The organism is Phreatobacter aquiterrae, from assembly GCF_053471285.1.
In genome coordinates this window covers 1-55,822 of sequence record NZ_JBJPHW010000017.1, presented here as the reverse complement: position 1 = coordinate 55,822, position 55,822 = coordinate 1, and the positions used below count along the sequence as shown (strand labels likewise).

Below are 55,822 nucleotides of genomic sequence, written 5' to 3'. Positions count from 1 at the left end.
GCGGCGGCCTGGTGCCGGGCACGCGGCTGCCGACCGAGGCGGCGCTGACCGAACGCTTCGGCGTCAACCGCCATACGGTCAGGCAGGCGGTGAAGTCGCTGGTCGACAAGGGGCTGGTCCGCGTCACGCAGGGCTCCGGCACCTATGTCGAGGCCAAGCCCCTGACCTATCCGATCGGCCGGCGCACGCGCTTCTCCGAGATCGTCGTGGGGCAGGCGCGCGACCCTGCCGGCCGGCTGCTCGGTCATCGCGAGACCGGCGCCAGTTCCGAGATCGCCGAGGCGCTGGACCTGTCGCCGGAGGATCCGGTGGTGATGGTGGAGAGCGCCCATTTCGCCGATGGCGTGCCGATCTCCTGGGCCGTCACGGCCTTTCCCCTGCCGCGCTTCCGCGGGGTTCCGGAGGTCTATGCGGCGACCGGTTCGATCACCGCCGCACTCGCCGCCTGCGACGTGCCGGACTATCGCCGCGCCTCCACGAAGATCGGCGCCGCGCTCGCCGACCGGCTCGATGCCGAGCGTCTCGAGATCGCCGAAGGCCGGCCGGTTCTCGTCATCGACAGCGTTAACGTCGACCCCGACGGCATTCCCATCCAATGGGCGCGCTCGCATTTCTGCGCCGACCGCATCCGCCTGACCGTGGGTTGACCGGCGCGCCTCAGGGCGCGGCGCGCTCGCCGATGAGGGCGAAGCGCAGGCGGGTCGAGATCTGGTCGATCAGCGCCACCGTGACCAGGATCATCAGGATCAGCGCCGAGACGTGCTGATATTCCAGCACGCGGATCTGCTCCGACAGGTGCAGGCCGATGCCGCCGGCGCCGACGATGCCGATGATGGTCGCCGAGCGCGTGTTGCTCTCGAAGAAATAGAGCACCTGGCTGCCGAAGATGGGCAGCACCTGCGGCAGGATGCCGAAGCGAATGCCGTGCAGCCGGCTCCCGCCCGTCGAGGCGATACCTTCAGACGCCTTGCGGTCGGCAGCCTCGATCGCCTCGGAGAAGAGTTTCGAGAACAGTCCGAAATTGGAGCAGAGCAGGGCGAGGACGCCGGCGAAGGGGCCAAGGCCGACGACGCTCACCCAGATCAGCGCCCAGATCAGTTCGTCGACGCCGCGGATGGTGTCGACGATGCGTCGCGACAGGAAGTGGATGACGACGTTCGGGACGATGTTCTTGGCGGCAAGGAAGCCGACCGGCAGGGCGAACAGCGCGGCCGTGAAGGTCCCGAGGAAGGCGATGGCGACCGTCTCGGCGAGCGCGTGCAGATAGACGAAGAACTTCGCCCAGGTGCCGGTGGACGGGGGCAGCATGAACCACATGAACTGGCCGAGTTTGCCGATCCCCGAAAGAAGCCGGGCCGGGTCGAAATCGAGAACGACGAGGCCGTAGGCGAAGAGACCGGCGAGCAGCGCCAGGATGAACCCGGTGCGGATGCGGCGGGCGGGCGAGGGTCGGAAGACCTCCGGATGGCGCTGCATCAGCCCGTCGCGCTCGGCGCGGGCGGCGGTGCGCAGGGGATGCTCGGCTGCGGGCATGGTCATGAGCGGGACTCGATGCCGATGAGATGATGGCGCAGCCGCTCGGTCGCGAGATCGATGACCATCACAGTCGCGATGATCAGCACGAGGATGGCCGAGACGTCGGAATAGTAGAACTTGCGGATGGCCTCGACGAGGTCCTGTCCGATGCCGCCGGCGCCGACGAAACCCATGACGGCGGCGCCGCGCACGTTCACCTCGAAGCGCAGCAGTGCGTAGCTGGCGAAGTTGGAGAGTACCTGCGGCACCACGGCGAAACGCATCGTCTGCGCCCAGGTGGCGCCCGTGGCGGTCAGGCCGTCGACCGGCTTCATGTCGATGTTCTCGGCGACCTCGGCGAACTGCTTGCCGAGCGCCCCGAAGGTGTGGATGGCGATGGCCAGAACACCCGGCACCGGGCCGAGGCCGAAGGCGACGACGAAGATCAGGGCGAAGACGATCTCGGGAACCGTGCGGCAGAATTCCAGCCAGCGCTTGGCGAGAAAGCCGATCGTCGAATTCGGGGCGAGGTTACGCGCCGAGAGGAAACAGAAGACGAAGCCGCCGATGGCGCCGGTCAGCGTGCCGACATAGGCGATGAGCAGCGTCTCCCACAGGAGCTTGATCCACTTGTCGAAGCCCCACATCCACTCGACGACGTCGAACAGGACGAAGCGGCCGGCGGCGGGACCCTGCTCCAGCGTGAAGATGCGGCCGAGATAGTCGGTGAAGCGCCAGAGATTGGTGAAGAAGGTCGCGGGCCTGACCTCGGCGACGAGGCCGGCGACAATGAAGGCGCCGACGAACAGCACAAGGCCGACGATGATCTGCCGGCGCTTGGCGGAGACGGCCTCGGCATAGGCGCCACCGAGGGCGGCAAGCTGGTGATCGGGAAGGCGGGGAACAGCCGTCGACATGACCTCAGTTCAACTCCGACGCCGACGCATCTGGTCGATGAAGCGGGAGAGGTCGATCATCACCTGATAGTCTTCCGTCTTCACCGGCACGTAGCCTGTCGCGTTGCCGTCGCTGATGCGAAGGAAGGCCTCGCGATCGCGGGTCGACGCTTCGACGAAGGCCTGACGAACGGCGTTCCGCAGGGCTTCCGGAGCTGACCGCATCATGGTGATGGGCGAGCCGGGAATGAGGTCGGACTTGAAGATGATGCGGTAGTCCTCGGCGCGCGCCATGTTCTTGGCGACCATGCGCAGCAGGTTCGACTCCCGTTCCGTGTTCCACCAGTTGAAGGCGGCGTCACAGGTGCCCTGTCCGAGCCCGATGACGGCGTTCTCGTGGCTGCCGGAATAGACGATCTTGCCGAAATGGGCTTCCGGCTCGATGCCGAGCTTGCTCATGGCGAAGCGTGGAACATTGTTGCCGGAGGCCGAATTGGGATCGACCAGGCAGAGATTGCGTCCCTTGAGATCGGCGAGGCTCTGCGCGGGATCGCCAGCGCGCACATAGAGGACCGAATAGTAGCCGATGGCGCCTTGCGAGTTCGCCATGGTCACCAGCGGCTCGACGCCGTTCTGCGTGACGATCGCGGCGCGGGCGTAGGCGGCGGGGCCCATATGCGCGAAATGCACCTGGCCCGAGCGCAGGCTCTCGATCACCGCGGCGTAATCGCTGGCGACCCTGAGCGTGACCTTCACGCCGAGCGCCTGCGAGAGATAGGCCATGAAGGGGGAGTAGCGGTCGAGGACGCCCGAGGAATTTTCGGAGGGGATGATGGAGAAGACCAGTTCGGAATGGGTGCGTCGCCAGTCGTCAGTCTGCGCGACGGCAGGGGCTGAGACCGTCAGCGAGGCGAGCAGAGCCAGGGCAATGCGGCGCGTGATCATGGCGAGGCTCTCCCGATGGACGGCCTGATGGGTCAGAGGCTCCCGCCATGAGCGGGAGCCTCTGACCGGACGATCTCAGGAGCGGGCGCGACGCATCTGGTCGACGAACTTCTGCAGTTCGACGACGGGGATGTAGTCCTGATGTGTCACCTTCTGGAAGCCGCGATCCTTGCCGTCGGAGAGGCGATCGAAGGCGACCTTGTCCCTCTGGGGAGCCTCGATGAAGGCCTTCAGGATAGCGGCCTTGGCGTCAGCGGGCAGCGAGGTCAGCCAGCCATAGGGCGAACCGGCGATCAGGTCGGACTTGAAGATGATCTTGAAATCCTCGTTCCGCACCATGCCCTTGTTGACCATGCGGGAGAAGTTGGAGTCCTGCTCGGAATTCCACCAGTTGAAGGCGGCGTCACAGGTACCCTGGCCCACGGCCGTGATGGCGTTCTCGTGGCTCCCGGCATAGACGACGCGGGAGAAGTGCTGGTCGGGGTTGGCGATGCCCATGCGGCTCATGGCGAAGCGGGGGACGTTGTTGCCCGAGGTCGAGTTGGGATCGACCAGGCAGAGGTTCTTGCCCTTCAGGTCCTGGATCGAGGCAGCGGTGCTGTTGGCCTTCACGTAGAGGACCGAATAGTAGCCGATCGAGCCGTCGGAATTGATGGTGGTGACGAAGGGCTCGACGCCGCCATTGGTGACCGTGTGGGCGCGCACATAGGAGGAGGGACCGTAGTAGGCGAGATGGATCTGGCCGGCGCGCTGGCCCTCGATGACCGCGGCATAGTCATTGGCGATGCGCAGGGTCACCTTCACGCCGAGTTCCTTGCTCAGATAGGCGTTGAACGGCGCCATGCGCTCGGTGAGGCCCGAGGCGTTCTCGGCCGGGACGACGGCGAAGACGAGCTCGGGGAAGCGCGTCTGCCAGGAGCCCTGGGCAGAAGCAGCCATGGAGGCGAAGGGCAGGCCGACAAGGCCGGCGGCGATCTGGCGGCGATCGAACATGGGTGTGGTCTCCGGGACCTTGGTGGAAGGGGCTGAATGCGTCAGGCGAAGGCCGCTGCCGGAAGGACCGGCGCGGGTTGGGGAAGGGGCGTATGGCTGTCGATCACGTCGCCGGCCTCGATGCCGTAGAGCACGCGCGCGGCATCGTCGGTGAGCGCGGCGGGCGGGCCGTCGAAGACGACGCGGCCCTGCGCCATACCAACCAGGCGGTCGCAATAGGACTTGGCGAGGTCGAGCGAGTGAAGGTTGCAGATCACGGTGATGCCGTAGTGACGGTTGATCCGCTGCAGAGCGTCCATGACGATGCGGGTGTTGCGCGGATCCAGCGAGGCGATCGGCTCGTCAGCGAGGATCAGGCGCGGCTCCTGCACGAGAGCCCGGGCGATGGCCACCCTCTGCTGCTGGCCTCCCGACAGGCTCTCGGCACGCTGGGCGGCGAGAGACGCGATATCGAACTGCTCAAGTGCGGAGAGGGCGATGGCCTTGTCCTCGGCGCTCCACAGCTTGAGAAGGGAGCGTGCCTGACCGACATGATTGAGGCGGCCCATCAGCACGTTGGTCAGCACGTCGAGGCGGCCGACAAGATTGAACTGCTGGAAGATCATGGCGCAGGACTGGCGCCAGTCGCGCAGCGCCGCGCCCGACAGCGCGGTGACATCCTGTCCCTCGCAGATGATCCGGCCGGAGGAGGGCTCCTGCAGGCGATTGATCATGCGCAGCAAAGTGGACTTGCCGGCGCCCGACCTGCCGATGATGCCGACGAAGGCCCCGCGCTCGACCTCCAGCGACACGTCGGAGACCGCCGTCTTCGCGCCAAACCGCCGCGTGATCCCGTCGATCGTCAGCATGCAGTGGTTCCCGTCCTGAAACGACATGCGCGAAGGCGGGAACCCTCGCGACGAGATCGCTCTAGGCCAGGCGAATTACAGTTTTGTGACGCGACAAGTGCTCAGGAGACAGTTGAACGGACCGGCGAATACTTGCGAATTGTCATCGTTTTGTCATGTGAATGTCATCTGCCCGGGCGAGCGGCAGGAGGTGTCCCCCTACGCTTCAAGGATGCCGCCGTTATGAGCACACTTGGCCTCGAGCCTTCGATCCATCCGACCGCCGTCGTCCGCGACAGCCGCTTCGGCGCCTACACCGAGGTCGGAGCGCGCACGGTCATCTCCGAGACGGTGATGGGCGACTATTCCTACATCGTGCAGGACGGCCAGATCGACATGTCGACCATCGGCAAGTTCTGCTCCATCGCCTCCCATGTGCGAATCAATCCGGGCGACCACCCGATGGAGCGGGCGAGCCAGAGTCACTTCCTCTACCGCGCCTCCCGCTACTTCGAGGGCGAGTCGGACGAGGCGGGCTTCTTCGACTGGCGCCGCGCGCAGGCGGTGACCATCGGCCACGATGTGTGGATCGGCCATGGCGGCGTGGTGCTGGCGGGGAAGCATGTCGGCACCGGTGCGGTCGTTGCGGCCGGGGCCATCGTCACCAGGGATGTCGCGCCCTACACGGTGGTCGGCGGCAATCCGGCGCGGGTGATCAGGCGGCGCTTTCCCGAGGCGATCGGCGAGAGGCTGCTGACGCTGGCCTGGTGGGACTGGGACCACGCGCGCCTGCGCGGCGCGCTGACCGACTTCCGGACGCTGCCGGTCGAGGCCTTCCTGGAGAAACACGGCGGCTGAGGCCGGCGGCAGCGCGTCGGCTTGTCTAGCGTCATTTGTGCATCGCAACATTGATCCATATCGTCGCGCGTCCGGGGTGATCGCGACGAGATGGCGCGCGTCACCCTTCCTGCGCCTGCGTCCTGCCCCTACAGTGCGATTTCGGCCTCTGCCCCTGATTTCGACGGAGACCTGCCATGTCCCTCTACCGCCTCGACCGGTTCTTCGCGCCGCGCTCCGTCGCCATCGTCGGCGCCACCGACCGTCCGCATTCAATGGGGCAGGCGCTGATGGCCAACATGAAGCGGTCGGGGTTTTCCGGCCAGTTGCTGCCGATCAATCCAAAACACTCGACCGTTGCCGGCCTGACCGCCTTTGCCTCACTCTCCGACCTGCCCGCCGTTCCGGATCTGGTGGTCTTGGCCACACCGGGGTCGACCATTCCCGGGCTCGTCGACGAGGCCGCCCGCCTCGGCGTGCCGGCGGCCGTGGTCATCTCGGCGCTGGAGCGGCAGGGTTACGAGGCGGCGAGCGGGCGGCTCGAGCGGGCCGTGCGCGAGAAGGCGATCCGCCTCGTCGGGCCGAACTGCTTCGGCGTCATCGCGCCGCATGGCGGGGTCGATGCCAGCTTCTCCTCGCGCAAGACGCGCCCCGGCTCGCTCGCCTTCATCTCGCAGTCGGGCGCCATCGCGGCGGCGCTGCTGGAATGGGCCGAGGTCCGCCACATCGGCTTCTCCGGCGTCGTCACGCTCGGCGACCAGCTCGACGTCGACACCGGCGACTGCCTCGACTATTTCGCCGCCGACTATCGCACGCGCGCGATCCTGGTTTACATCGAGGCGATCAAGGACGTGCGCAAGTTCATGGCTTCCGCGCGCGCGGCGGCGCGCTCGAAACCGGTCATCGTGCTGAAATCCGGCCGCAGTTCGGCGGCGGCGAGCGCGGCGAAGTCCCACACGGGCGCGCTCGCGGGCGCGGACGACGTCTATGCCGCCGCCTTCGCGCGCGCCGGACTCGTGCGCGTCAACGATCTCGATGAACTCATCGCCGCCGCCGAGACGCTGTCGCGCTACCCCTCCTTCGTCGGCGACCGGCTGGGGATGGTGACCAATGGCGGCGGGCTCGGCGTGCTGGCCGTCGACGCGCTGATGGACCACGGCGGCCGGCTGGCGAAGCTCGGCCCGGAGACGACAGCAAAGCTCGACGCCGCCATGCCGCCGACCTGGTCGGGCGGCAACCCCATCGACATCATCGGCGACGCGGATTCGGCCCGCTACGCGGCGGCGATGGAGGCGGCGCTCGACGACCGCAACATCGACGCGGTGCTGGTGATGAACTGCCCGACGGCGCTGCTGCCGAGCCGCGATGCGGCGGAGGCCGTGGCGAAGGTCGTCACCAGCCGCAAGACGCGGGGCGGCCGGATGAAGCCGGTCTTCACCGTCTGGCTTGGCGACCAGGAACAGGCGACCGAGATCTTCGCCGGGGCGGGCCTGCCGAGCTATCCGACGGAATCGGAGGCGGTGCGCGGCTTCATGCACATGGTCCGCTACCGGCGTGGCCAGGACGCCCTGATGGAGACGCCGGAGAACGCCGAGATCGTCGCGCCGGCCGACCTCGCCGTGCTGCGCGCCGACCTCGACGCCGCCATCGTCGAGAAGAAGCGCTGGCTCGATCCGATCCTCGTCGACCGCATCCTCACCGCCTACGGCATCCCGACCGTGCCGATCGGCGCGGCGCGCACCCCGCAGGAGGCCGGCGCCTTTGCCGAGACCTTCCTGAAGGCGGGCCAGGCCATCGCCATCAAGATCCTGTCGCCCGACATCACCCACAAGTCGGATGTCGGCGGCGTGCGCCTTGGTCTCGCGACCCGCGACGCGGTCGAGGCCGCCGTGGCGGAGATGCTGGAGCGGGTGGCGCGGCAGATGCCGCAGGCGCGCATCGAGGGCGTCATGGTGCAGCCCATGGTGCATCGGCCGGGCGCCATCGAACTCATCGTCGGCCTCGCCGATGATCCAACCTTCGGTTCGGTCATGCTGTTCGGCCGCGGCGGCAAGGCGGTGGAACTGATCAAGGACCGCGCGCTGGCGCTTCCCCCCCTCGACATGCGGATCGCCCGCGACATGATCGGTCGCACCCGCATCTCGCGGCAGATGGCCGGCTATCGCGACGTGCCCCCCGTCGACACCGCGATGGTGGCCGAGATCCTCGTACGCCTGTCGCAGCTCGCGGCCGACCTGCCGCAGGTGGCGGAGATCGACATCAACCCCCTGCTGGCGGATTCCTCCGGCATCGTGGCGCTGGATGCCCGCATCGCGGTCGGCGCGCCGAAGGCCAAGGGGCTGGTGCGCGGCGGCCATCCGCGCTTCGCCATCCGCCCCTACCCGAAGGAATGGGAACGCGATCTCGTCACCGAGAGCGGCTTTGCCTGCAAGATCCGGCCGGTGCGCCCGGAGGACGAGCAGATCTTCCGCACCTTCTTCGAGCGCGTCGATCCCGACGACATCCGCCAGCGCTTCTTCGCCCCCATCAAGGAGTTCACCCACGCCTTCATCGCCCGCCTCACCCAGATCGACTATGCGCGGTCCATGGTGCTCGTCGCCATCGAGGCGAGCAGCGGCGACCTCCTCGGCGCGGTGCGCCTGCACGCCGATCCCGACAACGAGAACGCCGAGTACGCCATCTTCGTGCGCTCCGACCAGCAGGGCCGCGGCCTCGGCCTGTCGCTGATGAAGCTCATCATCGACTACGGCCGCCTGCAGGGTACGAAGCGCATCTACGGTCAGGTGCTCGCCGAGAACGTCCGGATGCTGGCGCTGGCCCGCGAACTCGGCTTCAAGGTCGGCCCCGACCCCGACGACAACGCCCTGCAGAAGGTGGTGCTGGAACTCGGCTGAGAGGCGGGGACAAGTTTCGGGTGAAAGCCAGCCGCGGCATGGCTTTGCAGGAAATGTTGTTTGCAGCGTCACGCTGCATGGTATGATTTGCGTCAGGTTCGGAAACTGCGCCTTCGGCTCGGTCCCCTGGTCTCCCGGGCTGCGCCTTCACCCCTGCGATTGATGCCCCACCCGCACCCTCCCCTCGCTGCGCGAGGAGAGGGGACTACCGCGTCGCGGCTGGATTTTGGGCGTTGCGCCAGGCCCCCGGCAAAGACGAACGAGGTGATCAATGCGTCGGGCCTGGTGTGACGCCCCGAACGAGGCGGACGGTCATAGTCCCCCTCTCCTGCGAGCGCAGCGAGAAGGCGAGGGTGCGGGTGGAGCATTCCCGAGGTGCTGGCCTCCAAGATGCGCCGGCCACCTCGATCGCGGGCCTCGCCGCGCCCGAGTGCCTTCGCCACTTGCAGTCACGCAAGGCCACTCCGTGCCTCTGCGTCTTGCATCGCGGCCACACCCGCCCGAAACTCGCTTCCTCCAACCCCCCTAGGAGTTCCCCCATGTCCGCCGCCGCCATCGACGTCATCGACAATCCCGAAGCCCAGCAGTTCCAGGCCCGGATCGACGGTCATCTCGCCTTTGCCGAATACCGGCTGATCAAGGGCGCGATCATGTTCTCCCACACGGAGGTGCCCCAGGCCCTCGGCGGGCGCGGCATCGGCTCGGCGCTGATCACGGCGGGGCTCGCCGCTGCCCGCGAACGCGACCTGAAGGTCATGCCCGTCTGCCCCTTCTTCGCCGCATGGTTCGGCAAGCACCCGGAGGACCGGGATCTGCTGCACCCCTCCTACAGGACGGCGCTCGGTCTCTGACCGGCGCCGGCCTGCGACCTACCAGCTCTGCCTGAGGCCGAGGTTGGCGCGGAGCGAACGGTGGCGGTCGCCGAGTTCGCCGTCGAGGGAGGCGGTGACGCGGGCGCCGGAGGCGAGCCGGAGTTCGGCTCCGAGGGAGGCGAGCATGGTGTGGGTCGAGGCTCTGGCGCCGAACACCGTGAAGCCGGAATTGGCGAGTTGCTGGAAGCTCGCCTCGGCGTTGCGCTGGGTGCCGGCCTGCCAGGCATAGGCGAAGCGGGCGAAGGTCAGGAGGTCGGCGGTGGGGGCGACGGCGCGCATGGAATCGAGCCTGACGCCGGCCTCGGCCCGCGCGGTGGCCGTGGTGCGGGCGGCATAGGCGAGGGCGAAGGCGCCGGTGTCCGGCGCGCTCCAGGTCTCGCGATAGCCGGCGGTGGAGGCGCCGATGGCCTCGAGCGCCGCATAGGGCGTGGCAGCGAGGGCGCGGCTGCCGAAGCGCCGGCCGGCCTCGACGCGCCCGCCGAAGGTGTGGAAGACGGGAGCGGAGCGATAGGTCTCGACCGGGCCGAGGCCGGCGCTGCGGGAAACGTCGAACCGGTTCCAGCCATAGGCGAGCGCCGCGGAGACATAGCCCTCGCCGAGGCGGGTGGAGCCGTAGAGGCCGAGTTGTGCGAAGTCACCGGTGCCGGCGCCGCGGCCGCCGAGCCCGAAGGAGGTGCCGCCGCCGGCCAGTGCGAAGCCGACCAGCGTGTCGGCGGAGATGCGGCGGTCGGCGCCGGCCGCGACGCCATAGAGCGAGGATGCGGTTCCCGTGGCTCCCGATGCGGCATCGGACGCTGTGCGTCCCGCCTGGCCGAAGGACTTGGTCCAGACGCTCCAGCCGGCGGCGACGCGGGCGGCGGGCGTCTGACCCGTATCGGCCATTTCGATGAGCGAAGAGCCGGGAGCGGCGGCGGTGGCGCCACGGGCGCCGGCCATGGGGTCGAGCATGATCCCGAGGAAGGTCGAGGCGCCGGTGAAGGCGGTCGATTGGGCGCCTGTGGCGGCCTCGCCGGAGAGGCCGTTCATGGCCTGCGCGAGGGGCGCACCATAAAGGCCAAGGAGAGGATTGAGGCTGGACGGCGGCGTCCCCGCGGAGGCGGTGATGACCCGATCCAGCGCCCCGCCGGCGTTGCGCGCATTGGTGCCGCCGGCCCCGCCGAGGGCACCGCCCACCGTATAAGCCGCAATGCTGACGGTGACGTCGTTCGTGCCGTAGAGGACGCTGATCAGGGGCGACGTGAGCGAGAAGGTTCCGTCGACGCCTCCGGCCGCCGTCAGGATCTGATAGCTCTGCGCCTGGAACGTTGCCTGCGGCACCACCAGCGTCGCGCCGCCGAGCGTCGCGGTGCCGGTAACGGCGGCCTGTGCGCAGGAACAGACGACATAGAAGCTGCCTGCCGAAAAGCTGAGATTGCCGTTGACCCTGAGTGTGCCCACCAGCGGCATGAAGGTTCCGCCAGCCTCGACGGTGGTGTTGCCGACCGAACCGTAGCCGCGCAGCACTCCGCCTGGACCCTGGACGAGCACCGTCGCCGTGCCGGCCGTGTCCGTGGTCAGCAGCGTGATGATGCCCGTGTTGGTGATCATCGCCTGACCGGTCGTGGCCTGTTCGGCAAAATCGATCTCGCCGGCATTGGTGATGGTCGCGTTGCCGGCCGTGCTGGTTTCGTTGAAGCCGATGAGAGCACCATTCGCGTTGGCGATGGTGGCATTGCCGGCCGTGCTGGAGCCCGTGAAGAACAGCGCGTGGGCATTGCCGATGACGGCGCTGCCGGCCGATCCGAGGTCGGCGAAGATGAGGTTGCCTCCCGACGCATTCGTGATGGTGGCGCTGCCGGCCGTGCTGGAGGCGCCCAGCGACATGTAGCCGTTGTTGATGATGCTGGCTGAGCCTGCCGTGCTGACGCCGCTGAAGAGGATCGTGCCGACATTGTTGTTGGTTATGGTGGACGTGCCTGCTCCGCTGTCCTGGTTGAAGATCACCGTGCCGCCATTGGTGATGGTTGCACTGCCCGCGGTGCTCGACGAGTAGAAGAAAATCTGTCCGCCCTGGTTGTTGAAGATGGTGGCGCCGCCGGCAGTGCTGGCGTGGTTGAAGAGTGTGTAGGACCCGCTGTTATTGGTGATCGTGGCGCTGCCGGCGGTGCTGGCGCCATCGAACTGCAGCGAGCCCTCATTGGCGATGGTCGCCGAGCCCGCAGTGGTCGTATCGCTGAACGTGATCGAGCCGGTCGCGTAGTTGGTGATGGCGGCGCTGCCTGCGGAACTGGACTGGTTGAACGAGACCGAGCTGCTGGAGTCGTTGATGACGCTGGCGGCGCCGGCCGAGCTGGAATCGTTGAAGATCAGCGCGCTCGACAAGAGGCTGGTAATCGTCGCAGTCGCGGCGCTGCTGCTGCCGTTGAACGTGGTGCTGCCGCCGCCGAAATTCGTGATGCTGGCGCTGCCGGCGGTGCTGTCGTCGCCGAAGGTCGTTTTGCTCCCGGACGAGTTGTTGATCATGGCAACGCCGGCCGTGCTGCCGTTCTCGAAGGTCGTGCTGCCACCTGAAGAGTTGAAGATTTGGGCGCTACCGGCGGTCGTATTGTCGCGGAAGGTCGCGGAGCGTCCTGAGCCCGCATTGGTGATCGATCCTGTGCCGGCGCTGCTGCTGCCTTGGAAGTCGACGGTCGCGTAGTTCGCGATGTTGGCCGCTCCGGCGCTGCTGGAATCGCGAAAATTCAGGGTGGCATAGCTATTGATCGACCCGCCGGCCTGGCTGTTGTCGAGAAATTCAAGGCCACCGAAACTGTTGATACTCGTCCCGGCTGTCGCGCTGGAGTTCCTGAAGGTCACGAGCGCGAAGGCGTTCAACCCCACACCTCCCCCGGCATTGCTGATGCCCGCACCGGTAAATGTCAGGCTTGACAATAGATTAATCCCGTAGCCGGGGCTGTCGATGGTGAACGTCCAGCCGGCCATCGTTCTCGGGTCGTTGACATAAAAGAACGCTGCGGACGTGGCGCCGAAGGTGGCCGTGCCGGTCGGCACCGATCCGCCGACCCAGTTCGCCGCATTCTCGAAATCGACGGACACGGGATTGGCCGACCAGGTGGCGTCCTGGGCCCGGCTCACCGAGGCGGGAAGGCCGGCCAGTGCCGTCGAGGCGAGCAGCGCCGCCATGCCGTGCCGGAGGCGACGGGTCCTTGTTCCCCAGGTCAGGCTGGTCATGCACGTCCCCCGCGGGGAGCCCTATCCCCCCTTTGGGGCAGACACTAGAAGGCGCAGGCGAGGCCCGTCGTCTCACTGAGCGCACGTTTTGCGGGAAACAGGCTGGATCGGGGGGTGATCAGCGGAAATCGCCGGGCGTGCCGCCGGTCTCGCGCCGGAAGGCGCGGTAGAAGGTCGCGAGACTGTCGAATCCGCAGGCGAAGGCGACGTTGACGATGGCTTCGTCCGGCGCCCTCGCCAGCCGCCGACAGGCCTCCTCGATCCGGATGGCCGTGAGGGTCTGCTGGACGCTGCGGCCCGTCGGCTCGAAGATGAGGTGGAGCTGCCGCACCGAGACGCCGAGCCTCTGGGCCACCTGCTCGGGCGTCAGGTCATGCCGATGGAACTGGCGACGCATGATCCGCAGGGCTGCGTGACGCAGGCCCGTGCGCATGGCGCGGCGGCTGTCCTGCGCCCCTCCGCTGAGCGTGCCGCGGGCGATGAGGGCGAGCCGCGCCATGTCGCGCACGGCCTCGGCGGCAGCGTCTTCCTCCAGGTCGCGTCGGTCGTCGAACAGGGCATCGGCCATCGCCTCCATGAGGCCGGCAAGCCACCTGTCCTCGACCGTCCCGAGCGACAGGCCTCGGGAGCGCCCGGCGTGCTCACCGATCAGCGCGGTCGGCACGGTGATGAAACGGCAGAGGAAGGCGGCTTCAGTCGAGGGCGTGGCAGCGTAGGGGCTGTCGGAGTGGCCGACCGCCATGCCCCCTTCAGGTGTGAAGCCGGTGCCGGCTCGTGTCTCGCACCAGCCTGGTCCCGCGATCTGGAACCCGATCACCAGCGCATCGCGCGGCAGGCGCGCGATGTCGGCCGTGGTGCGGCCAACGCGGTAGGCGGAGGCGCCGAGCGAGGCGATTGTGGCGCCGCCCGCCTGACGCGCCGAGAAGCGGCCGCGAAACAGGTGCCGGCGCTCGGGGGGCATCTCGATGGTGACGCCGAAGAGCTGCCGGCCGCGCTCCTCGCGCCAGTGGTCGAACCGCTGGTGCGGCGGCAGGGCGTCGGTGGACCAGTTCAGCATGGGGGCGTGCTGCGATGCCGGAGAACGAACGTCCCAGACAATCACGGCCCCGGCAGCGATGCAACCAAGGGTCGAGCGGCCGGGTCGAGCGGCGGGATCGCGGGCAGGGTGCCCCTTCGGCCGGATTGCCGGGCGTTTCGGCGCCTGCCACTCTCGCCCGACCCCAAGGACCCTGCACGCGGAGAGACAGATGCCCCGCCACGCGCCCTCGACGCGCCTCATCACCCACGAGGTGTTCAACCAGCCGCCGGATTTCGCCGGACTCAACCTCTTCACCTCCGACCCGATCCTGCGCCACTGGGCGCTGCAGGAGGGCGGTGACTGGGTCGAGGCGCCGCTGACTGCGCTCGGCGCGGCCGTCGGCTCGGAAGAGGTGCTGGCCTGGGGCGAGGAGGCGAACCGCTACCCGCCGGAACTGACGGTCTTCGACCGCTACGGCCGGCGCATCGACGAGGTCAGGTTCCATCCGAGCTACCACCGGCTGATGGAGCTCGCCATGGCCCACCGCATCCACTCCATCGCCTGGGCGGAGGAGAGGCCCGGCAGCCACGTGGCCCACTCCGCGCTCATGGCGCTGTTCTCGGAGGCCGAGCAGGGTACGATGTGCCCGATCTCCATGACCTATGCGGCGGTGCCGGCGCTGCACCACCAGCCGGATGTCGCGGCGCAGTGGGTGCCGAAGATCGTCGGCGGAAGCTATGACGCGCCGCTGAAGCCCATCGGGGAGAAGCGCGGCGTCACCGTCGGCATGGCCATGACCGAGAAGCAGGGCGGCAGCGACGTCAGGGCGAACACGACGCGGGCCCATCGTGACGGAGAAGCCTGGCGGCTCGTCGGCCACAAGTGGTTCTGCTCGGCGCCGATGTGCGACGCCTTCCTGACGCTGGCGCAGACGGATAAGGGGCTTTCCTGCTTCCTCGTGCCGCGCATCAGGCCGGACGGCGAGCGCAACAGCCTCCATGTGATGCGGCTGAAGGACAAGCTCGGCAACAAGTCCAACGCGTCCTCGGAGATCGAGTATCACGATACCCACGCGGTGCTGCTCGGGGAAGAAGGGCGCGGCATCGCCACCATCATCGAGATGGTCCACCACACCCGCCTCGACACGATCTCCGGCACCATCGGCATCATGCGGATGGCGCTGGCGCAGGCGCATCATCACGTCGCCAACCGGCGCGCTTTCCAGAAGACCCTGATCGACCAGCCGGCCATGCGGGCGGTGGTCGCGGACCTCGCCCTCGAATACGAGGCCGCAGTGGCGCTGACCATGCGGGTGGCGCGCGCCTTTTCCGGAACGAGCGAGGAGGACAGGGCCTTCGCCCGCCTCGCCGTCGCCGCAGCGAAATACTGGCTGACCAAGCGCAACCCGAATTTCGTCTATGAATGCATGGAGTGCCATGGCGGCGCCGGCTATGTGGAGGAGAGCCCTCTGCCGCGGCTGTTCCGGGAATCGCCGCTCAACGCCATCTGGGAGGGCTCGGGCAATGTCATCGCCCTCGACATCCTGAGGACGCTCGGCCGCGAGCCGCTGGCGCGCGACGCCTTCGCCGCCGAGGTGATGGCGGCGCGCGGGGAGAACGCCGTGCTCGACGCCGCCATGGAGGACATTGCCGCGCAGATCAGGCGGGTGCCGGCGGAGGCCGATGCCCGGCGCATCGCCGAGCGCATGGCGCTGGTGCTGCAGGCCTCGCTGCTCGTCCGCGGCGCGCCACCGGCCGTCGCCGACGCCTTCATCGCGACGCGCCTCGGCGGCGAGGGCGGCCGCTCCTTCGGCGTGCTGCCGCGGGCGGCGGATGTGGACGCGATCGTCGGACGGGTGGCGCGCTGACGGAGGCGGTCTAGACCATCGGGCCGAATAGTCCTTTCCCGGGGCCGCCCTAGGATGCCCTTTGGGAAACCTTGTATGCGCGATCCGCCGGTGTGGGTCGGCGGCCGCGGTCGGGGACAGGCGTTCATGCTCAGAGTGATCATCGTCTTCGGACTGCTCGCCGTCGTCGGCGGCATCGCCACCTGGCGGCCGGACCTCGCCGAAAAGGCCTATCTGCAGGTCCAGTCGCTGGTCACAACGGCCAAGCCGGCGCAGCAGGCCGCCCAGCAGCCGGGACAGGCCCGCCGGCCCGCCGGCCCGCCGCCCGTCTCCGTGACCATGGCGCGTGCCGAAAAGCGCACCGTGCCGATCATCGTCGAGGCGGTGGGAACGGTTCAGCCCATCGCCGCACTGCAGATCAAGTCCCGTCTCGACAGCCAGGTCGTCGCCGTCCATGTCGCCGAGGGCGCCTCCGTGAAGGAGGGTGACCTCCTGTTCAGCCTCGACGACCGGGTGCTGAAGGCGCAACTCGCCCAGATCGAGGCGCAGATCCTGCGCACCCGGGCGCAGCTTGAGCAGGCGGTGCGCGATCGTGATCGCGCCATCGACCTCAACCGCCGCAATGTCGGCACGGAGGTCGCCCGCGACAACGCCATCACCAACGTCAAGGCGGTGGAGGCCCAGCTCGCGGCGGACGAGGCGAACCGCAACAATATCCAGACCCAGCTCAGCTACACCCAGATCAAGGCGCCGCTGTCGGGCCGCATCGGTTCGATCATGGCCAAGGTCGGCACCTCGGTGCGCAACGCCGATACGGCTGCGATGACGACGATCAACCAGATCGACCCGATCCACATCGCCTTCGCCATCCCGCAGGCGACCTTCTACGAAATGCGCGCCATGCTGGGCGCAGGCGCCGCCCAGGTGGTGGTCGAGGCGACCGTCGGCGGGCGCACGTCCACCGGCGCCATCGCCTTCATCGAGAACCAGGTCGATCTCACCACGGGCACCGTCACCGCCAAGGCGCGGATGGAGAATGGATCGGAGCAGCTCTGGCCCGGGTCCTTCGTGCCGGTCAAGGTGACGCTCGGCACGCAGACCGACGCGGTGGTGGTTCCCGCGGTCGCGCTGCAGACCGGACAGAACGGCCCCTTCGTGTTCGTGGTCCGGGACGGCAAGGCGGCTGTCGCCGCGGTCACGGTTTCGCGGACCATCGGCGATCTCGCCGTGATCGAGAAGGGCCTGAGCGGCGGCGAGGATGTGATCACGTCCGGCCAGTTGCGCCTGGTCGCCGGGTCCAACGTCATTGCCAGACCGCCTGCGGCGACCACGTCGGGTCCCGCACCGCTCGCGCCGCAGGGCTGAGGAGAGAGCGATGCTGTCCGAACTCTGCATCCGCCGACCGGTGATGACCATCCTCCTGATGGTCTCCTTCCTCGCAGCCGGCATGTTCGGCTATCGCCAGTTGCCGGTGGCGGCCGTGCCGCGCGTCGATTTCCCGACCATCCAGGTCAGCGCCCAGCTTCCCGGCGCAAGCCCGGAGACCATGGCCTCCTCGGTCGCGCTGGTGCTGGAGAAGCAGTTCTCCACCATCGCCGGCGTGACGACGATGTCGTCGACCTCGACCTATGGCAACACGTCGATCGTGCTGCAGTTCGACCTCAACCGCTCCATCGACGGCGCGGCGCTGGACGTGCAGTCGCAGATCTCCGCCGCCATGCGCCGCCTGCCCCCGGACCTGACGACGCCGCCGAGCTTCAGGAAGGTGAACCCGGCTGACTTCGCCATCCTGTTCATCACCATCTCATCTGACACGGCGCGCCTGTCGGACATCGACCGCTTCGCCAATTCCTCCATCCTGCCGCGCATCTCTACCCTGCCGGGCATCGCCCAGGTCCAGGTCTGGGGCTCGCAGAAATATGCCGTGCGGGTGAAGGCCGACCTTGAGCAACTCGCTGCCCGCGGCCTGACGCTGGCCGATCTGCAGAATGCGCTGGCGTCCGCCAACTCCAACCGCCCGGTCGGGTCGGTCAACGAGGGCGGCCGTTCCGCCATCCTCGATGCCACCGGACCGATCACCCGCGCATCGGACTACGCCAATGTGATCGTCGCCTGGCAGAACGGCGCGCCGGTCCGCGTGTCGGACGTCGCCAGCCCGGTCGACGGCGTCGAGAACGACCGTGTCGCCGCCTGGCTGGACGGCAAGCGCGCCATCGTGCTCGGCGTGCAGCGCCAGCCCGACGCGAACACCGTCGATGTCGTCGACCGTGTCAGGGCCATGCTGCCGCTCATCCAGCGCGAGGCGCCGGCCGCCTACAACATCTCGATCATGATGGACCGGTCGAAGCCGATCCGCGAATCGATCGCCGACGTGGAGTTCACGCTCGGGCTCGCAGGCCTCCTCGTGATCATGGTGATCTGGTTCTTCCTGAAAAGCTGGCGGGCGACCCTCATTCCCGCGGCGGCGCTGCCGATCTCGATCATCGGCACCTTCGCCGTGATGCACGTCCTCGGCTATTCCATCGACAACATCTCGCTGCTGGCGCTGACGCTGGCGGTGGGCTTCGTCGTCGACGACGCCATCGTCATGCTCGAGAACATCATGCGCCACATCGAGGAGGGCATGGATCCCTTCCAGGCGGCACTGGTCGGCTCGCGCGAGGTGGGCTTCACCATCATCTCGATGACCATCTCGCTGGTGGCGGTGTTCATTCCCGTGCTGTTCATGGGCGGCGTCGTCGGCCGCATGTTCGCCCAGTTCGGCGTCGTCATCTCCACCGCCATCCTGATCTCCGGCATCGTCTCGCTGACGCTGACGCCGATGCTCTGCTCGCGCATGCTGAAGCCGATCGACCACAACCACCGGCCGATCTTCCCGCTGCGCTGGTTCGAGGCCTTCTTCTCGGCGATGACCCGGGGCTACGGCTGGTCGGTGCGCAAGGTCGTCGCGATGCCGGTGATCATGCTGGGCATCACGCTCGGCACCTTCGCCCTCACCTTCGTGCTGTTCCGCGACATCCCGAAGGGCTTCTTCCCCAACGAGGACAACGGCCTGATCCGGGCCGCGACGCTCGGTCCGGACGACGTGTCCTTCGAGGCGATGGTCGAGCGCTCGCGGCGGCTGGCCGACGTGGTGCGGCAGGACCCTGACGTCGTCTCGGTCATGGCCAATATCGGCGGCGGCGGCGGAAACTCCACCCAGAACGCCGGCTTCCTGTTCATCACGCTGCGCGACAAGCCCGCCCGCACCGCCAGCGCCATCGAGGTGATCGCGCGGCTTCGGCGGACCACGGCGGAGGTGCCCGGCATCCAGGCCTTCTTCTCGCCGATCCAGTCCATCCAGGTCGGCACGGTTCAGAGCCGCTCGCAGTACCAGTACATGCTGCAGTCTGCGGATCTCGATGAACTGCGCCGCTTCGCGCCGCTGCTGGAGACCCGGATCAGGCAGATTCCGGGCATTCTCGACGTCAATTCCGACCTGCAGATGCGGGCCCGGTCGACCATTGTCGATGTCAACCGCGATGCCGCCTCGCGGCTCGGTGTGACCGCCGATCAGGTGCGCTCGACGCTCTATTCGGCCTTCGGCGCGCGTCAGGTGACGACGATCTATGCGCCGGAGGACACCTATCAGGTGATCCTCGAGGCCGATCGCCGGTTCTCCGACACGACCAGCATGCTGCGCCGCCTCTCGGTGCGTTCGTCCTCGGGCGCGGTCATCCCGCTCGACGCCGTGGCGACGATCCGCGAGGAGCCGACGGCGCTCAGCGTCGGCCATCTCGCCCAGCTCCCGGCGGTGACGCTCTCCTTCAACCTGCCGCAGGGCGTGGCGCTGTCGCAGGCGGTCGAGCGCATCGAGGCGGCAGCCCGCGAGATCGGCCTGCCGGCGACGATCCTCACCAGCTTCCAGGGCACCGCGCAGGTGTTCCAGCAGGCAGTGGCCAACCAAGGCTTCCTGCTCTTCGCGGCGGTGCTGGTGATCTACATCATCCTCGGCATCCTCTACGAGAGCTTCATCCACCCGCTGACCATCCTGTCGGGCCTGCCGTCGGCGGGCATCGGCGCGCTACTGACGCTGCAGCTCACCGGCTTCGACCTGTCGGTGATCGCCATGATCGGCCTCGTCATGCTGATCGGCATCGTCAAGAAGAACGCCATCATGATGGTCGACTTCGCCATCGAGCGGCGCAATCACGGCGCCACCGCGAAGGAGGCGATCGTCGAGGCGGCGATCCTGCGCTTCCGGCCGATCATGATGACGACTCTCTGCGCCATCCTCGGCGCGGTGCCGATCGCCATCGGCCACGGCGCCGGCGCCGAGCTGCGCATGCCGCTGGGCGTCGCCGTGGTGGGCGGCCTCGCCGTGTCCCAGCTCCTGACGCTCTACATCACGCCGGTCGTCTATCTCATGTTCGACGGCCTGTCGGGCTGGATCTCGCGCCGCGGCAGCGCGGCGGAACCGGTTCCGGCCACGGCGCCCGCCGGAGGCACGGCGCACAGCCAGCCGGCGGAATGAACGGGGTTCGCGGGGCTGTGATGGCTCCCGCGCCCCCAGCGCATTGACAGCCAAGCCGCGAGGGCCCTACGCCTTCGGGCCATGCCGCGTATCGCCGTCATCGCCGACGACCATGGACTGTATCGCATGGGCCTTGCCTTCACGCTGAAGGACCGGCTCGGCTTCGACGGCGTCGTGGAGGCGGCCTCCCTCGACGAGGCGCTCGCCAGGCTCGACGACGCCGAAGGCATCGCCCTCGCCCTGTTCGACCTGTCCATGCCCGGCATGCAGAGCGCGGCCTCGCTGGCGGCGGTGCGCGAATGCTACCCGGACCTTCCCATGGCCGTGGTCAGCGGCTCGGAGAACCGTGCCGACGTGCTGGCGGCGCTGGCGGCCGGCGTCAACGGCTTCGTGCCGAAGGGTCTCAGGGACAACGATCTGGTGGCGGCGCTGGAGACGATCCTGTCCGGCGCCATCTACGTGCCCTCCAGCCTGGCGCAGGCGACCGGCCCGGGCGGCGAGCCGGCATCCGGGTCCGGCGCCTTTGACCTCGGCCGCCTGACACCGCGCCAGCGCGACGTGCTGGGCCTGCTGGTCGAGGGACGGTCCAACAAGGAAATCGCCAGGGCGCTCGATCTCGGCCACGGCACGGTGAAGATCCACCTCGCCGCGGTGTTCCGGCATCTCGGCGTGTCGAACCGGGCGGCCGCCGCGGCCGTGGCGGCGCCGCTGCTCGCACGGGGCTGACCTCAGATCATCAGCCGTGCAACCGCCGCCCGCAGCACGGGGATGGCGACCGGCTTCGTCAGCCAGGGGACGCCGCTGGCCTGCAGTCGCGCCAGGGTGCCGGGATCCGTCGCACCGGTGACGATGAGGGCGGGACGGGCGAAGCCGCGATCCCGCCGCCAGCGGTCGATGAGGTCGAGCCCGTCGTTTCCGCGCTCGAGCTGCAGGTCGATGACCGCGAGATCGATGTCGGATCCGGCGGACAGCGCCGCGGTCGCGTCCCCGCTGCTCGTGGCGGCGAAGACGGTGGCGCCGTCGTCGCGCAGCATGCCGGCGAGCGCCTCGACGATCATCGGCTCGTCGTCGAGGATGAGGATGCGGCGGCCGGCGAGGGAGACCGCGGGCTCGGTTGCCGGGGTCTCGGCGGCGGGCAGGTCGCGCGGCGCCAGCGGCAGTTCCACGCGGAACACCGTGCCATGGCCGCGGCGGCTCGTCAGGCTGATGCGGTGCCCGAGCAGGTTGCACAGGCGTCGGACGATGGAGAGACCGAGGCCGAGGCCGTCGTTCTGGCCGTGGGCCGCCTGCTTGGATCGCTCGAACTCCTCGAAGATGCGCTCGCGGTCCTCCTCGGCGACGCCGGGGCCGGTATCGTGGACCTCGAGGACGGCAGCGCCGCTGCGACGCCGTACGCCGACCAGCACCTTGCCCGACGGCGTGAACTTCAGGGCGTTGGTGACGAGATTGCGCAGCACCGTCTCGATCAGGATCGGGTCGCTGACGACGGCGAGGCGCGAGGACACCAGCCGGAACTCGAGGCCGTGCGCCGCGCCCTGCGCGCGGAAGCCGGCGGAGACCCGCTCGAGCAGGTCGCCGATGACGAAGGTGCGCGGCTCCGCCACGACGATGCCGGCATCGAGGCGCGAGACGTCGAGCAGGGCGTTGAACATGTCCTGCAGCGAGCCGAGCGTCGTCTCCATGTTGGCGACGAGACGGCGCGGCTCGTCGCCCTGCACGCGGCGGGCGAGGGCGTTGGCGAACAGCGAGAGGGCGTGCAGCGGCTGGCGCAGGTCATGGCTGGCGGCGGCGAGGAAGCGCGACTTCGCGGCGGTGGCGGCCACGGCGTCGTCGCGGGCCTGCGACAGGGCGCGGTTGGCGGTTTCCAGTTCGGCCGTGCGGACCGCGACGCGATGCTCCAGCGTGTTGGCGAGGTGCTTCAGCGCCTCCTCGTTGTCGGCGAGGCGGTCGATCATGCCCTGCAACGAGGCGCCGAGGGAGGCCACCTCCTTGGACGAGTTCTTCGGGACCTCGATCACCACGCCGTCGAGGGCCTCGGCGAGGCCGACGCGGTCGGCGCGCGCGGCGATGGCCTGCAGCGGACTGGCGATACGGCCGGCCACCCACCAGCCCGCGACCAGCACCATGAGCCCGACGATGCCGCCGGCGGCGATGATCTGGCGGCGCAGTTCCTGCACCGGCGCGAAGGCGACATCGGCATTGGACGTGACGACGATCTGCCAGCCGAGGCCCTCGATGCCGCGGCCGCCCGAGGCGCGGCTGGTGCCGATCACCATGGTGCGGCCGTCGGGGAGGGTGTCGATGGCGAAGCCGTCGGAGCGTTCGGCCGTGCGCCGCGCCAGATCCCGGCCGAGATGGTTCGGATCGCCGATGACGACACGGCCCTCGCGGTCGAGGACGATGACCTCGAGGTCGGACTGGCGACCCTGCGAGCGGTCGATCAGCGAGCGCTGGAGGTGACCGAGCCAGTCCCAGCTGACCAGCATGCCAAGGACACCGACCGATCCGCCTGTCGCGTCGCGGACGTTGACGCCGATCTCGACCACGCGCTCGCCGGGCGTCGTCTGGATCGTCGGCCGCTCGGCCTCGCCCGGGGCCGGAGCGGGCCGCTCCCGCGCCGCCGAGAACCAGCGCCGGCCGGTGACGTCGGCATTCTCGCTGGCGCCGCCCGAACCGACGGTGACGCGGCCCTCCAGGTCGGCGAAGCCGATCCAGACGATCTCCTCCACATTGGCCTTCACCCGGTCGAGGATGACGCGCTTGCCCTGATAGGCGCTGGCGGGATTGGTGAAGGCCGGCAGGGTGGAGAGCGTCCGCGTCGAGCGCCAGCGCTCGTAGATGTCGCTTTCCAGCGCCTCGCGCATGTAGGCGGCGAGGTCGCCGAGTGAGCGGCCGATCGAGCGCTGCGTCTCGCGCGTCGCCGTCCACACCACGACCGCGGTGACGGAGAGGATCAGGGCGGCGGTCAGCACGGCCAGCGTGCCGGTGAGAATGCCGCGCAGGCCCGGCCGGGTCAGGGACGTCGCATAGGTCGCCATGGGCGGCAGTCTCGTTCCTGGCGGCGGCGGCGGCAAGGGGCGGCGACGCCGGCCTATTCCGCGGCGACCCGCCGGGCCGGTGCGGCGACGTCGCGCGCGCCCGCCAGGATCAGGCTGGTGACGAGATCGGCATAGGCCTCGCGGGTGAGGGGACCGTCGGCGCGGAACCACATGGAATGCCAGTTGAGCATGCCGAACAGCGACATGGTGACGGGGGTCAGCAGCGGCGAGCCGGAAAGCTCCGGGACCGCCTCGACGAGGGCGGCGGAGAAGGTGGCCGCGAGCCGGCGTTCGACGCTCATGAGTTCGTTCTGCGCGGCGGCCGGGAGGCGCGCCAGTTCGTTGATGTGGATGCGATGCAGCGCATCGGTCTCGCGATAGGCCTCCATCAGGGCATGGATGATCGCCGCCAGGCGGTTCCCGGGCGTCGCTGTACGCGACGCCGTCTCGACCGCATCGAGCAGGTCCGCGAGGTGGCGGCCGATGATGCCGACCAGCAGCCGCTCCTTGCTGGGGTAGTAGTGATAGACCAGCGTCTTCGACATGCCGCAGGCGCGCGCGATGTCGTTGATCGAGGTGCGGTCGTAGCCGTGACGGGCGAAGAGCCCGGCCCCGGCGTCGAGGAGCAGCCGGCACTTGTCGTCGAAATCGGCGGCGCGGGGGCGCGGCACGGTCAGAGGCCTCCGCGAGGGCGGAGCCTGCTGCTTCGTCGTCGCCAGCGCACTCTCATGACACCGCCCGGCCGTCGTCTTCGGAAAAGCCTCATCTCAACCGATTGAAGAGGGTCGTCCCGTCAGGTGTCAACGCGCCCGAACGGCCAAGGTGGTCCGGCCTGCGGGCCGATTTGGCTCCGCCGTCAGAAGCGGACGGTGGTGAAGAATCGCACCCCCCGGCCCGGCATCAGCACCTCGTCCTTCTTGAACGAGACATGGTTGCGGATGTCCGCGTTCAGGAGGTTGGTGCCGACCAGGCCGAAGGTGAGGCTCTGCGCCCCGGAGCCGGGCTTGAGGGGCATGCGGTAGCTGAGCTCGGCGTTGAGAAGGTTGTAGCCGGGGGTCGCCGTCTCTTCGGCCGCGATCTGGTTCTGCGCGAAGGCGTGCAGCAGGCTGATGCGGGCGAACCAGTTGGCATCGCGCCAGAAGAGGCCGCCGCCGAGACGGTGCGGCGGAATGCGCGGCACGTTGGTGCCGTCGGCGAAGCGGGCGCGGACGAAATCATACTGGCCCTCGACGCCGAATGTGCCTCCGGCAACTTCGCCCAGATCGACCTGGCCACGCAGTTCGACGCCATAGAAGGTGGCGTCCTGCTGGGCGAAGGCGAGTTGACGCAACTCGGTGCCGCCGCCGGAGCCGCATGTGGCGAAATCGTCGTCGCAGGTCAGGCCCGTCAGGCGCTTGTAGATGAAGCCGGAATAGCGGGTGTAATAGGCGGTGGCGTCGACGCGCCACGACCCTTGCGCGCGCCTGAGGCCGACCTCGATGGTCTGCGCCCGCTCCTTGGTGAGATTCGGATCGCCGATCTCGAAGGTGCCGGAGGCCTCGTGCGGGCCCTTGGAGAAGAGTTCCTGGGCGCGCGGGGCGCGCTCGACATATTGCCCGGTGACGCTGGCGACCCAGCCGCCGGGCAGGTTCTGCAGCAGGCCGAGGCTGGCGCTGACGGGCGTGAAGTTGCGCACGGCGGCGTATTCGACCGGCGCGCCGCCGGAGGGGTCGAGACCGGCCGGGAAGAGCGAGGCCGTGCCGCCGATGCGGACCTGCTCGATGCGGGCCGCCGCCTGCAGGCGCGTCGTCTGCGTCAGCGCCAGTTCGTTGAACAGGAAGGCGGCTGCAGTGCGGCTGTCGGCGGGCGCGAGCAGCCCGCCGGCCTCGCCGGAGGTGCCGAGGCTCTGGGCGCCGAACTGAACGCCGAAGGTGGAGCTCAACGTGCCGAGGGGGGTCGCCAGCGGGCGGAAGGCGGTCTCGACGCGGCCCTCGAGCTCGCGGTTGCGGAAGGTTGCGGCGGTGGCGAAGGCGCCGAGGTCGAGGTGCTGCTCGTCGTGCCGGTAGATCGATCCACCCAGCCAGAAGCGCACGTTGTCGACCACCGAGCCGTCGAAGCGGATCTCGCCCTTCGAGGCGAGGCGCGTCTGGATCATGTCGATGCGCACGCGGTCGGGGGCCGAGCTTGCGCCGGGAATGCCGTAGAGCGAGCGGAACTGCGAGATGGCGGCGCCGATGTAGCCCTGGTCAAAGAAATAGGACGCGCCGAAGGAGCCGCCGAAGGTGCGGGCGAAGGAATTGTCCTGCCGGCCATGAGGCGTCGCGTAGTCGCCGGCGTTGCGGCCGAAGACATCGGCGGAGAAGGCCCATTGCCCGGACGAACCGCGCACCCGCGCCGCGCCATCGACGCCCCTGTCCACCGAGGACAGGCCGCCGGTCGCCATGCCGCTGACGCCGGGTGGGCCGAGCCGCGTCGGAATGCGCTGGTTGGTGACGTTGACGACGCCGCCGATCGCCTGCGAGCCGAAGCGCAGGGCGGCGGGGCCGCGGATCACCTCGATGCGCTCGGCGGCGAGCGGATCGATCGGGACGGCGTGATCCTCGGAGAGGTCGGAGACATCCTGGGCGCCGATGCCGTTCTCCTGGATGCGCACGCGGGTGTTGTCGAGGCCGCGGATGATCGGCCGGCTGGCACCACCGGGCGCGAAGCTGGAACCGGTCACGCCGGGCAGGGTGTTGAGCTGGTCGCCGAGCGTGCCGCCGCCGTTGCGGCGGATCTCGGTCTCGGGAACCACGGTGACGGGAACGAAAGCGCGGTCGATGACCTGCAACTGCCCGTCGGTGAGGCCGAGGTCGCGCGCCGCGCCCTCCGGGTTGCGCGGCGCCTCGATGAGGATCTCGGGCAGGGCGGTCTGGGCGGCTGCGGGGGCGACGAGCAGCGCCAGGACGAGGAGGCTTGCCGCAGGTCGGGCGAGGCGGGCAGGGGGCATGAGGTCACCAGCATATGCAATGTTACAACATTACATAAACGAGATCGGGGCCGGGTCTGTCAAGGCCGACCTGACACATGGCGGCCGTCCTCGATGACGGTCGTAGCCCGTGCGTTTCCGACGCTGAAACGGCGGCGCCGACGCGAGCCGTCGGGCTGAAACCGCGCGGGCGGAAAGGCAGTGCCACGCGCGGCGTCGCCGCGACCTGCAAAAGCCTGCTTCTGGAGACCGACCCGATGACCTCGCCCCTGTCGATACCTGTTCGCCGCCTCGTGCTGCTCGGTGCGCTCGCCACCGCCCTCTCGGGCGCCGCCGTCGCGCAATCCGGACCCGCGCCGGGCGTCAGGCTGTTCAAGATCGTGTCCCCGCGCGACGAGGTGATCGTCGGCCTGACGGCTCAGGAGCTTGCCGCGCTGCAGGGGTCGTCGCCGGCCGAGGCGCTGGCGAAGAAGATCGCTGCCGAAGGACAGATGACGGTCTGGCAGTACAGCGTCCGCCGCGGCGACGGCGGCACCCTCGTCATGGCGCCGGTTGCGAAGGTCAGCCTGATGGCGGCGGGCATCGTCCGCATCGAGCCCTATCAGGCGGCCCATCCGGTCATCGCGCCGGGCGCGTGAGGGGCGCGTTCCGCCGCCCTACGCGCGGAAAGGCAAGGCAGACAAGGAAAAGGCGAGGCCAGTGAACTCGGTTTCTTCGTCGGCGGCAGGATGAGCTAAGACGCTAGTGGCCTGCGGCGGGGTTTTTCGAGATCGCCTGCGGGTTCTCGAGAATTTCAAGCAGAGGCGTACTTACCGTCTGCGGGGCCAGACTATCCAGAAGTGCTTCTGGTATTGGCACCTGCTGAAAAATATCCAGCACCTCGGGGCCAGAAGGTGGCGAATGGCCCGGAGCAAATTTCGGCGCAATAAGGCGAACTGGCCGCATCCATTTCGCGTCACGTGAGGGCAGCCAAAGGGGCGCTAGCCAAGCTCGGTTTTGAAAATTCACCCACTCGATCATTCTGACGGACGGACCCGACATAGCGGGAACCATCCCCTGGATTTCGATTTCCTCAAATTCATCCACGGCATCCTCCCAGTTTCGCGAGTGCGGGAAGACAATACCACACCTTACGCGGGCATTTTGTAGAGCATGCAATCAACTGAGAGTCGCCGTCCACCCATCTACCGGTCCACCACCTGGAAGCCTTCCCAGTAGGGGTCGCGGTCGTCGACGAAGATCGTGTTGATGCCGGTGACCCGCGCCCAGCCCTCGATGGAGGGGATGATCGCGTCGAGGGCTCCGACCTTGGCCCGTCCCTCGATCCGGCCGGTGAACTTCGAGCCGATGATGGATTCGTGGACGAAGTCCTCGCCCTCCGTCAGCCGGCCGGTGGCGGCGAGATGGGCCATGCGGGCCGAGGTGCCGGTGCCGCAGGGCGAGCGGTCGATGGCCTTGTCGCCGTAGAAGACGGCATTGCGCGCCGTACCGCCGTTGCGCGGCGCGCCGGTCCACAGGACGTGGGTGAGGTGGTCCAGCGCCGGGTTTTCCGGGTGGACGATGGCATGGCGCGCGTTGAACGCCTTGCGCAGCAGCCCGGAGAAGCGGATCACCTCCGAGGGCTGCAGGTCGTCGAGGTCGCCATAGCCGGGCTGCGGCTCGACGATGGCGTAGAAGTTGCCGCCATAGGCGACGTCGACGGTGAGCGTGCCGAGACCCTCGACCTCGACCTCGTAGCCGCGTCCCAGCAGGAAGGACGGCACGTTGGTGAGGCGCACGCTCTCGACATAGGGGCCGTCCTGCACATAGCGCGCTTCGACGAGACCGGCCGGCGTATCGAGCATCAGCACCCCCGGAGTCCTCGGCGTGACGAGGCCATGCTCGATGATGGTGGTCACCGTGCCGATGGTGCCGTGGCCGCACATGGGCAGGCAGCCGGACGTCTCGATGAAGAGGATGCCGACGTCGCAGTCGAGCCGGGTCGGCGGGTAGAGGATCGAGCCCGACATCATGTCGTGGCCGCGCGGCTCGAACATGAGGCTGGTGCGGATCCAGTCATGGCGCGCCAGGAAGTCCTGCCGGCGCTCGAACATGGTGGCGCCCCTGAGCTGCGGGATGGAGCCGCCGGTGACGACGCGGACGGGATTGCCGCAGGTGTGACCGTCGATGCAGGCGAAGGTGAAGCGGGACATGGCGCGGTTCCCAAAGGCGTCGATGGCTCAGGTATGAGGCGGCGGCGCGCCCGGCGCAACGGTGGCGCGGGCCGAGACCTGCGCGGGCCGTCGATGCCGGCCGCCGTTCCTACAGGGCGGCGAGGCGGGAGGTGTCCCGCTCCTCGGCGGAGTGGTGGCGCATGGCGTCCCACTGGCGATGGGCGGCTTCGTCGACCTCGGAGGCGAGCGCATAGCGTGCCTTGCCGCGCGCCTTGGCGACATAGAGGGCCGCATCGGCGCGGGTCATCAGCGCGACGAAATCGCTACCGTCCTGCGGGGCGCAGGCGATGCCGATGCTGACCCCGATCTCGGCGGCCTGGGTATCGGCCAGCGGATAGGGGGCGGTGATGACCGTCAGGAGGCGGGAGGCGATCTCCCCGAGCCGAGCCTCGTCGGCGGTCGCGGCCAGGACGACGAATTCGTCGCCGCCGAGCCGTGCGGCGAGGTCGCCCGGTTCGAGCGTCGCGCGCAGGCGATCGGCGACCATGCAGAGCACACGGTCGCCGACGAGATGGCCGTGGGTGTCGTTGACGGCCTTGAAACCGTCGAGGTCGAGGTAGAGCAGCGCGAAGGCGCCGGTTCCGGTTCCGGCGGCCGCCAGCCGATGGTCGAACTCGCGGGCAAGGCCGGTGCGGTTGACGAGGCCGGTCAGGGGGTCGTGGCCGGCGCGGTGCTTGTGTTCACGCTCGGCCATCATGGTGGCGACCAGCAGGCGGTGGAGCTGGAAGGCGGCCTTGCTCATGGCGAAGAGGAGAGCCGGCGCCTGGACGGCGGAAATGAGCAGGATCGCATTGCCGGACAACAGGGCGCCTGCCGTCGCCGGCAACAGCGCGCCGGCGATGACGGCGGTGGCGAGCCGCGGCGCGCAGACGTAGCGGAAGCACATGCCGCCGACCATGCCGGCCGCCGAGATGCAGACGACGATAGCCGTCGACCAGTCGCCGCCGACCAGCGCAATGCCGGCGCCGAGCCCCGTGGTGAAGCCCCAGGCGACGGCGAGGAGGATGTTGACGTCGGTCAGCGTGTCGCGTCCCTGGGCCGCCGCGCGGTAGGCGTAGGCCATGGAGCCTAGACGGGCGAGGGTGACGATGATCTCGAGCGCGCACCAGACGAGGATGGCCGGCGTCGGCCGCCACCAGGCAATCAGCAGGGCGATGCCAAGGGTGTTGGCGGCGCCGCCGAGGAAGATCGGCAGTGTGCCGTAGAGGTTGGCGACGAGAGCGGCGCGCACGTCGTCGGGCACCGCCTGGCGGGTCGACGCCAGCCAGCGCGTGAGGCTCCAGCGCGGTGGGCTGAATATGAGTGCGGGATCGACCATGCCATTCCGATAGTTGACCTACCAGGGCATGTTTCAACACAAGATTGCGTTAACGTACATACAAGGTCCGCCGGCCCTTGGAGGGACCGGCGGAAAAAGGTTCGTCAGGCCGCGACTTTCAGCCCGACCTCGGGCAGCTTCGGCCGGTTGGCGAGGGCCTTGGCCACCATCGCCTCGACCTCGGCCTTCTCGTGCGGCAGCAGGGCGAGACGCGGCGGACGGGTCAGCGCGGTGCCGCGGCCCATGAGGTTCTCGCAGAGCTTGATGCACTGGACGAGATCGGGGCGGGCGTCGAGGTGGAGGAGGGGCATGAACCACTCGTAGAGCGGCATGGCCTCCTTGAAGCGGCCGGCCCTGGCGAGGCGGAACAGCGTCTCGCCCTCGCGCGGGAAGGCGTTGGACATGCCGGACACCCAGCCGACCGCGCCCATGGCGACGCTCTCGACGATGACGTCATCGAGGCCGGCGAAGAGCACGAAGCGGTCGCCGACCATGTTGCGGGTGTCGATGAAGCGGCGGGTGTCGCCAGAGCTATCCTTGAAGCAGACGACGGTCTCGACGTCGGCGAGCGTGACGAGGATGTCCGGGGTGACGTCGTTCTTGTAGATCGGCGGGTTGTTGTAGAGCATCACCGGCAGGTCGGTGGCGGTGGCCACCGTGCGGAAATGCTGCGCCGTCTCGTGCGGCTTGGACGAATAGACCAGCGCCGGCATGACCATGATGCCGTCGATGCCGATGCGCGCGGCTTCCTTGGCCGTCTCGACCGCAAAGGCCGTGGTGAACTCGGCGATGCCGCAGAGCACGGGCACGCGGCCGGCGGCGACGGACTTCGCCGTCTCCATGATCTGGATCTTCTCCTTGCGCTCCAGCGAGGTGTTCTCTCCGACCGAGCCGCAGACGATCAGGCCCGACACGCCGTCGCGGATCAGGTTGTCCATCACCTTGGCGGTGGACTCGATGTCGAGCGAGAGATCGTCGTGGAACTGGGTGGTGACGGCCGGGAAGACGCCTTCCCAGGAAATGCGGGGTGCCATGGGGCTTTCTCCAGAGGATCAATTATGGCGCGGCGGCGCGAAGTGCCGCCGGCGGGGATGGGGGGTGGAGGTGAAGGGCTGCGCCCGCTGTCGTCATCCCCGGGCTTGTCCCGGGGATCCACGACTTCAGGTGTCAGCGCTTCGGCAAGTCGTGGATGCCCGGGACAAGCCCGGGCATGACGAAGGCGGCGGCGACCTCAGAGCGAGGCGCCGGCCTTGCGCAGGTCGGCGAGGATCGGAGCCTTCGGCAGCCAGATCTTGTCGAACTCGGCGACGACCGCCGCCGCATCGGCCGGATTGGCGTTGCGGAAGGGGATGCCGGTCGCCTTGAACTGCTCGACGAGCTTCGGCTCGTTGCCGGCGAGCTCGTCGATCTGGGTGTCGAGGGCGGCCTTGACGGTCTTGGTGATCAGCTCGCGGTCTGCGGCCGAAACCGTCTGCCAGACGCGGCCCGAGACGAGGGCGATGACCGGCATGAAGACGGCGTTCATCTGCAGGATCGACTTGGAGGGCTTGTCGAAACGCTGGTTCCACGAGAACTCGAGATCGGCCTCGAGACCGTCGACCTGGCCGTTGGTCATGGCGTCGAAGACCTGCGGGGTCGGGATCGGCGTCGGCGCGGCGCCAAGCAACTGATAGAAGTCGCGATAGACCGGGGTCGGGTTGATGCGCAGCTTCATGCCGCGGATGTCGCCGACCTTGGTGATGTCCTTCGCGGCGAAGATGGCGCGCATGCCGGTGATGCCCCAGGCAAGGCCGATGGTGCCGGTCTCGCGCGGCAGCACCTCGAACAGCTTGGCCGCCACCGGATGGCGGACGAGCTTGGCGATCTTCGGGGTGGAATCGACCACGTAGGGCGCCGTGATGGCGGCGATGGTCGGCACGCGCGAGCCGAGCTCGGCGGCCATGATCCAGCCCATGTCGAGGGCGCCGGACTGCATCTGCTGCAGCATGGCGGCCTCGTTGCCGAGCTGGCCGGAGTGGAACACCGTCATGGTCAGGCGGCCGTTGGTGGCGGCCTTGAGATCTTCGCCCACCTTCAGCGCGGCGCGGTTCCAGGGGTGGCCGGCGGGGGTGAGGATACCGAGGCGGAATTCCTTCGCCTGTGCCAGCGCCAGTGAGGGGGCGGCGAGCGGCAGGGTGGCGCCGGCGGCGATGAGGTGACGACGGGAGAGGGTCATGGGCATGCTCCTTTGGGGTTGGAGGGAGGCATTCATTTCAGGAGGACGAGCGACAGGAAGGGATAGATCGACAGCAAAACCAGCAGGATGCAGGAGATGCCGAAGAACGGCATGGTGACGAGGAACATCTTCCCCGGCTTCGCCCCGGTGACGGCGGCGGCGACGAAGAAGGAGAGGCCGACCGGCGGCGAGAGCAGGCCGAGCACCAGGTTGATGACCACCACGACGCCGAAATGGCGGGGGTCGATGCCATAGACCTCGGTGGCGATGGGCAGCAGGATCGGCACCGTCATGATCAGGCCGGGCACGCCATCGATCACCGTGCCGATGACGAGCAGGATCACGTTGACCAGCAGCATGAAGGAGACGGGGTCCTTCGCCACCGTCTGGATCCAGGCCGCCGTTTCCTGCGGCACCTTCCCGTAGATGAGGATCCAGGAGAAGACGGCGGCGGCTGCGACGAGGAACAGCACGATGGCGGAATAGACGCCGGCGCGCAGCATCATCTCGGGCAGGCGCGCGAAGGAGAACTGCTTCGTCCAGTAGCGGCCGACGAGGGCTGCGGCGACGGCGCCGACCGCGGCGGATTCGGTGGCATTGGCAAGGCCGCCGAGGATCGAGCCGACGATAACGACGGGAATGGCGAGCGTCGGCGCGGCGTCGAGGATCGTCGCGATGCGCTCACGCGGGGTGCGCTTCTCGGCTTTCGGATAGTTGTAGATGTAGCCCATCAGGGCGATGATGACGAAGAACAGCCCAGTCAGCAGGACGCCGGGCACGATGCCGGCGATCAGCATGTCGGACACCGACACCTGCGCCATCACCGAATAGACGACGAACATCACCGAGGGCGGGATGATCGGCCCGAGCATCCCGCCATAGGCCGTCAGCCCGGCGGCGAAGGTCTTGTCGTAGCCCTGCTTCTCCATTTCGGGGACCATGATCTGCGACATGATCGCGACCTGGGCCGTGGCCGAACCGAGGATGGAGGCGACGAACATGTTGGCGAGCACGTTGACGTAGGCGAGCCCGCCGCGCACCGAGCCGATCACCGCCATGGCGAGATCGACGATGCGCTTGGTGATGCCGCCGCCGTTCATGATCTCGCCGATCAGGATGAAGAGCGGGATGGCGATGAGGCCGTAGCTGTCGACGCCGCCGAACATCTGCAGCGGATAGGACTGGAACAGCAGCGGATTGCCGGAGGCCAGGATGTAGACGATGCCGGCGAAGCAGAGGCACAGGCCGATCGGCACGCCGACCAGCATGACGATCATGAAGGCGGCGGAGGTGATCATCAGTTCACTCCGTCGATGTCGGAGAGGACGAAGCCCTTCGGCGGCACGCGGGGGGCAAGGCCGAGGTCCTCCACCAGATTGGCGAGGCCGTGGATGGTCATCGACACGGCGAAGATGGGCAGGATCAGATAGAGCGCCCATGTCGGCCAGTTCAGCGTCTGGGTGCGCTCGGTGTAGAGGAAGTTGAACGACTGGGCGGCGAACTCGCGGGCGTCGAAGCCGGCCCGGGCGATGCCGACCGGGTCCATCCACAGCCAGCACATGGCGATGAGGGAGAGGCCGAAGGTGACGACCATGCCGGTGGCGATCATCTTGGCGATCATCCGGCCGCGCTCGGACAGGCGCTCGGTGAGCATCGAGACCGCGAAGTCGAGCCTGAGGCGCGTCATGGCGGAGGCGCCGATGAAGGTGAGCCAGACGACGGAATAGACCGAGGATTCGTCGACCCAGTAGATCGGCATCCCGGTGTAGCGAGTGACGACGTTGAGGAGGATCAGCCCCGACAGCAGGAACATGAATGTCATGATCGCCAGCCGCTCGACCGCGAGCAGGCCGGCGGACACAGAGAGCACCGCCTGGACAGGGCCGGCGACCCGGATGGTTTCGATGGCCTGATCATTCATCGGTGTTGGACCCCCGATGTGTTTCCTCTGGAATTTTTTGATCGTAGATTTTATACAATTCAGGAGTCAATGCCCCTGAGGAAATTTCCTTCTGCGCGATCGGCGGCGGGGAGAGGGCCATTGGCGAGGTGAACGGATGGGCAATCGTCGGATTTCATGGTCCGATGTGCTGCCCGGGATGGAATCGGATGAACGCACCGCTGAAGCACCGCACCCTGTCCGCCGCGATCGTCGACAAGCTGCGGCAGGCCATTCTCGACGGGACCCATCTGGCGGGCACGCAGCTCCGGCAGGATGCGCTGGCCGACACCTATGGGGTGAGCCGCATCCCGGTGCGCGAGGCGCTGTTCCAGCTCGAGGCCGAGGGCTTCGTGCGCATCGTGCCGCACAAGGGCGCGATCGTCTCGGAGCTGTCGCTGGACGAGGTCAACGACGTCTTCGACCTGCGCGCGCTGCTGGAGCCGCGCATGCTGGCCGAGTCCGCCCCGCGCTTCGAGGACACGGATTTCGCCGCGCTCGATGCCATCCAGGCCCGCTTCGAGAAGGCGATCGCCGCCGGCGACGTCGGCCAGTGGGGCGTCATCAACGCCGAGTTCCACATGGCGCTCTACACCAAGGCGCGCCAGCCCCGTACCCAGTCCATCGTCGCGGCCCTGCTGCAGACGAGCGACCGCTACACGCGCGTCCAGCTGTCCAACACCACAGCCATGGGCATCGCCGAGCAGGAACATGCCGAACTCGTGCGCCTGTGCCGCGCCGGCCGGTTCGCGGAGGCCGGCGCCTTCCTGGTGCGCCACATCGAAACGGTGCGCAGCGACCTGGTGCGGGTGCTGGCGCGGCCGGGCAGCCCTGCCTTGTAGGCAGGGACGCCCCGGCCGAACGGGGATTTCGGCCCGGCGCGGAGAGAATGGCAGCTGCGCGTCAACCATATGTCACGAGACCGTGGTTTGACGTTGACGTCCGGTAACGCTTTCTGTACCCGGATGCAGTCGCGGCGAGGCCTCCGGTATTCCGGCGCGTGCCTTCCGCCTGCGATGCCCTCAATCGCCCTGAACCACGACCGTACGAACCAAGGATCACTGCCCTTTGTCCATCCATACCCAGAACGGCCTGTCCGAACGCCTTGAGACTGCCCAGAAGGCTAAGCAGGCATTGTTGGAGAAGTTCCGTTCGCGCCCGGGTCCGGATGATCCGGAGTTCCAGAAGCGCCAGGCCGAGCGTCTCGCCATCGCAGCAGCCCGCGCCGAACGCGAAGCTGCCAAGGAAGCGATCCGCCGGGCAGAGGCCGAGCGTTTCGCCGCCGAAGAGGCTGCCCGCAAGGAAGCCGAGCGTATCGCGGCCGAAGAGGCCGAGCTGAAGCGTCTCGAAGAAGAAGAGGCCCGCGCCAAGGCGCGTCCGAAGCAGATCTATCGCGAGATCGCGGCCTATGCCGAGGCCCGCGCCAAGGCAGCATCCCGCAGCGGCCGTCGCTGATCTCGTTCCGAACACCGGAATGCCAGGGGCCGCCGACGAGGCGGCCCTTCCTGTTTGTGGCGGCAATAGCCGCACGCCGTGCCGTTCGCCTGCCTGAAGCACGAGGCGCCATGACCCGGCATTCATCGGCCTGCGGGAACTCTTCGTCGCCTTGTCCGTTGTCTTGACCGCGTGCCGCGTCGACGCGTCACCCCGGGGACCTAGCCACATGGCCGATAAGGGCATCTTCGGCTTCGGCTCGACACCGTCGGTTGCCGTGCTGGCTAACAGGAGTTCCGGGCTCGGCGGCAATGGCGGCCAGCCCGTCGATGCGATCGTCGCCGCGATCTCGGCCTTCGGTATCTATCCGCACATCTACATGGCCCGCGGTGGCCGTCTGCAGGAGGCCATTGCCGCCTGCCAGGCGCAGACTCCCGACGTCGTCGTCGTCCTCGGTGGCGACGGGACGATCCTGGCTGCCGCCGAAGCTTTTGCCGGCACGGCGACGGCGCTCGCCATCGTGCCGCAGGGAACCGTGAACCAGCTCGCCCGCGACCTGCTCATTCCGCTCGAACCGGCCCGGGCCATCGCAGCCCTTGCGTCCGGCGACCAACGCTCCATCGATGTCGGCATGGTCAATGACCACGCCTTCCTGTGCACCAGCGTCATCGGCCCGCTTGCCAAGCTGCAGCGCTATCGCGAGGAGGCGCGCGGACGGATGGGGGCGACCGTGCTGTCGTTCCTGCGCACCGGGATGAAGGCCATGACGCTGAGGCCGGCCAAGCTCGCGATCCGCGACGGCCGCAGCGCCTGGACCGAGGAGACGCGCGGCGTCATCGTCTCGGTCAACCCGCTGGCCGAGATCGTCTCGCGCGTCCCGTTCCGCGAAAGGCTCGATGCCGGCCTGCTGGCGGTTTATGCGGCGCGGGAGCGCGGCTATCTCACGCTGTTCCGCCTCGCAGCCTCGATCTTTGCCGGGCGGGCGCGTCACGATGCGGACATCGGCTATTGCGAGACGCCTGTCCTTGCCATCGATACCCAGCGGGAGTGGCTCACCATTCTGAACGACGGCGAGATCCGCCGGGTGAAAACGCCGCTGCGCTTCGAGGTCAGGCCGGGTGCGCTGAAGGTCATCGTGCCGCGTCCGCCAGACCCCGCGGCATGACGGTCATCGACGACAGGCCCGCCGTGGGGGCAGCGCCATGACGGTGGTCGCGCACATCTCCGACATCCACTTCGGGCGCGAGGTGCCGGACATCGTCGCCGCGCTGATCGCCGATCTTGCCGCCGCGAGACCGGACGTCGTCGTGGTCAGCGGCGACCTCACACAGACGGCGAGCTATCGACAGTTCACCGCCGCCCGTGACTTCCTCGACCGCCTGCCGGCCCCCTATCTCGTCGTGCCGGGCAACCACGACATCGTCTCGTTCCCGCTGTGGGAGATGTTCCTCGCGCCGTTCCGGCGGTGGCGACGCTTCGTCACGGCGGGGCTGGCGCCGGAATGGTCAAACGAGGCCGTTCTGATCAAGGGAGTCAACAGCGCCCGGCCGTTCGGCCCCTATCTCAACTGGTCGCGCGGCATCCTGGCGCCGGCGCAGATCGACGCGGTGGCGACGGCCGGGCACGATCCGCGCGTGCTGATGGTCGCGGCGCATCATCCGGTCGCCTACGGCAACGATACGGGCCGGGCCTACGACCTCGTGACGCGCGGCGAGGACTTGCTTGCGACGCTGGCGACGCGGCCGCGGAGCCTCGTTCTGCTCGGTCATCGTCACCGCAGCCACGCGAGCCTGTGGAACCCCGCCGCGGGCGAGCGGACGGCGGTCACCGCGACCACGCTCGCGCCCGACGATGTTCTCATCGTTCATGCGGGCACGGCGACCTCGGACCGGCTGAGGGGCGAGATCAACAGCTGGAACCGCATCACCCTCGCCGATGCGGGGGTCGGCATCGAGGTTCGCCAGTTCGCGTCGGGCCGATGGGCGACCGCCTCGCGGCTGGCGCTGCTGTGGCCCGATCACCCGGCGGACATCATCGGTCGCTGACCTGCGACTGTCAGCGCACCAGGATGTTGCCGTCGACCGTCCGGATGTCGCGCAGGCCGCAGAGCGCCATGGTGATGTCGAGCTCCTTGCGGATGATCTCGATGGCCATGGTGACGCCCTCCTCGCCCATGGCGCCGAGGCCATAGAGGAAGGCGCGGCCGATATAGGTGCCCTTCGCGCCGAGAGCGACCGCCTTGATGACGTCCTGGCCGGAGCGGATGCCGCCGTCCATGTGGACCTCGATCTTGTCGCCGACCGCCGCGACGATGCCGGGCAGGGCCTCGATGGAGGACATGGCGCCGTCGAGCTGGCGGCCGCCATGGTTCGAGACGATCAGCGCGTCGGCGCCCGACTGCGCGGCGAGTTCGGCGTCCTCGGCGTCGAGAATGCCCTTCAGGATCAGCTTGCCGCCCCAGCGGTCCTTGATCCACTTCACGTCGTCCCAGTTGAGCGCCGGGTCGAACTGTTCCGAGGTCCAGGAGGAGAGCGAGGACATGTCGTCGACGCCCTTGGCGTGGCCGACGATGTTGCCGAAGGTGCGCCGCTTGGTGCCCAGCATGGCAAGGCACCAGCGCAGCTTGGTGGCGAGGTTGATGAGGTTCCTGATGGTCGGTTTCGGCGGGGCTGAGAGGCCGTTCTTGATGTCCTTGTGGCGCTGGCCGAGGATCTGCAGGTCGAGGGTCAGGACGAGCGCCGAGCAGCCCGCCGTCTTCGCCCGGTCGATGAGGTTCGCCGCGAACTCGCGGTCGCGCATCACGTAGAGCTGGAACCAGAAGGGCTTGCCTGTGGCTTCCGCGATGTCCTCCAGCGAGCAGATGCTCATGGTCGACAGCGTGAAGGGGATGCCGGCCTTGTTCGCGGCGCGTGCGGCGAGGATCTCGCCGTCGGCATGCTGCATGCCGGTGAGGCCGGTCGGCGCAAGCGCCACGGGCATCGACACCGGCAGGCCGATCATCTCGGTGGCGAGCGTGCGGTTGCGCATGTCGACGGCAACGCGCTGGCGCAGCTTGATCTTCGAAAAATCCGTGGTGTTGGCCCGGTAGGTGCTCTCGGTCCAGGCGCCGGAGTCGGCGTAGTCGTAGAACATGCGCGGCACGCGCCGCTGGGCGAGGATGCGGAGATCTTCGATGCTGGTGACGACGGACATCCGAGCCTTCTTTCGGGATCGCTGGCGATGCGGGGCGGCCAGAGGCGGCGTGGCCAAGCTCTAGCACCGGTCCGCAGCCGCGACCAGACCGGCCGTTGCGGCGTCTCAGCCGACGCTCCGCTTCAACCTTTCGCCGTCGTGCGGAAGGCCCGCAAGGCCTGAGCGGATGAGCGAGGAATTGCGGTAGCGCCCGTCGGCGGTCACTTCCCGACCGACCCATTCCGGCAGCTCGATCACCTCGTCGGCATGGTCCAGTTCGATCTCGGCGATGACCAGACCGGCAAGGGCGCCCTCGAACAGGTCGACCTGCCAGAGCTTGCCGGCATGGACGATCTCGTGCCTCTTCTTGACGATGGGCGGTTGCGGGCAGATGCGCAGCATGCCCTCGGCATCGGCCAGCGGGATGACGTATTCGAACTCGTCCCGCACCGGTCCCTCGGCCTCGCCCTTGATGGTCAGCGTCGCGGCGCCGTCCTGGATGCGGACGCGGACCGACGCCGGCCCCGAGGCGGCGAGGTAGCCCTGGGCAATGGCACGGACGCGCGGCGCCGACCGCCAGCCGTCGCCGGTGACCAGGAACTTGCGCTCGATCTCGACGGCCATGGACGGTCCTGTGAGGGGTCGGACGGGCGCATCAAGCCCGAACGGGGGGCGCGATGCAACCCGACCTTCGCAGAGCCGGGCGCGGATGGCAGGCCTGCGGCCCGGGGCTCGCCTCGCGCCGCAACTGATGGTCTGATGCACGACGACACGCTGCGATGCGGGTCGAAGAGCCCGCAAGGGGCCGGCATCGGGAGGAACGACATGGACATGGAATTCAGGGAACTGGCCTCGGGGCTGCTCTTCCCGGAGGGGCCGGTCATCCTCGCCGACGGGTCGGTCGTGCTGGTGGAGATCGGCCGCGGGACGGTGACCAAGGTCGCTCCCGATGGCGCCGTCACCTATCTCAGCCAGCAGGGCGGCGGCCCCAACGGCCTCGCGCTCGGCCCGGACGGCAAGCTCTACATCTGCAACAATGGCGGTTTCAAATGGACGCCGCCGGGCGATGCGCGCGGCCTCCTGCCGATCGGTCAGGCGGACGACTATTCGGGCGGACGGATCGAGCGGCTCGACCTCGTCACCGGCGCGCTGGAGGTGCTCTACACCGCCACCGAGGCCTGCCCGTTCAAGGGTCCGAACGACATCGTCTTCGACGGCCAGGGCGGCTTCTACTTCACCGATCTCGGCAAGGCGCGGCCGCGCGACATGGATCGCGGCGGCGTCTATTACGCCCGGGCCGACGGCTCTTTCATCAAGGAGCTGGCGCATCCGATGGTGACGCCCAACGGCATCGGCCTGTCGCCGGACGGCACGGTTCTCTACGTCGCCGAGACGGAGACGGCACGGCTCTGGGCCTTCGATCTCGAGGGGCCGGGCGAGGTTCGCCGCCATCCCTTCCCCTCGCCGCATGGCGGGCGGATCGTCGCCGGCATCGGCGGCTACAACCGCTTCGACTCGCTGGCGGTGGATGCCGACGGCAATGTCTGCGTGGCGACGCTGGTGAACGGCGGCATCACCGTCATCGAGCCCGATACGGGTGATTTCAGGCACATTCCGGTGCCGGGCGAGCGCTGGGTGACCAACATCGCCTTCGGCGGGCCGGAACTGCGCACCGCCTACATCACGCTGTCCTCGACCGGGCGGCTGGTCTCGACCGAGTGGGAGAACTCGGGGCTGCTGCTCAACTATCAGCAGGCGTGAGGGCGGGGCGTCGAAGGCATCGCCCCACCGCCTCTGACTGCGCCGTGCATGACGGCAGTGCGTCTGGCCGCCCCTCTACATCTTCTTGAACCGGTGGCCGACCGCGATGGCCTCGAAGCGCACCCGGTGCGGGTGAAGCCCCTGCGGCAGATGCGCCCGGAAGTGGCGCATCATGTCCTCGCGCGTCAGGGTCTCGCCGTCGCGAAGCTGCACGGCCACCTCGATGTGCTCGCCCGTGATGGGGTTCCTCCCGCCCCAGGCCTTGGCGAGCGCCACGGCCGGGTGGAGCAGCGCCGCGCGCTCGATCTCCGAGGGCAGGATCTTCTGGCCGCCGACATTGATGACGTCGCTGGTGCGGCCGGTGACGCGGACATGGTCCCCCTTCACCTCGACCACGTCGCGGGTGTCGTACCAGCCGTCCTCCGAGAAGGGGGAGGGTGCGTTGAGATAACCGACCATGCGGTTGGCGGCGCGGATCTCCAGCACATTGTCGGGGCGCACCCGCGTCTCGACGCCTTCGCCGCCGACCTTCATGAACAGGCTGTCGCGCGCCTCCGACTTCACCCGGAGGATGCCGAGTTCGGACATGCCGTAGGTCTGGCGGAAGTCGATGGCGGGCAGGGCCTCGCAAAGCCGGAGAAGCGTCGGCTCGTCCATGCGCTCGGTGCCGTAGGTGACGACGCGCAGGCGGGTATCGGCGAGGCGCGGCAGCATGCCGCTCATCAGAGCCATGCGCAGGAAGGTGGGCGTCGTCGGCAGCAGTTCGACGCCGCGTTCGGCGATCTCGGCGATGACCGCCTCGGCGGTGCGCCGCGACGGCACGACGATGCGACCATTGTTGAACAGCGTGTGGAGCAGCGTGTTGATGCCGCCGATGTGGTCGAACATCAGGAAGCTCATGGTCACCAGCGCTTCGCGCGGCGTGCGGAAGCGGGCGAGGAAGGGGTCGAAGTCGTGCAGGATCGCCTTAGGCCGCCCCGTCGTGCCGGAGGAGAACAGCACGAGGCCGGCATGGCCGCGGGCGCGCAGCGCCGCCAGCATCGGATGGCCGAGGCCCTGCGGCGGATCGCGCGTCACGGCTCCAGCGTCGATCACGGCGTTCACATGCGCCGCCTCGTGAAAGTAGGCGTGGTCGGCGGCGGTCTGGCGGGTCAGCGGCACGATGATGGCGCTGATGTCGATGAGGCGCAGCAGGGTCGCGACGCTGCCCGGCTCGAAATCGCCGACGAGAGCGACGACGTCGCCGGCTGAGATGGCCGAGAGGTCGGGGCCCTTGGCTGCGACGATGTCGGCGAAGGCGAGATCGCCTTCCGCCGAGATCAGGAAGGGCCGGGTCGGGTCGCTCTGGCGCGCGAGGATCTCGTCGACAAGGCCGGCCATCAGGCCCCGCCGATGTTGAGGACCTGGCCGGAGATCATCGCGGCCTCGTCCGAGAGCAGGAAGGCGACGGCGTTCCACACGTCGTCGGGGGTGCCCTTGCGCTGGACCACCTGCCGCCGGACGATGCGGTCAATGGCGTCCGCCGGCACCTTGGCGATCAGGTCGGTGTCGATCGGTCCCGGCGCGACGCAGTTCACGGTGACGCCGAAGCCGGCGACCTCCCGGGCGAAGGTGCGGGAGAAGCCCTCGACGCCGGCCTTGGAGGCGACATAGACGGCTTCGCCTGCAAGACCCAGCGGCACGGCGATGGTCGAGAAGTGAATGATCCGTCCACCCTTGGCCCGCACCAGCGCCGGCGCGAAGGCCTGGGAGACATGGATCGCGCCCATCAGGTTGGTGGCGATGACCCGCTGGACGGTGGCCGGCGGTGTCATCAGCGCGAGGTTCATCGAGGCGATGCCGGCTGCATTGACGACGCCCCAGAGGGGGAGGTCGCGCGGCAGGGCGGCGGCAACCGCCTTTACCGCCGCGGCATCGGCGACATCGCAGGGATGGATGGGAAAGGGCGCCTCGGCGGCCGTGCGGGCAAGGCCGATGACTTCATAGCCGGCCGTCAAGGCGCGCTCGGCGATGGCGCGGCCGAGGCCGCGGCTGGCGCCGGTGACGAGCAGGGCGCGCCTCACGCGCCGTCCGCCATCTGCCCGGCCATGTAGGCGGCGAGCGTGCCGACGGTGCGGAACGGTGAGCGGGAGGACGAGAAGGCGGCGTCGTTCATCCAGTCGAAGGCCTTGCCGAAGCGCTCCTGCGCGAACTCCTCCAGCGCCAGCATCATCTCGAGCAGCCCCTGCGAATCCACCAGAGCGCCCTCGCCGACGAGCGGCGAGGCTGTCTCGACGGCGAGGTCTTCCTCGCCGGTGATGAAGATCACGAGGTCGCGGATCTTCGCCTCGATGTCGCGGGCCGCCGCTGCGCTGTCCATGCCGTGTCCCGATTCGCCTGCCCCCGATCATAGTCGATCCGCGGGAGGACCGCTGCGGCAAGCGGCCGCCGCAGGCCGATCCATCGACCGGCGGCCTTGCCAAACGCGCAAGGCGTCGGCGGAGTGTCGCCGGGGAGACAACAGCACATGAACGCCACATCGAAGGACCGGCCGCTGGCCGGCAAGGTTGCCCTGGTGACGGGGGCCGGGCGCGGGCTCGGCCGAGCCTTCGCGGAGAGGCTGGCGGCGATGGGCGCCGACGTCGCCATCCACGGCATGCGCGAGGACGGTCCGGCCGAGTATGGCGAGGGCACCACGCTCACGGCGGTGGGGGCGGAGGTCGCGGCGACGCATGGCGTCAGGACGGTGAGGGTGCTGGCCGACCTGACCCGGTCGGACCAGATCGATCGCGTCGTCGCCGAAACGGAGGCGGTCCTCGGTCCGATCGGCATCCTCGTCCACAACGCCGGAGGCGACATCGCCGCCAGGGGTGGCAAGCCCGATCCCAACGATGCCGTGGGTATCGCCGAGGCCGATGTGCGGGCGGTGCTGGAGCGCAACCTCCTCTCCACCATCCTCACCTGTCAGGCGGTGGCGAGGGGCATGATGGCGCGGCGCTCGGGCCGCATCGTCACACTCGGCTCCATCGCCGCCTTCAAGGGGCGCACCAACGGCGCGATCTATGCGACCGCCAAGGCCGGCGTGACGCACTACACCCGATGCCTCGCCGACCAGCTCCGTTCCTACGACATCACCGTGAACTGCATCGCGCCCGGCGACACCCGCACCGGCCGCTTCCTCGGCACCCGTGCGGTCGACGCCGCGCGGATGGTGGAAGACGGCACACTCGACCGTATCGCCACGGTGGACGAGGTGGCGCGGCTGGTGGAGGTTTTCGCCGGACCGCTCGGCGCCTTCGTCTCTGGGCAGGTGCTACGGGTGGATGGTGGCGGCCAGTGCTGGCCGGCGTGACGCCGGCTGGCGCAGCCTCGCGCCGCCATCCTGCCGGCACCCTAGTGGGACATGAGGACGGGAAGGGTCAGATTGGCGAGGACGCCCTGGGTCGCACCCCCCATGACGAAGTCTCTCAGCCGCGAGTGGCCATAGCCGCCCATCACCAGCAATCCGGCTCCGAGACTGCGACTGGTCTCCTGCAGTGCGTGAGCGATCGGCTCGCCTTTCGTCGACAGGACATGGCACCTTGCCTGATTGCCGCGGCGCTTCAGGCCTTCGGCGAGACGCTCTCCGATGCCGGGCTCGAGGCGCTTCTCGTCGTCGACAGTCAGCACCGTGATCTCGGTTTGCTCCGTCAGGAAGGGCCGGGCATCCGCGAGGGCGCGTGCCGCGACGCGGCTTCCGTCCCATGCGATGGCAATATGGCGGAGGTCCGTCGCCTGATGACCCGCCGGGACGATGAGCGTCGGACGGCCGGAGCCGAAGATCACCGCTTCGGCAACCTCGCGCGCCGTCAGGTTGTCCGGTTCCCACGGCAGGATGGCCATGTCGCAGTAGCGTGTCTTCTCGACGGCCCCCTCCTTGGCTCCTGCGGGCGACGCGGAGCAGGTTTCAAGCTGCAGACCGATACCCTCCGCCTCGGCGAACTGCTGCATGACGGCGGTCAGGCTCGCCGCGTGATCGCGGCTGTCGTTCTCGACCTTCCTGATCATGTCGGAGATGCCGATGACGAGACCGGCGATGGACGTGCCCGAGGTCGGCAAGTCCACGCTGTAGATCGTTGCGTCGACATCGACCTTCATGGCCGCGGCCATCTGCAAGGCGGCATGTGTTGCTGGCAAAGAGACCACGTCGGGATAGGTTAGCAGCGGCAGGTGGCCGATTAATCTCATGGTCGCAACCTCCTTCACAATGCAATGTGTGGGAAGACATTGCCTGATCCGATCTGCATTGGGTTGACCTGCCGCAAGTCAGCACCGCGACATTTCAACGCGTGGATGATCAAGCTCCCCTTCGCCGATACCCTGCGGAGGGCGTGGCGGGCCGCTCGCGGGCAAGGCCCGTCCGATCGTCCCGCCGGGGTGGACGGAACAGTCCTCGTGGTGGAAATGTTCGCCGGCCCGCCTGGCGCCCTCGTCTCTGGGCAGGGGTCCAGGGTGGATGGCGGCGACCGGTGCTGGCCGGCGTGGCAAGGACAGGAACGATGCAGGACACGACCATGACGCCGGATGCGCTGCCGCGCGTGTCCTATTCCAACATCGCCGATGACTTCTCCGGCGTTCACGCCCATCTCGACCGGGTGATCCCTGAGGTGAAGGCTCAGATGCTCGGCCGCGAACGGGCGAACTGGATCGCCGGCCGGGACGATCGTGAAGGCGCGGCCTTTGCCGTCACCTCGCCGATCGACCGCGACATCGCCCTCGGCACCTTCTGGGCGGCCTCGCCGGACGCGTTGGACCGCGCGGTCAGGGCGGCGCGCGCAGCCTGCGCCGGCTGGCGGCATTGCGGCTGGGAAAAGCGCGCCGCGCTCTGCCACCGCGTCGCCGACGTGATGACGCAGCGCCGCTTCGAGATGGCGGTCGCCTGCCTGATCGAGGTCGGCAAGTCGCGCATGGAGGCGCTCGGCGAGGTGGAGGAGGCCATCGACCTCGTGCGGTTCTACGCCGACGAACTGATCGCCAACCACGGCTTCGAGCGCGACCTGAAGCGCGCCAATCCGCGCGAGGAGACGCGCGACGTGCTCCGGCCCTTCGGCGTCTTCGGCGTCATCGCGCCGTTCAACTTCCCCGTGGCGCTGTCCATCGGCATGTCGATTTCGGCGCTGCTCGCCGGCAACACGGTGGTGTTCAAGCCAAGCCCGATGGCGGGGCTGACCGGCCGCCTTCTGGCCGACTGCATCGCCGAGGCGGGCCTGCCCGACGGGGTGTTCAACCTCGTCTGCGGCGACGGCGCGACGGGCGCCGCCATCGTCGCCCATCCGGGCATCGACGGCATCGCCTTCACCGGCTCGCATCAGGTGGGCATGGGGATCATGCGCGGCTTCGGCGTCGGCGGCGTCCATGCGAAGCCGGTGCTGGCCGAGATGGGCGGCAAGAACCCGACCTATGTCACCGCCTCGGCCGACATCGAGACGGCGGCCGCCGGCATGGCGCGCTCGGCCTTCGGCCTGCAGGGGCAGAAGTGCTCCGCCGGGTCGGTGGTCTTCGTCCACGAGGCGATCAGCGCGGATTTTCTCGCCGCGCTGAAGGCGAAGGCCGCGGCCATCCGCATCGGCGATCCCTGCGACAGGAACGTCTTCATGGGGCCGCTGATCAGCGCGGCGGCGCGCCGGCGTTTCGAGGCGGCGGTCGCGGCGGCGCGCGCGGCACAGGGCGCGGTCGATGGCGGGCGGGTGCTGTCGGGTGGACTGTTCGACAAGGGCAGCTACGTCGAGCCGACGATCGTGACAGGGCTTGCCGACGATCACGCCCTGCACAGGGACGAACTGTTCCTGCCCCTCCTGACAGTGCGGACCTTCACGTCCCTGGAGGAGGCGATCGGCCGCGGCAATGCCGTGCCCTATGGGCTGACGGCCGGGATTTACACGCAGGACGATGCCGAACTCGACCTGTTCCTCGACCGCGCGGAGGCCGGCGTTCTCTATGCCAACCGCGCCAGCGGAGCGACGACCGGCGCCTGGCCGGGCATCCAGACCTTCTGCGGCTGGAAAGGCTCGGGCACGGGCTCGAAGGGTGGGCTCGGCCCGTTCTACCTGCCGCAGTTCATGCGCGAGCAGAGCCGCACGATCATGCGGTGATGAACCGCGCCTAGGGCTGGCCGGGGGCCGTCACGCATTTGCGGAACAGGGCCTCGTACCAGCCGCGGTCGGCATGGTCCGAGACGAAGGAGGCGCGCGTGCCGCCTTCTTCCGTCAGCACGCTGACGGCCGCGATCGTATGGTCGGTGAGATCCATGACCTTGATGAGGGTTCCGCCGATGAGCGGCGAGCGCCTGACGATCGGCAGCCGGGTGTTGAACAGGCTCTCCACGCAACTCGCGACATAGGTAGCCGGCAGCCTCGAATGGAACGTCAGCGGCCCCTGGGTCGCGTAGTTGGAGGCACAGGCGCCCATGGCGAGCGCGAGGGTCGCACCCGCCAGCGCCTTCACAATTGTCGCGCGCCACGGTGTGTCCATGATGTGGAAACGCGGGAACGCCCAAAGTGTTCCGCAATGCGGGACGGCGGGACCAAAAAGCAAACCCCCGCCGGACCGGGGTCCGACGGGGGATCGGACCCCAGCTCCCGCACCCATTTGCGCAGCACGTTCTCGTGCACGTCGAGATCGCGCGCTGCCTGAGCCGCCGATACGCCCCGCTCCTTGATCAGCCGAACCGCTTCAACCTTGAACTCCCGCGAAAACTTCCGTCGTTGCATCTGCCACCTCCGGCTTCATGAAACACCCAATCTCGGTGTCCACGAAACCGGCAGCAGGCCAGTCTGTGAAGAATGAAGGACGGGAGCGGTGTGGTGGTTCGGTCGCGCCGCGCCTATCAGGAGGCAGCGGGAACACCGTCGACTCACCGGTCCCAAACGCTCGCAGGGGTCATGCAGGGCTGCCCGCACAATGGTCAGTTGCAAGATGCTGCTGCGCCAGCTTTTCTGGTGGGCCAGGATCGGCCCGGTCAGGTAACATGCCAATCGCCTCTCTCGACGTTCACCCCTCCGTTGCCGACACCGCCTATCGGCAGATCCGTGGGGATGTGTTGTTCGGTCGTCTGAAGCCCGGCCAGCGCCTGAAGCTCGACCGCCTGCGCGCTGAGTACGGCACCAGCGTCTCCACCCTCAGGGAGATCCTTAACCGGCTGGCGTCCGAGGGCCTCGTCGCAGCCGAGGGGCAGAAGGGCTTCGAGGTCGCGCCCGTGTCGGTTCCGGACCTCAGGGAGGTCGCCGAGATGCGGCTCTTCCTTGAGCACCATGCCCTCGCGCTGTCCTTTACGGTGGGCGACCTCGAATGGGAGGGTAGGGTGGTCGCTGCCCACCACAAGCTGGCGCGGATCGAGCAGCGCCTTCTCGCAGGCGTCGAGGCTGACCCCGCGGAGTGGAAGCGCTATGATTGGGAGTTCCACCACAGTCTTGTGTCGGCCTGCGGATCGGCCGAACTGCTCGACATCCATGCCGGCGTCTACGACAAGTACCTCCGCTACCAGATGGTTGTCGGCATCTTCCGCGGCGAGGTGGCGGCACGCGAGCATGCCGACCTGCTCGCCTGCGCGCTCGAGCGGCGCACCGCCGAGGCCAAGGCGATCCTTGCGACCCATATTCGCGCCTGCGTCGATGCTATTGAAGCGCGTCACGCGCTGCCGGAAACCCGCGTGGCCGCATGAGCGCCGACCTGTTCTTCTCGGCGGGTGAGAGCGCCTACAAGCGCATCCGCACCGACATCATCACGGGCCATCTCGCGCCCGGTCGCAAGCTGCGGCTCGATGCGCTCCGGCGCGACTATGGCGCCAGCATCAGCACGCTGCGCGAGACGTTGAACCGCCTTGTCTCGGAAAAGCTCGTCGTGGCGGAGGGCCAGCGCGGCTTCGAGGTCGTGCCGATCTCGGCGGCCAACCTGCGCGAGATCGCCGCGCTTCGCCAACTGCTCGAATGCCATGCCCTGCGGCAATCGTTCGCTCAAGGCGATCTCGAATGGGAGGCGCGGGTCATCGCCGCCCATCACAAGCTCGCCCAGATGGAGGCGCGGATGGCCAGCGGCGATCGCACCGACACTGACCTGTGGAAGCGCTACGACTGGCAGTTCCACCAGGCTCTCGTCTCGGCCTGCGGTTCGCAGATCCTGATGCAGGCCCATGCCGCCATCTTCGAGCGCTACCTGCGCTACCAGATGATCGCGCTGAGCTATCGCGGCGCCATCGCGAGCGCCGAACACCTCGCCATGAAGGAAGCCGCGCTGCGTCGCGACGCCGACGAGGGTTGCGCGCTGCTGGAGCGGCACATCGTAGGGGGCGTCGACCACGCCCTCGCAACGGGGGCGATTTCCTAATATCTGATGATTTCTTGAATCTCATATCAAATGGCGTATGACTGATCGCTCGAACCCTATGAGGGCGGAGCGACTTCATGCGGCACGTGCGGCTCGGTCTGATTGGCGACAAGATCCAGGCGTCCCGGTCGCCAGACCTGCACCGTCTGGCCGGCCGCCTTTGCGGGCTCGACGTCAGCTACGACTTGCTCATACCGCCCGCCCGTGGCCAGGCCTTCGACGCGGTCTTCGATCAATGCCGCACTGGCGGCTTTCGCGGCATCAACGTCACCTATCCCTACAAGGAGACGGTTCTGTCGCGATTGGCGACACCCGACCCTGACCTCGTGGCTCTCGGCGCCTGCAACACGGTGGTTTTCGAGGCGAACGGACCCGAGGGCGCGAATACCGACAGCACGGGCTTTGCCTCGGCCTTCCGCCATCGTTTCGCCGATGCATCGCCCGGCATTGTCGCCGTGGCGGGCGCCGGCGGTGTCGGCAAGGCTATCGCCTTCGCCCTTGTCGCGTTGGGGGCAAGCGAACTCAGGCTCTGCGATGCCGACCGTGGCAAGGCGGAGGCGCTTGCCGCCGCGCTCGCGCCACGCGCACAGGGAACCCGCATCGTGATCTCCGAAACCGTGACGGATGCCGCCGAACATGCCGACGGCATCGTCAACGCGACGCCCCTCGGCATGGCCGGCGTCGGTGGCAATGCCATTCCGGATATGGCGCTGGAAGGGGCCGGCTGGGCCTTCGATGCCGTCTATACCCCGCAGTGGACCGAGTTCCTGACCCGCGCGCGCGACGCCTGCCTCGATATCCTCAGCGGCTATGAGCTGTTTCTTTTCCAGGGCATCGACGCTTTCCGCATCTTCACCGGGCACGACGTCGACGCGGAAGCCCTGCGCCGCGAACTGGCGGGTGCCGAGCTGAAGGAGGCGTCCTGATGCGCACCTCCATCGCCACGGTGTCGGTCAGCGGCACCCTGCCCGAGAAAATCGCGGCCATCGCCGCCGCCGGCTTCGACGGGCTCGAACTGTTCGAGCAGGACCTGCTCGTGACCGACGAGACGCCTTCTGCAGTCCGCCGGATGATCGCGGATCACGGCCTCGCGCTGACGCTCTACCAGCCGTTCCGCGACTTCGAGACCCTGCCTGAGCCCTACCGCACGGCCGCCTTCGACCGGGCCGAGCGCAAGTTCGACCTGATGCAGGAACTGGGGGCGGAGCTGATGCTGATCTGCTCCAGCGTGTCGCCGCAGGCCCTCGGGGGTGTCGACAGGGCGGCGGCCGACTTCCGCGAGCTCGGTGAGCGGGCGGCGAGGCGCGGCCTCAGGGTCGGCTACGAGGCGCTGTGCTGGGGCCGCCACGTCAGCGACCATCGCGACGCCTGGGAGATCGTGCGGCGCGCCGATCACCCGGCTGTCGGCCTCGTCCTCGACAGCTTTCATACACTGGCGAAGGGCATCGATTCGGAGACGATCCGCTCCATCCCGGGCGACCGCATCTTCATCGTCCAGCTCGCCGACGCGCCATTGATCCACATGGACCTGCTGCACTGGAGCCGACACCTGCGCAACATGCCGGGAGAGGGCGACCTGCCGGTGAAGGATTTCGTCAGGGCGATCTACGCCACCGGATACGACGGCTACCTCTCGCTGGAGATCTTCAACGACCAGTTCCGTGGCGGGTCCGCCCGCATCGTCGCCAAGGACGGCCACCGCTCGCTCGTCCACCTGATGGACCAGGTGTCGCGGGAGAGTCCGACGGGCCGGACGCCTGCGCGTCCCCTGCCGGATCGTTCCGTCGTGCATGGGGTCGAGTTCGTCGAGTTCGCGGCCGACGAGCGCCGCGCAGAGGGCCTTGCGACGACGCTGCACACTCTCGGCTTCCGCAAGGCCGGGCGGCACCGTTCCAAGTCGGTCGATCTCTACCGGCAAGGGCAGATCAACCTCGTCGTCAACACCGAGCAGCAGGGGCAGGCGCGCTCCGCCTTTCTCGCCCACGGCACGGCCGCCTATGCCATCGGTCTGCAGGTCGACGACGCGCAGGCGACGCTCGCCCGCGCCGTGGCGCTCGGCGCCGAGCCCTTCGCACAGGATCCGCACCCCGGCGACATCCGCCTGCCGGGCATCCGTGGCATCGGCGGCAGTGTGATCTACTTCGTCGACCGCTCCGCCGAACTCGTGCGCCTCTGGGAGCACGAGTTCGTCAATGTGGCGGACGACGCCCGCTCGGCTGACGCAGGCCTCGAGCGCATCGATCATGTCGCCCAGACCATGTTCGTCGACGAGCTCCTGACGTCGCTCCTCTTCTACACCTCGCTGTTTGACGTCAGGAAACTGCCCATGGTCGATGTCGTCGATCCGGGCGGCCTCGTGCGCAGTCAGGTGATCGAGAATGACACTGGCGGCTTGCGGCTGACGCTGAATGGCGCAGAAAACCGACGGACGCTGGCCGGCCATTTCGTCAGCGAACTCTTCGGCGCCGGCATCCAGCACATTGCCTTCGCCACCCGCGACCTCAGGCGCACGGCCGAGGCGCTCGCCGCCAACGGCTTCGAGCCCCTGCGCGTCTCGCCCAACTACTACGCCGACCTCGCCGCGCGCTTCGGCCTTCCCGCCGCGGACATCACGGCGCTGCAGTCCGCCGGCATCCTGTATGACCGCGACGCCAGCGGCGAGTTCCTGCAGATCTACGGTCGCACAGGCGACGACGGCTTCTTCTTCGAGGTCGTGGAGCGCCGGGGTTATGCCGGCTATGGAGCCTTCAACGCGCCGTTCCGCATCGCCGCCCAGAAGCGGCATCTTGCACCATCGACGATTCCACGAACGACCGATCACGGCTAGCGTATGAGGAATCCGATATTCTCCTATGAAACGAGAACTGTCTGTTGCTTCGAAATCGGGAACAGGCGATAGTGCGAGGGACGAGCCCCGAAAGAGGGCCAAGGGAGGAATGATGATGAGCATCGATCGCCGACTGTTCATGGCTGGCGCCGCCACTGCTGGCCTTGCCAGCTCCGCCACGGGCGCGCTCGCCCAGGCCAAGCCCAATCTGCGCTTCTCCGCTGTGTTCTCCGAACAGGACATCCGCGCCGAGATGGTCAAGCGCTTCGCCGAGGCCATCAAGAACGATTTCACGCTGCAGCCTTACTATGGCGGCACCCTGTTCCGGCAGGGCACCGAACTCGTCGCCATGCAGCGCAACAACCTGGAGATGGGCAACATCGCCCCTCAGGACATATCCAACCAGATCCCGGCCTGGTCGATCGTCACCTCCGCCTATCTGTTCAAGGATTCCAACCATCTGAAGCGCGTCTTCGCCAGCGATGTCGGCCGCGACCTGAAGAAGATCGCCGAGGACAGGCTGAATATCCGCATCCTCGGGCCGACCTATTTCGGCGCCCGGCAGGTCGGCCTGAAGCCGAGGACGCGCATCAACACGCCGGCCGACATGGCTGGCATCAAGCTGCGCATGCCGGGCGGTGACGCCTGGCAGTTCCTCGGCCAGGCGCTCGGCGCCAATCCGACTCCCATGGCCTACGCGGAAGTCTATACCGGCCTCCAGTCGGGTGCGATCGACGGACAGGACAACCCCCTGCCGAACGTGCAGAACATGAAGTTCTTCGAGGTGATGTCACAGATCGTGCTGACCTCGCACCTTGTCGGCTTCGATCTCCTGTGCGTCACCAACCGGGCCTGGAACGCCATGAATGCGCAGCAGCAGGCCGCCTTCCAGGCCGCCGCCGATGCCGCCATCGACTGGAGCACGGCGGAGCATCTCAAGCGCGAGGCCGAGCTCGTCGATTTCTTCAAGAAGCAGGGTCTCGACATCTACACGCCCGATCTCGCAGCCTTCCGGGACTTCGCGCAGAAGAAATATCTCGCCTCCGATCTCGCGAAGTCCTGGATTCCGGGAATGCTGGAGAAGATCAACGCACTCTGACGCGGCGTGCCGCGGCCTTCTCCCCCCAACCGCTCCGCGCGGCCAGGAGGCGCTGTCCTCGTGAAGTCCATCATCGATACAGGGGCGCCCTGGCTCGCGCGGCGCGCGGAGAACGTCGCCGTTCTGATGCTGGCGGCGATGTTCGCCGCCTTCCTCATCCAGATCGTCTTCCGCTATCTCCTGAACCTGCCGATCGGCTGGACCCACGAGATCAGTGTCATCCTCTGGCTCTGGCTGGTCCTGTGGGGCGCGGCCTTCGTATTGACCGAACGCGAGGAGATCCGCTTCGACCTGCTCCATGCGGCGGCCGGCCGGCGCATGAGGCGGGTGATGGGCGTCGTCACCGCGCTTGCCGTCGTGGCTCTCTACGGTACGGCGCTGCCGGCCATGGTCGACTATGTGACCTTCATGAAGGTCGAGCGTACGGCCTACATGAAGCTGCCCTTCTCCTGGGTCTACGCGATCTACATCGTCTTCGCCGTCGCCGCGATCATCCGCTACCTCTGGCTCGGCTTCGCCGCCCTGCGCGGCAACGAACCGGAGGATGACAACCCGACGAAGATCGGGTCGGGCATATGAGCGTCGCCTTCCAGTGCGCGGTGGGCATGATTGTCGCGCTGTCGCTGTTCGGCCTTCCGATCGGCCACGCCATGATCGCCGGCTCGATCCTCTACCTGCTCGTCGCCGGCCAGGACCTCAGTATCGCCGCCGAGCAGTTGCTCAACGGCATGTACACCAACTACGTGATCCTGGCCGTCCCTCTGTTCATCCTGGCAGCGGAGCTGATGAACATCGGCTCGATGACGGGGCGGCTGCTGAAGTTCTGCGATGCGCTGGTCGGGCGTTTCCGCGGCGGCCTCGCTCAGGTGAACGTCGTCCAGAGCGTCATCTTTGCCGGCATGTCGGGCTCAGCCATCGCGGATGCCGCGGGCACCGGCCGGATGATGCAGGCGATGATGACGAAGGACGGCAAGTATCCGCCTGCCTTCGCCGCGGCCCTCACAGCCGCCTCCTCCGTGATCGGGCCAATCATCCCGCCATCGATTCCGATGGTGCTCTATGCCCTCGTCTCCGACGCCTCCATCGGCTTCCTCTTCCTCGGCGGCGTCGTTCCCGGCATCCTCCTCGGCCTGACCCAGATGGGTATCGTGGCCACGGCGGCCCGGCGGCGGAACTTTCCCGTCGAGGCGCCGGTGCCGGTGCGCGCGCTGCCCGGCATCACCTGGCGGGCTCTTCCTGTCATTCTGATGCCGGTGGTCCTGCTGGGCGGCATCTATGGCGGCGCCACCACGCCCACCGAGGCTGCTGCCGTGGCGGCCGCCTATGCACTTGCAATCTCTGTCGTTCTCTATCGCAGCGTCAGCTTCCCCGATCTCTACCGGTCGCTGGCCTACAGCGCCCGCACCACCGCATCGATCGGCATGCTCATCGCCGGCGCACTGGTGTTCAACTACGTCGTCACCATCGAGAACATCCCCAATGCCCTGAGGGTTCTCCTGACGAGTTGGGACCTGTCGCCCCTCGCCTTCCTGATCATCGTCAACGTGCTGCTGCTGATCCTCGGATGCCTGCTTGAAGGTACGACGATCCTGCTGATCATCATCCCGGTGCTGATACCGACCGCCAAGGCGCTCGGTATCGACATGGTGCATTTTGGCGTTGTGGTCGTCATCAACATCATGCTCGGGCTCATCACGCCGCCCTACGGCCTGCTGCTCTTCATCATGAAGCGGATCGCCGACGTGCCGCTGCGCGATCTCGTGCGCGAGACCATGCCCTTCCTGTGGGCGATGATCGGCGCGCTCGCCCTCATCACCTACTTTCCGTCCCTCGTCCTGTGGCTCCCCCGGCTGCTCGGCTACCAGGGCTAGCACCCGCGCGACGGCGGCAGCGCCGTCCAACATCTGCCAGGACCGGTCAAATGACGCTCCGCATCACCATCCTCAACGGGCCAAACCTCAACCTGCTCGGCACCCGCGAGCCGCACATCTACGGCCACACAACGCTGGCGGAGATCGAGGCGACCTGCGAAGCGCTGGCCCGCGAACGCGGCGTGGCCCTGACCTTCCGCCAGTCGAACCACGAGGGCGTCCTCGTCGACTGGATCCAGGAGGCGCGCGACGCCGCCGATGCGCTGATCATCAATCCGGCCGCATATTCGTTCCGCTCGGTGGCGCTGATCGACGCGATGAAGGCCCTTGGCAAACCGATCATCGAGCTGCACGTGTCGAACATCCACGCGCGCGACGAGTTGCACCGCCACTCCATCACGTCGACTGCCGCGACCGCCGTGATCTGCGGTTTAGGTCCTTACGGTTATGTCGCCGCCCTGGAGGCGGCCGTTCACCTGGCGGGAAGCGCACGATGATGATGGGCCAGGGCTTTCTCGCGATCTGGAGCGACGTTCCGCCAGAGCACGAGACGGACTACCTGCACTGGATGACGCGCGAGCACGCTCAGGAGCGGCTCGCCGTTCCGGGATTCCGCAAGGTGCGGCTGTTCAAAAGCATCAGCACCCAGTCCCGGCGCTTCTTCATCCTTTACGCGCTGGACAACGCGGAAGTGATGGCGAGCCCTGCCTATCTGGCGCGCCTCAACGACCCGACGCCTTGGTCGCGGCGCATCATGCCCATGCTGACCAACTTCCGACGTGGAGGCGGCCGCGTTGAAGCCAGCGAGGGCTGCGGGCATGGCACGGTTGTCGCCCCCTTCCTCGCCGATGATGGCCTCACCGTCGCTCCGATTCAGCTGCCCGAGATCGTCGCCCGCGACCGCATCGTCGCGGCATCGCTGCTTCACTCCGATGCCGGCGCAACGAGTATCCAGACCGGCGAAAAGCAGCTGCGGTCCCACGATCATGGCTTTGACAGGCTAACGCTCGTCGAGGCTCTCGATGCCGGCGCCCTGAATGCACTGCTCACTGACGGGGCAGAGATCTTCGAACAGATATTTGCCCACGACGCAACGTAGTCAAAACTCTGGTCGTAGCCTGCCCCCCGCATGCGGACGTTCCAGATGTCCGCCTTGGGCCCGAGGCTGTGTGGGAACGTTCAGCGCCTGGGTTCCGCGGGCTCGCCGGTTTGCTAGAGAACGGGCGAGCGGTTCATGCTCTGATGGCCCTGAGGATCGGAGCCACGCCTACGACAGCGATTGC

49 protein-coding genes and 1 pseudogene (1 of these 50 cut by a window edge) are annotated in these 55,822 nt (G+C 68.0%); 25 read left to right on the top strand and 25 right to left on the bottom strand.

All coding sequences use genetic code 11. The features are described from left to right. Positions 1-647, top strand: the 3' portion of a protein-coding gene (gene phnF, locus ACJ4V0_RS20155; RefSeq protein ID WP_448301404.1) for a phosphonate metabolism transcriptional regulator PhnF. Its footprint begins 70 nt before the window's first position; the window shows 647 of its 717 coding nt (coding positions 71-717); its start codon lies off the left edge, out of view; its stop codon occupies positions 645-647. Between the two features lie 10 nt (positions 648-657). Here phnF and phnE (ACJ4V0_RS20150) read toward each other — a convergent pair whose 3' ends face one another. The 5 genes from phnE (ACJ4V0_RS20150) to phnC all read right to left on the bottom strand — a co-directional run bounded on the left by phnE (ACJ4V0_RS20150) (position 658) and on the right by phnC (position 5,197). Further along, positions 658-1,533, bottom strand: coding sequence for a phosphonate ABC transporter, permease protein PhnE (gene phnE / locus ACJ4V0_RS20150; RefSeq protein WP_448301417.1), 876 nt, complete (start codon positions 1,531-1,533; stop codon positions 658-660). 2 nt (positions 1,534-1,535) lie between these two features. Further along, entirely contained in the window at positions 1,536-2,432 is an 897-nt protein-coding gene (gene phnE, locus ACJ4V0_RS20145) for a phosphonate ABC transporter, permease protein PhnE (protein ID WP_448301403.1), read from the bottom strand. A gap of 9 nt (positions 2,433-2,441) precedes the next feature. Further along, positions 2,442-3,356 carry a phosphonate ABC transporter substrate-binding protein gene (gene phnD, locus ACJ4V0_RS20140; protein ID WP_448301402.1) on the bottom strand — a complete coding sequence of 305 codons (915 nt, stop codon included), beginning with the start codon at positions 3,354-3,356 and terminating at the stop codon, positions 2,442-2,444. A 75-nt stretch (positions 3,357-3,431) separates the two neighbouring features. Continuing rightward, the gene (phnD, locus tag ACJ4V0_RS20135) at positions 3,432-4,349 is read right to left on the bottom strand and encodes a phosphonate ABC transporter substrate-binding protein (protein WP_448301401.1); all 918 of its coding nucleotides are present in this window, start codon (positions 4,347-4,349) and stop codon (positions 3,432-3,434) included. Positions 4,350-4,390: 41 nt separating this feature from the next. Further along, positions 4,391-5,197 carry a phosphonate ABC transporter ATP-binding protein gene (phnC, locus tag ACJ4V0_RS20130; RefSeq protein WP_448301400.1) on the bottom strand — a complete coding sequence of 269 codons (807 nt, stop codon included), beginning with the start codon at positions 5,195-5,197 and terminating at the stop codon, positions 4,391-4,393. A gap of 222 nt (positions 5,198-5,419) precedes the next feature. Between phnC and ACJ4V0_RS20125 the strand changes: the two genes are divergently transcribed. The 3 genes from ACJ4V0_RS20125 (at position 5,420) to ACJ4V0_RS20115 (ending at position 9,758) form a co-directional block, all read left to right on the top strand. After that, complete coding sequence (locus ACJ4V0_RS20125) at positions 5,420-6,034, top strand: LbetaH domain-containing protein (protein ID WP_448301399.1); 615 nt, start codon at positions 5,420-5,422, stop codon at positions 6,032-6,034. Positions 6,035-6,210: 176 nt separating this feature from the next. Next, positions 6,211-8,907 (top strand): bifunctional acetate--CoA ligase family protein/GNAT family N-acetyltransferase, encoded by a 2,697-nt coding sequence (locus ACJ4V0_RS20120; RefSeq protein ID WP_448301398.1) that lies wholly within the window; start codon positions 6,211-6,213, stop codon positions 8,905-8,907. A 539-nt stretch (positions 8,908-9,446) separates the two neighbouring features. Next, a complete protein-coding gene (locus tag ACJ4V0_RS20115; protein WP_448301397.1) occupies positions 9,447-9,758 on the top strand; it encodes a GNAT family N-acetyltransferase in 312 nt (103 codons plus the stop codon). A gap of 18 nt (positions 9,759-9,776) precedes the next feature. Here the strand turns inward: ACJ4V0_RS20115 and ACJ4V0_RS20110 are convergent, their stop codons facing one another. Continuing rightward, positions 9,777-12,989: an autotransporter outer membrane beta-barrel domain-containing protein gene (locus ACJ4V0_RS20110; protein WP_448301396.1), complete on the bottom strand. Its 3,213-nt coding sequence runs from the start codon at positions 12,987-12,989 to the stop codon at positions 9,777-9,779. 118 nt (positions 12,990-13,107) lie between these two features. After that, positions 13,108-14,046, bottom strand: a complete 939-nt coding sequence (locus ACJ4V0_RS20105; RefSeq protein ID WP_448301395.1) for a helix-turn-helix transcriptional regulator — start codon at positions 14,044-14,046, stop codon at positions 13,108-13,110. 190 nt (positions 14,047-14,236) lie between these two features. Here ACJ4V0_RS20105 and ACJ4V0_RS20100 point away from each other — a divergent pair, with 190 nt between their 5' ends. The 4 genes from ACJ4V0_RS20100 (at position 14,237) to ACJ4V0_RS20085 (ending at position 21,092) form a co-directional block, all read left to right on the top strand. Beyond that, the gene (locus tag ACJ4V0_RS20100; RefSeq protein WP_448301394.1) at positions 14,237-15,874 is read left to right on the top strand and encodes an acyl-CoA dehydrogenase family protein; all 1,638 of its coding nucleotides are present in this window, start codon (positions 14,237-14,239) and stop codon (positions 15,872-15,874) included. Positions 15,875-16,000: 126 nt separating this feature from the next. Next, entirely contained in the window at positions 16,001-17,218 is a 1,218-nt protein-coding gene (locus ACJ4V0_RS20095; RefSeq protein WP_448301393.1) for an efflux RND transporter periplasmic adaptor subunit, read from the top strand. Between the two features lie 10 nt (positions 17,219-17,228). Further along, positions 17,229-20,366: an efflux RND transporter permease subunit gene (locus ACJ4V0_RS20090; protein WP_448301392.1), complete on the top strand. Its 3,138-nt coding sequence runs from the start codon at positions 17,229-17,231 to the stop codon at positions 20,364-20,366. Between the two features lie 81 nt (positions 20,367-20,447). Then, entirely contained in the window at positions 20,448-21,092 is a 645-nt protein-coding gene (locus ACJ4V0_RS20085; protein ID WP_448301391.1) for a LuxR C-terminal-related transcriptional regulator, read from the top strand. A 2-nt stretch (positions 21,093-21,094) separates the two neighbouring features. On the opposite strand, the gene ACJ4V0_RS20080 is transcribed toward ACJ4V0_RS20085, so the two are convergent. From ACJ4V0_RS20080 to ACJ4V0_RS20070, 3 genes are all read right to left on the bottom strand, one after another. Then, positions 21,095-23,404 (bottom strand): hybrid sensor histidine kinase/response regulator, encoded by a 2,310-nt coding sequence (locus ACJ4V0_RS20080; protein WP_448301390.1) that lies wholly within the window; start codon positions 23,402-23,404, stop codon positions 21,095-21,097. 53 nt (positions 23,405-23,457) lie between these two features. Beyond that, the gene (locus tag ACJ4V0_RS20075; RefSeq protein ID WP_448301389.1) at positions 23,458-24,075 is read right to left on the bottom strand and encodes a TetR/AcrR family transcriptional regulator; all 618 of its coding nucleotides are present in this window, start codon (positions 24,073-24,075) and stop codon (positions 23,458-23,460) included. Positions 24,076-24,260: 185 nt separating this feature from the next. Beyond that, on the bottom strand, positions 24,261-26,372 hold the full coding sequence (locus ACJ4V0_RS20070) for a TonB-dependent receptor (RefSeq protein WP_448301388.1): 2,112 nt from the start codon (positions 26,370-26,372) through the stop codon (positions 24,261-24,263). 236 nt (positions 26,373-26,608) lie between these two features. Here ACJ4V0_RS20070 and ACJ4V0_RS20065 point away from each other — a divergent pair, with 236 nt between their 5' ends. Next, on the top strand, positions 26,609-26,989 hold the full coding sequence (locus ACJ4V0_RS20065; protein WP_448301387.1) for a hypothetical protein: 381 nt from the start codon (positions 26,609-26,611) through the stop codon (positions 26,987-26,989). 103 nt (positions 26,990-27,092) lie between these two features. Here ACJ4V0_RS20065 and ACJ4V0_RS20060 read toward each other — a convergent pair whose 3' ends face one another. The 7 genes from ACJ4V0_RS20060 to ACJ4V0_RS20030 all read right to left on the bottom strand — a co-directional run bounded on the left by ACJ4V0_RS20060 (position 27,093) and on the right by ACJ4V0_RS20030 (position 34,018). Continuing rightward, complete coding sequence (locus ACJ4V0_RS20060) at positions 27,093-27,437, bottom strand: hypothetical protein (RefSeq protein WP_448301386.1); 345 nt, start codon at positions 27,435-27,437, stop codon at positions 27,093-27,095. Between the two features lie 98 nt (positions 27,438-27,535). Further along, complete coding sequence (locus ACJ4V0_RS20055) at positions 27,536-28,543, bottom strand: 4-hydroxyproline epimerase (RefSeq protein ID WP_448301385.1); 1,008 nt, start codon at positions 28,541-28,543, stop codon at positions 27,536-27,538. A 109-nt stretch (positions 28,544-28,652) separates the two neighbouring features. Next, on the bottom strand, positions 28,653-29,882 hold the full coding sequence (locus ACJ4V0_RS20050) for a diguanylate cyclase domain-containing protein (protein ID WP_448301384.1): 1,230 nt from the start codon (positions 29,880-29,882) through the stop codon (positions 28,653-28,655). A gap of 104 nt (positions 29,883-29,986) precedes the next feature. Further along, positions 29,987-30,916: a dihydrodipicolinate synthase family protein gene (locus ACJ4V0_RS20045; RefSeq protein ID WP_448301383.1), complete on the bottom strand. Its 930-nt coding sequence runs from the start codon at positions 30,914-30,916 to the stop codon at positions 29,987-29,989. Between the two features lie 197 nt (positions 30,917-31,113). Then, positions 31,114-32,097: a TRAP transporter substrate-binding protein gene (locus tag ACJ4V0_RS20040; RefSeq protein ID WP_448301382.1), complete on the bottom strand. Its 984-nt coding sequence runs from the start codon at positions 32,095-32,097 to the stop codon at positions 31,114-31,116. A 32-nt stretch (positions 32,098-32,129) separates the two neighbouring features. Continuing rightward, positions 32,130-33,395, bottom strand: coding sequence for a TRAP transporter large permease (locus ACJ4V0_RS20035; RefSeq protein WP_448301381.1), 1,266 nt, complete (start codon positions 33,393-33,395; stop codon positions 32,130-32,132). Then, positions 33,395-34,018 carry a TRAP transporter small permease gene (locus ACJ4V0_RS20030; protein ID WP_448301380.1) on the bottom strand — a complete coding sequence of 208 codons (624 nt, stop codon included), beginning with the start codon at positions 34,016-34,018 and terminating at the stop codon, positions 33,395-33,397. Before ACJ4V0_RS20030 ends, ACJ4V0_RS20035 begins: the two co-directional genes overlap by 1 nt. Positions 34,019-34,206: 188 nt before the next feature. Between ACJ4V0_RS20030 and ACJ4V0_RS20025 the strand changes: the two genes are divergently transcribed. The 4 genes from ACJ4V0_RS20025 to ACJ4V0_RS20010 all read left to right on the top strand — a co-directional run bounded on the left by ACJ4V0_RS20025 (position 34,207) and on the right by ACJ4V0_RS20010 (position 37,515). After that, a complete protein-coding gene (locus tag ACJ4V0_RS20025; protein WP_448301379.1) occupies positions 34,207-34,878 on the top strand; it encodes a GntR family transcriptional regulator in 672 nt (223 codons plus the stop codon). A 226-nt stretch (positions 34,879-35,104) separates the two neighbouring features. Beyond that, positions 35,105-35,491 carry a DUF6481 family protein gene (locus tag ACJ4V0_RS20020; RefSeq protein ID WP_448301378.1) on the top strand — a complete coding sequence of 129 codons (387 nt, stop codon included), beginning with the start codon at positions 35,105-35,107 and terminating at the stop codon, positions 35,489-35,491. A 208-nt stretch (positions 35,492-35,699) separates the two neighbouring features. Continuing rightward, positions 35,700-36,635 carry a diacylglycerol/lipid kinase family protein gene (locus ACJ4V0_RS20015; RefSeq protein ID WP_448301377.1) on the top strand — a complete coding sequence of 312 codons (936 nt, stop codon included), beginning with the start codon at positions 35,700-35,702 and terminating at the stop codon, positions 36,633-36,635. A gap of 37 nt (positions 36,636-36,672) precedes the next feature. Beyond that, positions 36,673-37,515, top strand: a complete 843-nt coding sequence (locus tag ACJ4V0_RS20010) for a metallophosphoesterase family protein (protein ID WP_448301376.1) — start codon at positions 36,673-36,675, stop codon at positions 37,513-37,515. Between the two features lie 10 nt (positions 37,516-37,525). Here ACJ4V0_RS20010 and ACJ4V0_RS20005 read toward each other — a convergent pair whose 3' ends face one another. After that, entirely contained in the window at positions 37,526-38,662 is a 1,137-nt protein-coding gene (locus tag ACJ4V0_RS20005) for an alpha-hydroxy acid oxidase (RefSeq protein ID WP_448301375.1), read from the bottom strand. A 105-nt stretch (positions 38,663-38,767) separates the two neighbouring features. Beyond that, positions 38,768-39,265 (bottom strand): CYTH domain-containing protein, encoded by a 498-nt coding sequence (locus ACJ4V0_RS20000; RefSeq protein WP_448301374.1) that lies wholly within the window; start codon positions 39,263-39,265, stop codon positions 38,768-38,770. A 201-nt stretch (positions 39,266-39,466) separates the two neighbouring features. On the opposite strand from ACJ4V0_RS20000, the gene ACJ4V0_RS19995 reads away from it, so the two are divergent. After that, entirely contained in the window at positions 39,467-40,402 is a 936-nt protein-coding gene (locus tag ACJ4V0_RS19995; protein WP_448301373.1) for an SMP-30/gluconolactonase/LRE family protein, read from the top strand. Between the two features lie 75 nt (positions 40,403-40,477). On the opposite strand, the gene ACJ4V0_RS19990 is transcribed toward ACJ4V0_RS19995, so the two are convergent. The 3 genes from ACJ4V0_RS19990 to ACJ4V0_RS19980 are packed head-to-tail and all read right to left on the bottom strand — an operon-like array spanning position 40,478 to position 42,761. Further along, entirely contained in the window at positions 40,478-41,782 is a 1,305-nt protein-coding gene (locus ACJ4V0_RS19990) for an ANL family adenylate-forming protein (RefSeq protein ID WP_448301372.1), read from the bottom strand. Then, entirely contained in the window at positions 41,782-42,465 is a 684-nt protein-coding gene (locus ACJ4V0_RS19985; protein WP_448301371.1) for an SDR family NAD(P)-dependent oxidoreductase, read from the bottom strand. The genes ACJ4V0_RS19990 and ACJ4V0_RS19985 overlap by 1 nt, the downstream gene beginning before the upstream one ends. After that, positions 42,462-42,761, bottom strand: a complete 300-nt coding sequence (locus tag ACJ4V0_RS19980) for an acyl carrier protein (RefSeq protein WP_448301370.1) — start codon at positions 42,759-42,761, stop codon at positions 42,462-42,464. The genes ACJ4V0_RS19985 and ACJ4V0_RS19980 overlap by 4 nt, the downstream gene beginning before the upstream one ends. A 147-nt stretch (positions 42,762-42,908) precedes the next feature. On the opposite strand from ACJ4V0_RS19980, the gene ACJ4V0_RS19975 reads away from it, so the two are divergent. Beyond that, positions 42,909-43,733, top strand: a complete 825-nt coding sequence (locus ACJ4V0_RS19975; RefSeq protein ID WP_448301369.1) for an SDR family NAD(P)-dependent oxidoreductase — start codon at positions 42,909-42,911, stop codon at positions 43,731-43,733. A gap of 41 nt (positions 43,734-43,774) precedes the next feature. Here the strand turns inward: ACJ4V0_RS19975 and ACJ4V0_RS19970 are convergent, their stop codons facing one another. Continuing rightward, complete coding sequence (locus ACJ4V0_RS19970) at positions 43,775-44,608, bottom strand: universal stress protein (RefSeq protein ID WP_448301368.1); 834 nt, start codon at positions 44,606-44,608, stop codon at positions 43,775-43,777. Positions 44,609-44,919: 311 nt separating this feature from the next. On the opposite strand from ACJ4V0_RS19970, the gene ACJ4V0_RS19965 reads away from it, so the two are divergent. After that, positions 44,920-46,512 (top strand): aldehyde dehydrogenase family protein, encoded by a 1,593-nt coding sequence (locus tag ACJ4V0_RS19965; RefSeq protein ID WP_448301367.1) that lies wholly within the window; start codon positions 44,920-44,922, stop codon positions 46,510-46,512. A 10-nt stretch (positions 46,513-46,522) separates the two neighbouring features. Here ACJ4V0_RS19965 and ACJ4V0_RS19960 read toward each other — a convergent pair whose 3' ends face one another. Together ACJ4V0_RS19960 and ACJ4V0_RS19955 are read right to left on the bottom strand one after the other, a co-directional pair. After that, positions 46,523-46,891 (bottom strand): hypothetical protein, encoded by a 369-nt coding sequence (locus ACJ4V0_RS19960; protein ID WP_448301366.1) that lies wholly within the window; start codon positions 46,889-46,891, stop codon positions 46,523-46,525. Between the two features lie 89 nt (positions 46,892-46,980). After that, positions 46,981-47,130: pseudogene (locus ACJ4V0_RS19955) on the bottom strand (transposase); the annotation flags it as partial. 257 nt (positions 47,131-47,387) lie between these two features. Between ACJ4V0_RS19955 and ACJ4V0_RS19950 the strand changes: the two are divergent. The 9 genes from ACJ4V0_RS19950 (at position 47,388) to ACJ4V0_RS19910 (ending at position 55,638) form a co-directional block, all read left to right on the top strand. After that, positions 47,388-48,080, top strand: a complete 693-nt coding sequence (locus ACJ4V0_RS19950; RefSeq protein ID WP_448301365.1) for a GntR family transcriptional regulator — start codon at positions 47,388-47,390, stop codon at positions 48,078-48,080. Then, complete coding sequence (locus ACJ4V0_RS19945) at positions 48,077-48,742, top strand: GntR family transcriptional regulator (protein WP_448301364.1); 666 nt, start codon at positions 48,077-48,079, stop codon at positions 48,740-48,742. The genes ACJ4V0_RS19950 and ACJ4V0_RS19945 overlap by 4 nt, the downstream gene beginning before the upstream one ends. A gap of 77 nt (positions 48,743-48,819) precedes the next feature. Continuing rightward, on the top strand, positions 48,820-49,668 hold the full coding sequence (locus ACJ4V0_RS19940; RefSeq protein ID WP_448301363.1) for a shikimate dehydrogenase family protein: 849 nt from the start codon (positions 48,820-48,822) through the stop codon (positions 49,666-49,668). Continuing rightward, on the top strand, positions 49,668-51,569 hold the full coding sequence (locus ACJ4V0_RS19935) for a bifunctional sugar phosphate isomerase/epimerase/4-hydroxyphenylpyruvate dioxygenase family protein (RefSeq protein ID WP_448301362.1): 1,902 nt from the start codon (positions 49,668-49,670) through the stop codon (positions 51,567-51,569). Before ACJ4V0_RS19940 ends, ACJ4V0_RS19935 begins: the two co-directional genes overlap by 1 nt. 109 nt (positions 51,570-51,678) lie before the next feature. Beyond that, positions 51,679-52,668 carry a TRAP transporter substrate-binding protein DctP gene (dctP, locus tag ACJ4V0_RS19930; protein ID WP_448301361.1) on the top strand — a complete coding sequence of 330 codons (990 nt, stop codon included), beginning with the start codon at positions 51,679-51,681 and terminating at the stop codon, positions 52,666-52,668. A 60-nt stretch (positions 52,669-52,728) separates the two neighbouring features. Further along, positions 52,729-53,247 (top strand): TRAP transporter small permease, encoded by a 519-nt coding sequence (locus ACJ4V0_RS19925; protein ID WP_448301360.1) that lies wholly within the window; start codon positions 52,729-52,731, stop codon positions 53,245-53,247. Then, positions 53,244-54,539 carry a TRAP transporter large permease gene (locus tag ACJ4V0_RS19920; RefSeq protein ID WP_448301359.1) on the top strand — a complete coding sequence of 432 codons (1,296 nt, stop codon included), beginning with the start codon at positions 53,244-53,246 and terminating at the stop codon, positions 54,537-54,539. Before ACJ4V0_RS19925 ends, ACJ4V0_RS19920 begins: the two co-directional genes overlap by 4 nt. 50 nt (positions 54,540-54,589) lie before the next feature. After that, a complete protein-coding gene (gene aroQ, locus ACJ4V0_RS19915) occupies positions 54,590-55,036 on the top strand; it encodes a type II 3-dehydroquinate dehydratase (RefSeq protein ID WP_448301358.1) in 447 nt (148 codons plus the stop codon). After that, on the top strand, positions 55,033-55,638 hold the full coding sequence (locus tag ACJ4V0_RS19910) for a hypothetical protein (protein ID WP_448301357.1): 606 nt from the start codon (positions 55,033-55,035) through the stop codon (positions 55,636-55,638). Before aroQ ends, ACJ4V0_RS19910 begins: the two co-directional genes overlap by 4 nt. Positions 55,639-55,822 lie beyond the last annotated feature (184 nt).

What these genes read in the sequence shown, in the direction of transcription:
- ACJ4V0_RS20005 (WP_448301375.1), bottom strand. Translation starts at nt 38,662, where the DNA reads ATGTCCGTCGTCACCAGCATCGAAGATCTCCGCATCCTCGCCCAGCGG.
- ACJ4V0_RS19960 (WP_448301366.1), bottom strand. Translation starts at nt 46,891, where the DNA reads ATGGACACACCGTGGCGCGCGACAATTGTGAAGGCGCTGGCGGGTGCG.
- ACJ4V0_RS20035 (WP_448301381.1), bottom strand. Translation starts at nt 33,395, where the DNA reads ATGATCACCTCCGCCGCCTTCATGATCGTCATGCTGGTCGGCGTGCCG.
- ACJ4V0_RS19975 (WP_448301369.1), top strand. Translation starts at nt 42,909, where the DNA reads ATGAACGCCACATCGAAGGACCGGCCGCTGGCCGGCAAGGTTGCCCTG.
- ACJ4V0_RS19920 (WP_448301359.1), top strand. Translation starts at nt 53,244, where the DNA reads ATGAGCGTCGCCTTCCAGTGCGCGGTGGGCATGATTGTCGCGCTGTCG.
- ACJ4V0_RS20040 (WP_448301382.1), bottom strand. Translation starts at nt 32,097, where the DNA reads ATGACCCTCTCCCGTCGTCACCTCATCGCCGCCGGCGCCACCCTGCCG.
- phnE (WP_448301403.1), bottom strand. Translation starts at nt 2,432, where the DNA reads ATGTCGACGGCTGTTCCCCGCCTTCCCGATCACCAGCTTGCCGCCCTC.
- ACJ4V0_RS20085 (WP_448301391.1), top strand. Translation starts at nt 20,448, where the DNA reads ATGCCGCGTATCGCCGTCATCGCCGACGACCATGGACTGTATCGCATG.
- ACJ4V0_RS20115 (WP_448301397.1), top strand. Translation starts at nt 9,447, where the DNA reads ATGTCCGCCGCCGCCATCGACGTCATCGACAATCCCGAAGCCCAGCAG.
- ACJ4V0_RS20090 (WP_448301392.1), top strand. Translation starts at nt 17,229, where the DNA reads ATGCTGTCCGAACTCTGCATCCGCCGACCGGTGATGACCATCCTCCTG.
- phnD (WP_448301402.1), bottom strand. Translation starts at nt 3,356, where the DNA reads ATGATCACGCGCCGCATTGCCCTGGCTCTGCTCGCCTCGCTGACGGTC.
- ACJ4V0_RS20070 (WP_448301388.1), bottom strand. Translation starts at nt 26,372, where the DNA reads ATGCCCCCTGCCCGCCTCGCCCGACCTGCGGCAAGCCTCCTCGTCCTG.
- ACJ4V0_RS20105 (WP_448301395.1), bottom strand. Translation starts at nt 14,046, where the DNA reads ATGCTGAACTGGTCCACCGACGCCCTGCCGCCGCACCAGCGGTTCGAC.
- ACJ4V0_RS20125 (WP_448301399.1), top strand. Translation starts at nt 5,420, where the DNA reads ATGAGCACACTTGGCCTCGAGCCTTCGATCCATCCGACCGCCGTCGTC.
- ACJ4V0_RS20045 (WP_448301383.1), bottom strand. Translation starts at nt 30,916, where the DNA reads ATGGCACCCCGCATTTCCTGGGAAGGCGTCTTCCCGGCCGTCACCACC.
- ACJ4V0_RS20010 (WP_448301376.1), top strand. Translation starts at nt 36,673, where the DNA reads ATGACGGTGGTCGCGCACATCTCCGACATCCACTTCGGGCGCGAGGTG.
- ACJ4V0_RS19940 (WP_448301363.1), top strand. Translation starts at nt 48,820, where the DNA reads ATGCGGCACGTGCGGCTCGGTCTGATTGGCGACAAGATCCAGGCGTCC.
- phnE (WP_448301417.1), bottom strand. Translation starts at nt 1,533, where the DNA reads ATGCCCGCAGCCGAGCATCCCCTGCGCACCGCCGCCCGCGCCGAGCGC.
- ACJ4V0_RS20015 (WP_448301377.1), top strand. Translation starts at nt 35,700, where the DNA reads ATGGCCGATAAGGGCATCTTCGGCTTCGGCTCGACACCGTCGGTTGCC.
- ACJ4V0_RS20100 (WP_448301394.1), top strand. Translation starts at nt 14,237, where the DNA reads ATGCCCCGCCACGCGCCCTCGACGCGCCTCATCACCCACGAGGTGTTC.
- phnD (WP_448301401.1), bottom strand. Translation starts at nt 4,349, where the DNA reads ATGTTCGATCGCCGCCAGATCGCCGCCGGCCTTGTCGGCCTGCCCTTC.
- ACJ4V0_RS19995 (WP_448301373.1), top strand. Translation starts at nt 39,467, where the DNA reads ATGGACATGGAATTCAGGGAACTGGCCTCGGGGCTGCTCTTCCCGGAG.
- ACJ4V0_RS19990 (WP_448301372.1), bottom strand. Translation starts at nt 41,782, where the DNA reads ATGGCCGGCCTTGTCGACGAGATCCTCGCGCGCCAGAGCGACCCGACC.
- ACJ4V0_RS19945 (WP_448301364.1), top strand. Translation starts at nt 48,077, where the DNA reads ATGAGCGCCGACCTGTTCTTCTCGGCGGGTGAGAGCGCCTACAAGCGC.
- ACJ4V0_RS19965 (WP_448301367.1), top strand. Translation starts at nt 44,920, where the DNA reads ATGCAGGACACGACCATGACGCCGGATGCGCTGCCGCGCGTGTCCTAT.
- ACJ4V0_RS19970 (WP_448301368.1), bottom strand. Translation starts at nt 44,608, where the DNA reads ATGAGATTAATCGGCCACCTGCCGCTGCTAACCTATCCCGACGTGGTC.
- ACJ4V0_RS20120 (WP_448301398.1), top strand. Translation starts at nt 6,211, where the DNA reads ATGTCCCTCTACCGCCTCGACCGGTTCTTCGCGCCGCGCTCCGTCGCC.
- ACJ4V0_RS20065 (WP_448301387.1), top strand. Translation starts at nt 26,609, where the DNA reads ATGACCTCGCCCCTGTCGATACCTGTTCGCCGCCTCGTGCTGCTCGGT.
- phnC (WP_448301400.1), bottom strand. Translation starts at nt 5,197, where the DNA reads ATGCTGACGATCGACGGGATCACGCGGCGGTTTGGCGCGAAGACGGCG.
- ACJ4V0_RS19950 (WP_448301365.1), top strand. Translation starts at nt 47,388, where the DNA reads ATGCCAATCGCCTCTCTCGACGTTCACCCCTCCGTTGCCGACACCGCC.
- aroQ (WP_448301358.1), top strand. Translation starts at nt 54,590, where the DNA reads ATGACGCTCCGCATCACCATCCTCAACGGGCCAAACCTCAACCTGCTC.
- ACJ4V0_RS20110 (WP_448301396.1), bottom strand. Translation starts at nt 12,989, where the DNA reads ATGACCAGCCTGACCTGGGGAACAAGGACCCGTCGCCTCCGGCACGGC.
- ACJ4V0_RS20055 (WP_448301385.1), bottom strand. Translation starts at nt 28,543, where the DNA reads ATGTCCCGCTTCACCTTCGCCTGCATCGACGGTCACACCTGCGGCAAT.
- ACJ4V0_RS19935 (WP_448301362.1), top strand. Translation starts at nt 49,668, where the DNA reads ATGCGCACCTCCATCGCCACGGTGTCGGTCAGCGGCACCCTGCCCGAG.
- ACJ4V0_RS20050 (WP_448301384.1), bottom strand. Translation starts at nt 29,882, where the DNA reads ATGGTCGATCCCGCACTCATATTCAGCCCACCGCGCTGGAGCCTCACG.
- ACJ4V0_RS20095 (WP_448301393.1), top strand. Translation starts at nt 16,001, where the DNA reads ATGCTCAGAGTGATCATCGTCTTCGGACTGCTCGCCGTCGTCGGCGGC.
- ACJ4V0_RS19910 (WP_448301357.1), top strand. Translation starts at nt 55,033, where the DNA reads ATGATGATGGGCCAGGGCTTTCTCGCGATCTGGAGCGACGTTCCGCCA.
- dctP (WP_448301361.1), top strand. Translation starts at nt 51,679, where the DNA reads ATGATGATGAGCATCGATCGCCGACTGTTCATGGCTGGCGCCGCCACT.
- ACJ4V0_RS20080 (WP_448301390.1), bottom strand. Translation starts at nt 23,404, where the DNA reads ATGGCGACCTATGCGACGTCCCTGACCCGGCCGGGCCTGCGCGGCATT.
- ACJ4V0_RS20030 (WP_448301380.1), bottom strand. Translation starts at nt 34,018, where the DNA reads ATGAATGATCAGGCCATCGAAACCATCCGGGTCGCCGGCCCTGTCCAG.
- ACJ4V0_RS20025 (WP_448301379.1), top strand. Translation starts at nt 34,207, where the DNA reads ATGAACGCACCGCTGAAGCACCGCACCCTGTCCGCCGCGATCGTCGAC.
- ACJ4V0_RS20000 (WP_448301374.1), bottom strand. Translation starts at nt 39,265, where the DNA reads ATGGCCGTCGAGATCGAGCGCAAGTTCCTGGTCACCGGCGACGGCTGG.
- ACJ4V0_RS19980 (WP_448301370.1), bottom strand. Translation starts at nt 42,761, where the DNA reads ATGGACAGCGCAGCGGCGGCCCGCGACATCGAGGCGAAGATCCGCGAC.